Raw genomic sequence first — 56,337 nt, forward strand, 5'->3', positions numbered from 1 at the left:
AAACGCTCACACTTATCGGTTGTTGGAAGGATGTCGCCAGCGATCCGGGACTCGTCTTGAGCCTGGAGAGGTCAAGCGGCCGGCTTGGGTCTGTAGCTCAGTTGGTTAGAGCACCGTCTTGATAAGGCGGGGGTCGTTGGTTCGAGACCAACCAGACCCACCATTGCCGGCCTCTGAGTGCATCAATCCCGGGGGATTAGCTCAGCTGGGAGAGCACCTGCTTTGCAAGCAGGGGGTCGTCGGTTCGATCCCGTCATCCTCCACCATCACCATTCTTATCGAGCACTGGTCTTCAGGCCAGGTGAAACGCAAGCGCATCAAGCCTGTTGCGCTTGCGTTTCACTTCGATGCAAGTCGGGTGTGATCATGGCGACCTTCTGGGTCGCTCGGCTGTTCTTTAAAAATTCATAGAGTCGAATCAGCGTTGCTGATGGAAAGCGTACTGTCGTAAAGGTCGGTGCGCACCGTGCCATCAGCAACATTTTGATTGCGTCAACGAATATTCAATTTGATTAAAGCAAATTGGATGCGGCATAACGCGCCGGGTGAAAGACCCGGCAAGCATTTGCTTGATGATGTGGCGGCGAGGTTTGTGCGGCGGCAACGTGGCGCAGACGTCAAAGTTATAGGGTCAAGTGAATAAGAGCATGTGGTGGATGCCTTGGCGATGATAGGCGACGAAGGACGTGATAGCCTGCGATAAGCTTCGGGGAGCTGGCAAATTAGCTTTGATCCGGAGATTTCCGAATGGGGAAACCCACCGAAAGGTATCGTGCACTGAATACATAGGTGCACGAGGCGAACCGGGTGAACTGAAACATCTCAGTAGCTCGAGGAAAAGACATCAACCGAGATTCCGAAAGTAGTGGCGAGCGAAATCGGAGGAGCCTGCAAGTGATAGCACAAGACTTAGCGGAACGCTCTGGAAAGGGCGGCCATAGTGGGTGATAGCCCCGTACGCGAAAAGACCTGTGTGGTACTGAGCTTGCGAAAAGTAGGGCGGGACACGTGAAATCCTGTCTGAAGATGGGGGGACCATCCTCCAAGGCTAAATACTCATCATCGACCGATAGTGAACAAGTACCGTGAGGGAAAGGCGAAAAGAACCCCGGGAGGGGAGTGAAATAGATCCTGAAACCGCATGCTTACAAAAAGTCGGAGCCCGCAAGGGTGACGGCGTACCTTTTGTATAATGGGTCAGCGACTTACATTCAGTGGCGAGCTTAACCGAATAGGGTAGGCGCAGGGAAACCGAGTCCGAATAGGGCGATTCAGTCGCTGGGTGTAGACCCGAAACCAGGTGATCTATCCATGGCCAGGATGAAGGTGCCGTAACAGGTACTGGAGGTCCGAACCGACTAGTGTTGCAAAACTAGCGGATGAGCTGTGGATAGGGGTGAAAGGCTAAACAAACCTGGAAATAGCTGGTTCTCTCCGAAAACTATTTAGGTAGTGCCTCAAGTATTACCGTCGGGGGTAGAGCACTGTTTTGGCTAGGGGGTCATGGCGACTTACCAAACCAAGGCAAACTCCGAATACCGATGAGTACAGCTTGGGAGACAGAGCACCGGGTGCTAACGTCCGGACTCAAGAGGGAAACAACCCAGACCGCCAGCTAAGGTCCCTAAAATTGGCTAAGTGGGAAACGAAGTGGGAAGGCTAAAACAGTCAGGATGTTGGCTTAGAAGCAGCCATCATTTAAAGAAAGCGTAATAGCTCACTGATCGAGTCGTCCTGCGCGGAAGATGTAACGGGGCTCAAGCCAGTTACCGAAGCTGCGGATTCGCCAGCAATGGCGAGTGGTAGGAGAGCGTTCTGTAAGCCTGTGAAGGTGGCTTGTAAAGGCTGCTGGAGGTATCAGAAGTGCGAATGCTGACATGAGTAGCGTTAAAGCGGGTGAAAAGCCCGCTCGCCGTAAGCGCAAGGTTTCCTACGCAACGTTCATCGGCGTAGGGTGAGTCGGCCCCTAAGGCGAGGCAGAGATGCGTAGCTGATGGCAAGCAGGTCAATATTCCTGCACCGATTACAAGTGCGATGTGGGGACGGATCTTAATAGGTTATCCGGGTGTTGGATGTCCCGGTTTAGGCAGAAGTAGGCGTGCGTCAGGCAAATCCGGCGCGCATATACCGAGGCTGCCGATCGAGCGAGCTTGCTCGCGAAGTAACTGAACGAGGTCCCAGGAAAAGCCACTAAGCTTCAGCTTGTGATCGACCGTACCGCAAACCGACACTGGTGCGCGAGATGAGTATTCTAAGGCGCTTGAGAGAACTCGGGAGAAGGAACTCGGCAAATTGACACCGTAACTTCGGAAGAAGGTGTGCCCTAGTAGTGTGTAGTGAACAACGAAGCATGAACGGGTTGCAAAAAATAGGTGGCTGCGACTGTTTATTAAAAACACAGCACTCTGCAAACACGAAAGTGGACGTATAGGGTGTGACGCCTGCCCGGTGCTGGAAGATTAATTGATGGGGTGCAAGCTCTTGATCGAAGTCCCAGTAAACGGCGGCCGTAACTATAACGGTCCTAAGGTAGCGAAATTCCTTGTCGGGTAAGTTCCGACCTGCACGAATGGCGTAACGATGGCCACACTGTCTCCTCCCGAGACTCAGCGAAGTTGAAATGTTTGTGATGATGCAATCTCCCCGCGGAAAGACGGAAAGACCCCATGAACCTTTACTGTAGCTTTGTATTGGACTTTGAACAGATCTGTGTAGGATAGGTGGGAGGCTTTGAAGCCCGGTCGCTAGATCGGGTGGAGCCAACGTTGAAATACCACCCTGGTGTGTTTGAGGTTCTAACCTAGGTCCATTATCTGGATCGGGGACAGTGCATGGTAGGCAGTTTGACTGGGGCGGTCTCCTCCCAAAGCGTAACGGAGGAGTTCGAAGGTACGCTAGGTACGGTCGGACATCGTGCTAATAGTGCAATGGCATAAGCGTGCTTAACTGCGAGACTGACAAGTCGAGCAGATGCGAAAGCAGGACATAGTGATCCGGTGGTTCTGTATGGAAGGGCCATCGCTCAACGGATAAAAGGTACTCTGGGTATAACAGGCTGATACCGCCCAAGAGTTCATATCGACGGCGGTGTTTGGCACCTCGATGTCGGCTCATCTCATCCTGGGGCTGTAGCCGGTCCCAAGGGTATGGCTGTTCGCCATTTAAAGAGGTACGTGAGCTGGGTTTAAAACGTCGTGAGACAGTTTGGTCCCTATCTTCCGTGGGCGCTGCAGATTTGAGGAAGCCTGCTCCTAGTACGAGAGGACCGGAGTGGACGCACCTCTGGTGTACCGGTTGTCACGCCAGTGGCATTGCCGGGTAGCTAAGTGCGGAAGAGATAACCGCTGAAAGCATCTAAGCGGGAAACTCGTTCCAAGATGAGATCTGCCGGGGCCTTGAGCCCCCTGAAGGGTCGTCGTAGACCACGACGTTGATAGGCTGGGTGTGGAAGCGCAGCAATGCGTTAAGCTAACCAGTACTAATTGCCCGTGCGGCTTGACCCTATAACTTTGATGTCTCACATCAATAGCAAATGCAACGATATGCCAATCGTTGTCGCAATCAAATGAAACGCTGATCGATCCGCCACACAATGCGCGGATCGCGACTCTATGAATTCGCTTGGCTGAACAATCAGCAGCCAAGCAACCCGTTATGCCTGACGACCATAGCAAGGTGGCCCCACTCCTTCCCATCCCGAACAGGACAGTGAAACGCCTTTGCGCCGATGATAGTGCGGATTCCCGTGTGAAAGTAGGTCATCGTCAGGCTCTTACTACCAAACCCCCAACCAATCGGTTGGGGGTTTGTCTTTTGGGGCATCCCAAAAGCGTTGTGGCCAGTGCCGCCGATCTGTTATTGCTTGTCGTTTGCGGCAATCAACGATTGCACACCCAAGCGCCGTCCATGGCGAGCGCTTGTACCCGACTCAGATCGGCCAGGAGCATGTCCAGCACCTCCGATGGTGTTCCCGGGTGATCCATGCGTGCAATGCGAAGGAAATAGTCCGACGCGGCAAACCAGCTTTGCAACTGAGCCAACTCAACGCGCTGCCATTCCAGCATTTTGAATTTCACCAGCACTTTGAGCGCATGTGATCGGTGCTTGGCGGGGTCGCGCCGGAACTGGTCAAGGCGGCTGCGAGCGCGGGCGAGGGCGATGCCAACTTCTTCGCCTCGGAAAACGGGGCCATGGCCAGGAATCACGGTCGAAGGGGCCAGCGCCTCGATCAGGTCCAGGGTGGCGCCGACCTCTTCAAACGCATCGACGCCGTCCAGCTCAGGAAAGACAACACCGAAGCCATTGCCCCACAGGGCATCGCCGGAAATCAGCACGCCGTGTTCCGGCTCGTGCAACAGGACCGCGTGCGGGTCGTGGCCCGGGGCCGACCGCACATCCCATCGCAGAGCGCCAGCGCGAAGACGCCCGCCCGGCCACAGCAGTTCGTCGTAGTCGAAGCGCGGGCAGAACTGGCCGGTGGGTGTGTAGGTCAAGGCGACCGGGTCCCAATGGCGTACCGCCGAAGCCTGTCCGGGCGGGATGGCAACCCGGGCCGCTGGCCAGGCTTCCAGCAGCGCAGCGTTGCCGCCGCAGTGGTCGCTGTGCAAGTGGGTGTTCACCACCTGCGCCAGTGTTTGGCCGTCGAGGGCCTGGCGGATGAGGGCCACGGTCTGCCGGGCGTGGCTGGCGTAGCCTGTGTCGACCACCAGGCCCCCGGCCTCGGTGCGCATGACCACGCTGTTGGCCGACAGCCATCCCCGCTCGAGCACCTGGATGCCCAGCGCCGCCAAGGGCTCATCGGGCGCGGGATGGGCGAGGATGGGTGCGTGAGCCATGGGCGATTGTGGGTCGGACCGGCCCCCTATGCCGGTGCGCGGGACCACTCGGCGTCGAGTCGGCGACAGGCCTCGGCCAGCGGCGCGTCGAAGAGGCAGTCGATCCAGCGGGCTTCCCGGTCGGCGATGGTGCGCAGGAAGGCGGAGGCGTCGCCGAGTGCAGCGAAGGCATCGAAGCCGGACTCGAGAAAGTGCTGCAGGGCGTCCAGGCCGGCCGCCTCCGCGGGTTTGCGCATCATGCGAAGGCCCAGGCGCAGTGAGCGCATGCGGGTCAGCCGCTGCAGCTCCTGGCCCATGTGCTGCACCACGGCCAACTGGCGCTCGCGCTCGCCGCGGGCGCCGCAGGCACGCCAGGCCAGGGTGTAGCGCTCGGCGGCGGGCGTGCCCTCGGCCTGCCCCAGCCAGTGGCCCGCGAGTGCATCGTCCAGCCGCTCGGTGAGCGCGTGCATTTCGGTCAGGTCGACCGCCAGTTGCGCGACGGCGGCGGGGAACAGGCGTTCGAGCGCGCCGGCGATGCGCCCGAATTGCTCGTCGCGGCGAGAGAAGTCGTGTTCACCGTACAGCTCTTCCAGAAAGAAGCGCACCGCCGGCTGGCTGCGAGGATCGGCGGCAAGGTCGGCGTAGCTGGCGCGGAAGCGCCGGGCCTGAAGCCCCTTTACGGTGTGCACCGCGGCGGCCTGGGCGGGCGCACCCAGGGCGCCCTGGCGCAGCGCCGCCACACTGTGCAGGTGGGCGCGGATCTGGTCGGCGAAAGCCGTGTTCGAGCTCATGTGAAGGTGAAACCCGGGGTGATCGGCGGCGATGGAGGCCGTTGGCGTGAGATAGTCGGTGCATGCGCGAGCCGACACCACATCCTACCGCCCGCTCGGCCCTGGCCGGCCTGCAGCGTGTGCTGGTGTTCGGCGCCGTTCTGTTGCTGTTGCTGGCGGTGGGCCTGTGGCGGCGCGGGCACCCGATCGGGGCGCTGCTGCTGGCGGCGAGCGTGCTGTGCGGGCACGCCCTGGCCTTGGGTGTCGAATGTGCGCTGGCGGCCTGGGTGAACCGCGAGGACACCCGCCGCCAGGGCCACGGTGCGGACACGCCCTGGACCGCATGGGTGCGCGCCTGGTGGCGCGAGGTGTTGGTGGCCCCACGGGTGTTCGCCTGGCGCCAACCCTTTCGCTGGCGTCTCCTCCCGGACCCCCAAGCGCCGATGCCCGGCCCCGGTGGCGCCGTGGTGCTGATCCATGGCTTCGTGTGCAACCGGGGCTTCTGGCTGCCCTGGCTGCAGGCCTTGCGCGAACGGGGCCTGGCCTACGCGACCGTCAACCTCGAGCCAGTGTTCGGCTCGATCGACGACTACGTGCCATTGGTGGAGGAGGCCGTGCGGCGCGCCGAGCGATTGGGCCCGGGCCTGCCGACCCTGGTGTGCCACAGCATGGGCGGCCTCGCCGCCCGTGCCTGGATGGTGGCCGATCCGCGCAACGCCGCGCGCGTGGCAAGGGTGGTCACCATCGGCAGCCCGCACCGCGGCACCTGGATCAGCCGCTTCAGCCGCGTCGTCAATGGCCGCCAGATGCGCGTGGACGGCGACTGGCTGGGCCGACTCGCCGCGCGCGAGCGCGCGCTGCGCGGCGAAGCGCCCTACGCCGGCTTCGTGTGCTGGTACGCGGACACCGACAACATCGTGTTCCCGGCACCCACCGCCACGCTGCCCGGCGCCGACAACCGCCTGGTGCCGGGCGCGGCGCACGTCGATCTGGCGTTTCAGCCGAGGGTGATGGGCGAGTCGCTGGCGATGCTGGCGTCGGCCGGCAGTTCGCCGAGCGCGCGCACGGTGTCGTAGATCGGCGTGAAATCGGGCGCCGTCATGTCGAAGAGCTGCTCGAAGCTGTCGATGACGAAGTAGGTGGCCTGGTAATCGTCGATCTTGTAGCGGGTGCGCATGCAGCGCACCAGGTCGAGCGCGATGCGCCGCGCGCGCGGGCTGGTCACGCTGTGGCGCAGTTCGCCGGACGAACTGAGGATGCCGGCGCCATAGGCGCGCAGGCCCTGCGGCTCGCGGATCAGCCCGAACTCGATGGTGTACCAGTACAGGCGCGAGAGCAGCTCGCCCGCGCCGAGGTCGTGTGCCTTCAGCCCGCCCTGGCCATAGCGTTGCACGTAGTCCGCGAACACCGGGTTGAACAGCAGAGGCACGTGGCCGAACAGGTCGTGGAAGACGTCGGGTTCGACGATGTAGTCGAACTCCTGCGGCGTGCGGATCCAGTCGGTCACCGGGAAGCGGCGGTGGGCCAGCAGGTCGAAGAAGGGGCGCTCGGGGATCAACCCGGGCACGGCAACGATTTCCCAACCGGTGGCCGGGCGCAGGCGCTCGTTGATCTCGTCGAAGCGCGGGATGCGGTCGCGCACGCCGAGGGCGGGCAGGGCGTCGACAAAGGCCTGCGCGGCCAGGCCGGGCAACAGGGCGCTCTGTCGTTCGTAGAGCCGGCGGTAGGTGTCGTGGTCGGCCTCGGTGTAGGCCGACCAGTTCTGCGGGCAGGTGTAGTCGTCGCGGGCGCGCGAGTAGTCCCCGCGCGGGGGGCGCTCGCTGGCGCCATAGACGACGGGTTCGACGGCCATGGTCTCGTTCTCCGCCGGATCCTCAGGACTTCTGCAGCACACCGCGGCGCATCTGGTCGAGCTCCATGGTCTCGAACAGGGCCTTGAAGTTGCCTTCGCCGAAGCCCTGGTTGCCCTTGCGCTGAATGAACTCGAAGAAGATGGGGCCGAGCTGGTTCTCGCTGAAGATCTGCAGCAGCAGTTCGCCGGGCGCGCCGTCCACCAGGATGTTGCGCTGCTTCAGGGCCTCGATGTCCTCGGCCAGGTTCGGGATGCGCCTGGGCAGCAGCTCGTAGTAGGTCTCGCTGGTGGTCAGCAGTTTCACGCCCGCCATCTGCAGCGCGTCGACCGTGTCGTACAAGTTGGTCGATCCCATGGCGATGTGCTGGATGCCTTCGCCGTGGTAGCGGTCCAGGTACTCCTGGATCTGGCCCGACTTCTCGTTGCCCTCTTCGTTGATCGGGATGCGGATCTTGCCGCAGGGGCTGGTCATGGCCTTGCTCTTGACGCCGGTGGCCTGGCCCTCGATGTCGAAGTAGCGCACCTCGCGGAAGTTGAACAGGCGCTCGTAGAAGTCGGCCCACTCGGCCATGCGGCCCCGGTGCACGTTGTGCGTGAGGTGATCGATGTAGGTGAGGCCGTGGCCCACCGGGGCAAGCTCGGCGCCGGGCAAGGGCTCGAAGTCGACGTCGTAGAAACCGATGTTGCCGATCTCGCCGTCCTTGGCGCCGTTCTTGCCGCGCCAGCGGTCGATGAAATAGATGATGGAGTCGCCGATGCCCTTGATGGCGGGGATGTTGAGCTCGCCCGGGCCGGCCTGCCCCGCGTAGCCCCAGGCGCCCAGGGAGATCGCGCGCTCGTGGGCGGCCTTGGCGTCCTTCACGCGAAAGGCGATGGCGCAGACGCTGGGCCCGTGCTGGCGCGCGAAGCGCTGCGCGAAGCTGTCGGGCTCGGCGTTGATGATGAAGTTGATCTCGCCCTGGCGGTACAGGGTCACGGCCTTGTGGCGGTGCCTGGCGATCGCCTTGAAGCCCATGCGCTCGAACAGCGCGCCCATGGCCACGGGATCGGGCGCGGCGTACTCGATGAACTCGAACCCGTCGGTGCCCATGGGGTTGTCCCAGCCCTGAAAGGCGGTGGCGGAAGCGGGCAGGGCGGCGTTCATGGCGGTCTCCTTCGTGGGTTCTGGGGGATGGGCCACTGTATCGGCGCAGGGTGTCACGATTCCGGCGTTTGTGGGCGCGCCATTTGTCCATCACGCAGGATTTCTGCACAATGCCGGCGATGGAAGCCTTGGACAAGCTCGATCGCGCCATCCTGCGCAGCCTGCAGGCCGATGGGCGCGCCACCTACGACCAGGTCGCCGAGACCGTGGGCCTGTCGGCCAGCGCGGTGCTGCGCCGGGTGCGCCGCCTGGAAGAGGCGGGCGTGATCGCGCGCTACGTGGCCCTGCTGCGGCCCGAGGCCGTGGGCCTGGGCCTCACGGCCCACGTGAGCGTGCGCCTGGAAAAGCACGCCGAGGGCAACAAGCGCAACCCCATGGACGAGTTCCGCGCCAGCGTGATGGCCTGGCCCGAGGTGGTGGAGTGCGTGGCGCTCACCGGCGACATGGACTACCAGCTGCGCCTCGTGGTGGCCGACATGGCCGCCTACTCGCGCTTCATGATGGACACCCTGCTCAAGCACCCCAGCGTGCAGGACTGCAAGACCAGCTTCGTGATGGACCGCGTCAAGAGCACCACCGCGTTGCCGCTCTGAGCGGGCGCTGGGGCGCAGGCGCTTGCGCGTGGCGGTGCTTGCGGCCAGACTTGGGTGCTTTCCCCAGTCCGCACACCCATGGCGACCCGCGACCCCGCCCCGCCCCGCGACGACCGAGCCGACAGCGGCACGGTGCCCATTCGCGCGCTCGACAGCGGCCACCGCGCCGAGATCGTGCGGCACCTGCTCTCGCTGGACGCCTCCGACCGCTACCTGCGCTTCGGCTACGCCGCCACCGACGAGCAGATCGGCCGCTACGCCGAGCGCCTGGACTTCGACCGCGACGCGGTCTTCGGCATCTTCAACCGCCGCCTGCACCTCATCGCCATGGCCCACCTGGCCTTTTCGGTCGACCCGCAGCTGCGCAGCTGCGCCGAGTTCGGCGTCTCGGTGGCCAAGGCCTCGCGTGGCAAGGGATACGGCAGCCGGCTGTTCGAGCGCGCCGTCACGCACGCGCGCAACGAGGGCGTCTCCCAGCTCTTCATCCACGCCCTGTCCGAGAACACGGCCATGCTCAAGATCGCCCGCAACGCCGGTGCGGTGCTGGAGCGCGCCGGCTCCGAGACCGAGGCCCACCTGCGCCTGCCGCCGGCCGATTTCGACTCGCGCGTGAGCGAACTGCTCAGCGACCAGGTGGCCGTGACCGACTACCACCTCAAGGCCCAGGCCAAGCAGTTCTGGGGCGTGATCCGCCTGCTGCAGGAGATCCGCCAAGGCGTGCGCGACGCCCGCGACCGCGCGCGCGGCTGAGCGGCCGGACCGGGTGCGCCACCGGCGCGGCAGGGGTTTGTCCCTTCAAACCCATGGGGTATCCTCGCCCGTTGTTACAACCACCGTCTCCCCCAGTGGCCGACCACCCCCCCAGTAGCGGGCCGCAGCGCGGCCTGCGGCCCCCCGACAAACGCGGATTCCTGCAGAAGCTTGTCGAGTTCATCAACCCCGGTCCGGACTCCAAAGACGAGCTGATCGAGACCCTCGCCGAGGCCGAGGACAACGACATCATCAACGCCGAATCCCGCGTGATGCTCGAAGGCGTGATCCGCATCGCCGACATGACCGCCGGCGACGTCATGGTGGCCGCGCCGCGCATGGACATGATCGCCATCGACGCGCCCTACGACGAGCTGCTGCACCTGGTGATCGACACCGCGCACTCGCGCTTTCCGGTCTACGAGGGCGAGCGCGAGAACATCATCGGCATCCTGCTCGCCAAGGACCTGCTCAAGCTGCAGCGCGCGCCCTCGCTCAACATCCGCGCCCTGCTGCGCCCGGCCACCTTCGTGCCCGAGAGCAAGGGCCTGAACGACCTGCTGCGCGAGTTCCGCGGCAACCGCAACCACCTGGCCATTGTCATCGACGAGTTCGGCCGCGTCGCCGGCCTCATCACCATCGAGGACGTGCTGGAGGAAATCGTCGGCGAGATCGAGGACGAGTTCGACGTCGACGAGGACGCCGGCGACGTCTTCGCGCTGGCCGACAGCACCTGGCGCGTCAGTGGCGACACCCCGATCGAACGCATCAACGAGGCCTTCGAGCTCCACCTCTCCGACGAGGACTTCGACACCATCGGCGGCCTCATCGCGCACACCATGGGTCACGTGCCCAAGCGCGGCGAGGCGCACGAGATCGAGGGCCTGCGCTTCACCGTGCTACACGCCAAGGGCGGTGCCGTGAAGTGGTTCAAGGTGGCGCCGGTGCCCGCCGAACCCTGACCCCCTTCCCCCCACCCACGGCCCATGCGCAGCCTTTTCGGATCGCTCCACACCCCCTCGAGCTTCCACCCCATGACGCGCCGCCCGCCCGGGCGCGGTTCGCGGCTGGCGGGTTTGCTGTTCTTCTGGGTCTGTCTGCTGGGGGGCCTGGGTCAGGCCGCCGCCATCGCCTGGCCCTCGGCGGCCTGGGTGCCGCCGGGCCTGGTGCCAGGGCAGCCGAGCGGCGGGCTGCAGATCGTTTCGCTGGCCCTGCTGGTCTTTGCCCTGCAGTTCGCCACGCGCGTGGGCCAGGCCATGTGGCGCGGCTGGCTGTTCGCCACCGCCTGGCTGGCCGGCAGCTTCTGGTGGCTGTTCATCTCCATGAACACCTACGGTGGCCTGCCGGCCTGGCTGGCCGCCCTGGCCGTGCTGGCGCTGGCCGGCGCGCTGGCGCTGTACTACGCCCTGGCCGTGGGCTTCCTCTGCGCCTGGGCGCCGCTGGCGCGCAGCGCGCAGGCGCTGATGTTCGCCGCCGCCTGGACGCTGGCCGAGCTCGCGCGCGGCCAGCTCTTCACCGGCTTTCCCTGGGGCGCGGGCGGCTACGCCCAGGTCGACCTGATGGCGCCCTGGGCGCCGCTGGTCGGCGTCTATGGCATGGGCTTCATCGCGGCCATCCTGGCCTATGTGCTGGCCTCGGTCCTCACCTGGGCGGTGCACGCCGCCCTGGCCTGGATGCGCCAGCCCGTGCGGCCCGTGCCCGTGCGCGCCGCCGGCGGCGTCTACGTGTCCACGCCGCCCACCGCTCGCGTGCAGGCGCGCCACTGGTCGCCGTTCACCGTGGCGCGCGGCGCCCTGGCCTGGCTGGTGGTGCTGCTGCTGGTCATCAGTTGCCTGGGCGGCGGCGAGCGCTGGCGCGGCCTGGGCCAGGCCGAGACGGCCGGCACCGGTCCGCTGCGCGTCTGGCTGCTGCAGGGCAACATTCCGCAGGACCAGAAGTTCGTGCCCGGCACCGGCGTGGCCCAGGCGCTGGAGTGGTACCCGCGCCAGATGCGCGAGGGCATCGCGGCCGCCAGCGCGCGCGCCGACGGGCCCCAGCTCATCGTGGCGCCGGAAACCGCCGTGCCCCTGCTGCCCGAGCAGCTGGGCGCGGCCTTCTGGCAGCCGCTGCTGCAGCCCATCGCCGAGCAGGCCGGCCCGGGCGCTGCCGCCGTGCTCACCGGCCTGCCCCTGGGCAGCCTGGAGAGCGGCTACACCAACTCCACCTGGGGCTTCACGCCGGCCGCCGCGCGCCGCGCCCTGGCCAACGCCCAGTCGCCCGAGGTGCACCGCTACGACAAGCACCACCTGGTGCCCTTCGGCGAGTTCATCCCGCCCTTCTTCCGCTGGTTCACGCAGATGATGAACATCCCCCTGGGCGACTTCGCGCGCGGCGCGCTGCCCCAGGCGCCCTGGACCTGGGCGGGCCAGCGCATCGCGCCCAACATCTGCTACGAAGACCTGTTCGGCGAGGAGATCGCCGCCGGCTTCACCACCGCCGAGGGCGCGCCCACCGTGCTGGTGAACCTTAGCAACATCGCCTGGTTCGGCGACTCCATCGCCATCGACCAGCACCTGCAGATCTCGCGCCTGCGTGCGCTGGAGTTCGGCCGGCCGATGCTGCGCGCCACCAACACCGGCGCCACCGCCGCCATCGACCACCGCGGCGTGGTCACCCAGCGGCTGCCGCGCCTGGAGCGCGGCCGGCTGGAGGCCACCGTGGAAGGCCGCAGCGGCCTCACGCCCTACGCGCAATGGACGGCGCGCTGGGGCCTGATGCCGCTGTGGGTGGTCTGCGGTGCGCTGCTGCTGGTCATCGCCTCGCTGCGCCAGCTGGGCCGCCGGGGCGGCCGCACGCGGCGGCGCTGAGCCCGGCCGGGCCGACCCCCGGCCCGTAAAATCGCGCATTCCGCCGGTGGCCCGCCTGGGCGGCGCACCGCGCACCCCCCAACAAGACCTCTCACTTTCCGCCGGCCCGCCCACGCGCGGGCCTCACGCGCATGTTGACCTTCCAGCAAATCATCCTCACGCTGCAGACGTACTGGGCCAACCAGGGCTGTGCGCTGCTGCAGCCCTACGACATGGAGGTGGGCGCCGGCACCAGCCACACCGCCACCTTCCTGCGCGCCATCGGCCCCGAGCCCTGGAAGGCCGCCTACGTGCAGCCCAGCCGCCGCCCCAAGGACGGCCGCTACGGCGAGAACCCCAACCGCCTGCAGCACTACTACCAATACCAGGTGGTGCTCAAGCCGGCGCCGGCCAACATCCTGGAGCTCTACCTGGGCTCGCTCGAGGCCCTGGGCTTCGACCTGAAGAAGAACGACATCCGCTTCGTCGAGGACGACTGGGAAAACCCCACGCTGGGTGCCTGGGGCCTGGGTTGGGAGGTCTGGCTCAACGGCATGGAGGTGACCCAGTTCACCTACTTCCAGCAGGTCGGCGGCATCGACTGCCGGCCCGCCACCGGCGAGATCACCTACGGCCTGGAGCGCCTGGCCATGTACCTGCAGGGCGTGGAGAACGTCTACGACCTCACCTGGACCGAGGGCCTGAGCTACGGCGACGTCTACAAGCAGAACGAGGTGGAGCAGTCCACCTACAACTTCGAGCACAGCGACGCCGACTTCCTGTTCACCGCCTTCGCCGCGCACGAGAAGCAGGCCAAGCACCTCATGGCCGAGCGACTCGCGCTGCCCGCCTACGAGCAGGTGCTCAAGTGCGCGCACAGCTTCAACCTGCTGGACGCGCGCGGCGCGATCAGCGTGACCGAACGCGCCGCCTACATCGGCCGCATCCGCAACCTCGCGCGCAGCGTGGCCCAGAGCTACTACGAAAGCCGCGAGCGCCTGGGCTTCCCCATGGCGCCGCGCGAGTGGGTGGCGCAGATCGAGAAAAAGGCCGCCTGAGCCGGGAAGAGAAGAACAACGATGTCCGCACAGAACCTGCTCGTCGAACTCTTCGTCGAGGAACTGCCGCCCAAGGCGCTGAAAAAGCTCGGCGAAGCCTTCGCCACCGGCCTGGCCGCCAGCCTCCAGGCGCAGGGCCTGGCGCCGGCCGACGCCGCCGTGACCGCCTTCGCCTCGCCGCGCCGCCTGGCCGCCCACGTGGCGGGTGTGCTCGCGCGCGCCGCCGACAAGCCCCAGTCGCACAAGCTCATGCCCGTGTCCGTGGGGCTGGACGCCAGCGGCCAGCCCACGCCCGCGCTGCTCAAGCGCCTGGGTGCGCTGGGCGCCGACGCCTCGGCCGTGGCGGGCCTGCGCCGCGCCGTGGACGGCAAGGCCGAGGCCCTGTTCTTCGACAGCATCGCGCCCGGCGTCGAACTCGCGGCCGGCCTGCAGAAGGCCCTGGACGAGGCCATCGCGCAGTTGCCCATTCCCAAAGTCATGACCTACCAGCTCGAGTCGGGCTGTGCCCTGCCGGGCTGGGACAGCGTGCAGTTCGTGCGCCCCGCGCACGGGCTCGTGGCACTGCACGGGGCCGAGGTGGTGCCTGTGAAGGCGCTGGGCCTGAAGGCCGGCAATGCCACCCACGGCCACCGCTTCGAAGCCCGCGTCGACCCGGTCGCCATCGCCCACGCCGATGCCTACGCCGACACGCTTGCGCAGGACGGCGCCGTCATCGCCTCCTTCGCCGAGCGCCGCGCCGAGATCGCGCGCCAGCTCGCGGCCGCCGCGGCCCAGGTGGGCGGCGCTTGCCGGCCCGTCGAGGACGAGGCCCTGCTCGACGAGGTGACCGCGCTGGTCGAGCGCCCGAACGTGCTCATCTGCGAATTCGAGAAGCAGTTCCTCGACGTGCCGCAGGAGTGCCTCATCCTGACGATGAAGGCCAACCAGAAGTACTTCCCGCTGCTCGACGCGCAAGGCCGGCTCACGAACCGGTTCCTGGTGGTCAGCAACATCCGCCCCGACGACGCCAGCGCCGTGATCGGCGGCAACGAGCGCGTGGTGCGCCCGCGCCTGGCCGACGCCAAGTTCTTCTTCGACCAGGACCGCAAGAAGACGCTGGAATCGCGCGTCGAGGGGCTGGGCAAGGTGGTCTACCACAACCAGCTCGGCACGCAGGGCGAGCGCGTGGAGCGCGTGCGCGCCATCGCGCGGGCCATCGGCCAGCGGCTCGGCGGCGACGTGCTCGCCCAGCAGGCCGACACCGCCGCGCGCCTGGCCAAGACCGACCTGCTCACCGACATGGTGGGTGAGTTCCCCGAGCTGCAGGGCATCATGGGCGGCTACTACGCGCGCCACGACGGCCTGAGCGAGGACATCGCCTTCGCCATCGAAGACCACTACAAGCCGCGCTTCGCGGGCGACGCGCTGCCGCGCAACGCCGTGGGCACGGTGGTGGCACTGGCCGACAAGCTGGAAACCCTGGTGGGCATGTTCGGCATCGGCAACCTGCCCACGGGCGACAAGGACCCGTTCGCGCTGCGCCGGCACGCGCTGGGGGTGGTGCGCATGCTGATCGAGGCAGATGTGCCTGTGAACCTTGATTGGCTGCTCGGGGCTGCTGCGGTGCCGTTTGGTACGTTGATCAAAGATCCCTCGGCTGAACTTGAGCAGTTCATTTATGAGCGGCTTCGTGGCTACTTCCGTGATGAGGATCGCTCGGTTAAGCACCCTCGGGGTGTTTCAGAACCTCATGCCTACACGAATGCCGAGATCGACGCCGTGCTGGCGCTGCGTCCGCAACTGCTGAGGTCACTGGACGCGCAATTGCACGCTGTGTTGGAGTTCGCGTCCTTGCCCGAGGCCCCCGCCCTGGCGGCCGCCAACAAGCGCATCGGCAACATCCTCAAGAAGTCCGAAGGCGTGGGCGGGCCCGTCAATGCCGGCCTGCTGAAAGAGCCCGCCGAGAAGGCCCTGTTCGACGCCATGCAGGCCACCGTGCCCGGCGCCGACGCGCGGTTCGAGGCCGGCGATTTCACCGCCAGCCTGCAGGCCCTGGCCGCGCTGCGCGCGCCGGTCGACGCCTTCTTCGACGGCGTCATGGTCAACGCCGACGACCCCGCGCTCAAGGCCAACCGCCTGGCCCTGCTGCAGCAGCTGCACCGCGCGATGAACCGCGTGGCCGACCTTTCGCGACTCGCGGCATGATCGTGGCATGAAGCTGCTCATCCTCGACCGCGACGGCACGCTCAACCGCGGCCGCGACGACAAGGTGGCGTCGCCGGACGAATGGGAGCCTTTGCCGGGCGCGCTCGAGGCGGTGGCGCGGCTCAACCACGGCGGCTGGCGCGTGGTGTTGGCCACCAACCAGTCGGGCATCGGCCGCGGCCTGTTCGACATGGCCTCGCTCAACGCCATCCACCTCAAGATGCACCGCCTGCTGGCGGCCGCCGGCGCGCGGGTGGAGGCCATCTTCATCTGCCCGCACGCGCCAGAAGACGCCTGCGGCTGCCGCAAGCCCGCGCCCGGCCTGTTCCAGCAGATCGGCGCGCGTTTCGGCGTGCCCCTGGCCGAGGTGGTGGCCGCCGGCAACTCGCTGCGCCACGTGCAGGCTGGCGCCGCCGCCGGTTGCGCCACGCACCTGCTGCTCACGGGCCAGTCGGCCGCGTTGGGCGGCCAGCCCGGCGCCGCCATCGCGGGCCTGCCGCCCGCCACCCAGGTCCACGCCGACCTCAGCGCCTTTGCCGACTGGCTGCTGGCCCAGGTCCCGCCCCCTTCCAAGCCGACCGCCTGACCCCCGAGCATGATCGCTATTCACTTCCTGCGCTCCGTGTTGCACTTGCTGGTGATGGTGATCACCGTGATCCCCTGGGGGCTGGCGGTGGTGATCGTCTCGCCCTTCGTGAGCAGCACCACGCTGTACTGGATGTGCGCGAACTGGCTGCGCGTGGCGGTGCACAGCGGCACGCTGATCCTGGGCATCCGCAACCGCGTCACGGGTCTGGAGAACCTGCCCGTGGGCAGCACCGCGCCGGCCGTGCTGCTGCTCAAGCACCAGTCCACCTGGGAAACCTTCGCCATGCCCACGCTGATGCCGCACCCGCTGGCCTACGTGTTCAAGAAGGAGCTGCTCTACGTGCCCTTCTTCGGCTGGGCCATGGGCCGGCTGGACATGATCCACATCGACCGCAGCAAGCGCACCCAGGCCTTCAACAAGGTGGTCGAGCAGGGCCAGCGTCTGCTCGACCAGGGCACCTGGGTGATCATGTTCCCCGAGGGCACGCGCATCCCGCGCGGCGAGAAGGGCAGCTACAAGACTGGCGGCACGCGCCTGGCCGTGGCCACCGGCGCGCCGGTCATCCCCATCGCCGTGACCTCGGCCAAGTGCTGGCCGCGCAAGGCCTTCATCAAGCGGCCCGGCGTGGTGGACTTTTCCATCGGCAAGCCCATCCCCAGCCAGGGCCGCGAGGCCGACGAGCTCATGCGCGAGGTCGAGGCCTGGATCGAAGGCGAAATGCGCCGGCTCGACCCCGAGGCCTATCGCTGAGGCCGGCGTGAAGGGCTTCGTGCAGCTGGCGTTCGATCTGTTCGGCCCCGCCGCCGAGCCCGAGCCGCCGCGCGCCGCGCCGGCCCCATCGGCCCCGGTCGCGCCGGTCGGCACCGATCATGCGCTGCCGCTGGCCGAGGTGTTCCAGCCCGGCACCTGGCACCACCCGCGCGCCAACCGCCTGGTGCGCCTGCGCGGGGCCGAGGTGGGCTACGAATTCCTGCGCGGCAAGCGCCGCACCATCGGCCTGAGCGTGGGCACCGAGGGCCTGAGCGTGCGCGCCCCGCGCTGGAGCACGCTGGGTGATGTGGAGGCCGTGCTGCAGGAGAAGGCCGGCTGGGTGCTCGACAAGCTGGCCGAGGCGCGCGAGCGCGCCGAGCGCCAGGCCAGCTCGCGCATCCGCTGGGCCGACGGCGCCGAGCTGCCGCTGCTGGGCGAGCCCGTGCGCCTGGCGCTCGACCCGGCGCACGGCTTCTCGGGCCGCGGCGGCGCCTTCGACGCGGCCGCGCGCGTGTTGCGTGTCGGCCTGCCGCGCCACGCCAGCGAGGCGCAGATCCGCGACGCCGCACAGGCCTGGCTGATGCGCCACGCGCGCACCGTGTTCACGCAGCGCCTGGACCACTTCGCGCCGCGCCTGGGCGTGCAATGGACCCGGCTGAGCCTGTCCAACGCCGACACGCGCTGGGGCAGCGCCAGCGCCGACGGGCGCATCCGGCTCAACTGGCGGCTGATCCACCTGTCCATGGACGCGATCGACTACGTGGTGGTGCACGAGCTCAGCCACCTGCACCACATGGACCACAGCCCGCGCTTCTGGGACGTGGTCGCCAGCGTGATGCCCGATCACGCCGAGCGCCGCCGCGCGCTCAAGGACGCGGCGCTGCCCTTCACCGAGGGCTGAAGCGCCAGACGCCGTCGGCGCCGCGGGTGCGCGCCAGCGTGCCCGCGTGCCACAGCCGGTTCAGGTGCGCCACCGCCTCGCCCATGGCGAAGGTGGTCTGGTGCAGGTCCAGCTGGCGCTGGAACAGCACGGGCAGCGCGTCGAAGGCGCTCAGGGGCCTTTCGCGGCAGGCCGCCACCACCTCGGCCAGGCGCTCGTCGTGGTGCGCGTGCAGTTGCGCGATGCGCTCGTGCAGGCCGGTGAAGGGCCTCCCGTGCGAGGGCAGCACCAGCGTGTGCTCGGGCAGCGGCAGGAACTTGTCGATGGAGTCGAGGAAGCGCTGGAGCGAGTCGGCCTCGGGCTCCTGCTCGTACACGCTCACGTTGGTGGAGATGCGCGGCAGGATCATGTCGCCGCTGATCAGCACGCCCAGGGACTCGCTCCACAGGGCCATGTGCTCGGGCGCGTGGCCGTAGCCGCTGATGCAGCGCCAGTCGTGCTCGCCGATCCGCACCACCAGGCCGTCGAGCAGGCGGCGCGACTGCGCGGGCACGGACGGCACCAGGTTCGGGTAGTAGCCGGCGCGCGCCCGCACCTTGGCCACGCTCTGCGGGTCCGTGAGGCCGTGGCTGGCGAAGTAGGCCGCCGCCGCGTCGCCGCCGAAGCCGGTGGTGGTCTGGGTGCCCAGGCGCGCCATCGCGTGGTCGGTGGCGCTGATCCACAAACGGCAGTCCCACTTCTCGCACAGCCAGTGCGCCAGGCCGATGTGGTCCGGGTGCATGTGCGTCACGATCACGCGCAACACGGGCAGGCCGTCCAGTTCGTTGGCGAACACCTGCTCCCACTGCGCCTTGGCCTCCTCGCGGGCGATGCAGCAGTCCACCACCGTCCAGCCCTCGCGGCCGTCCAGCGTGTCGCGCAGCAGCCAGAGGTTGATGTGGTCGAGCGCGAAGGGCAGCGTCATGCGGATCCACTTCACGCCAGGCGCCACCACCAGGGCGCGGCCAGGCTCGGGCAGGGTGGTGCCCAGGGGGTAGTGAAGCCGGGCTTCGAGCTGATCGCGGGTGGGACTCATGGCGGGGAAGTGATTTCAGTAAGATGCGCGCGCCTTGACGTTGACGTAAACGTCAAGAAAAGGGCATTCTACGGAGCCACCGTTCCCTTTCCCTGTCCGCCACCCGACACCCCGGTACCCCGGCACATGGCCACCAATCCCACCTACACCATCAGCGACCTGGCGCGCGAGTTCGACCTGACCACCCGCGCCATCCGCTTCTACGAAGACGTGGGCCTGCTGCAGCCGCTGCGCGAAGGCCCGGGCGGGCGCAACCGCGTCTACAGCGCGCGCGACCGCACCCGCCTGAAACTCACGCTGCGCGCCAAGCGCCTGGGCCTGTCGCTCACCGAGGCCAAGGACATCATCGACATGTACGACAGCCCGCGCGACACCGGGCCGCAGCTGCGCAAGTTCCTCGCCGTGCTGGCGGAGCACCGCCGCCAGCTCGAGGAGCAGATGGCCGACCTGGTGGCCAACCTCGACGAGGTCAAGGCGCACGAGAAGGAGGCGCGTGCCCTGCTCAACAAGATCGAGCGCAAGGGCGCCTGAGCCGCCGCCGGCCCGGTCGATCGCTGGTTTGACGTTTACGTAAACGTCAACCTAGAATTGGGGCTCTCCCATCCCCCGGGCCGCACGGCCCCGCACCGATGAGCACCCCCTTCCAGGCCCAGGACCCGAACTACGCAACGCGCGTGCGCGAGAGCTTCGCGCGCCAGGCCGCCATGGACACGCTGGGCGCCTCGCTGGCCGAGGTGGCGCCGGGGCGCGTGGTCATCACCTTGCCATGGGCCGCGCGCCTCACGCAGCAGCACGGCTTCCTGCACGCGGGCATGGTGTCCACGGCGCTCGACTCGGCCTGCGGCTACGCGGGGTTTTCGCTCATGCCGGCCGACGCCGCCGTGCTCACCATCGAGTTCAAGATCAACCTGCTCGCGCCCGCGCAGGGCGAGTCCTTCCGCATGGTCGGCACGGTCATCAAGCCCGGGCGCACCGTCACCGTGGCCGAAGGTCAGGCCTATGCCCTGCACGAGGGCCGGGAGAAGCTCGTGGCCACCATGGGCTGCACCCTCATGACCGTTCTGGGCCGCGACAAGGTGCGCGGCTGACACCCACCACACCAACACCCACAGGAGACTTTCCATGACCCAACTGCCCGGCCTCGACTTCCAGCTTGGCGAGGACATCGACGCCCTGCGCGACGCCGTGCGCGACTTCGCGCAGGCCGAGATCGCGCCGCGCGCGGCCGAGATCGACCGCAGCGACCAGTTCCCCATGGACCTGTGGCGCAAGATGGGCGAGCTGGGCGTGCTGGGCATCACCGTGCCCGACACCTACGGCGGCGCCAACATGGGCTACCTGGCGCACATGGTCGCCATGGAGGAGATCAGCCGCGCCAGCGCCTCGGTGGGCCTGTCCTATGGCGCGCACTCCAACCTGTGCGTCAACCAGATCAAGCGCAACGGCAACGACGCGCAGCGCCAGAAGTACCTGCCCAAGCTCATCAGCGGCGAGCACGTGGGCGCGCTGGCCATGAGCGAGCCCGGCGCGGGCTCCGATGTCATCAGCATGAAGCTCAAGGCCGAGGACAAGGGCGGCTACTACCTGCTCAACGGCAGCAAGATGTGGATCACCAACGGCCCGGACGCCGACACCCTGGTGGTCTACGCCAAGAGCGAGCCCGAGCTGGGCGCGCGCGGCGTCACGGCCTTCCTCATCGAGAAGGGCATGAAGGGCTTCTCCATCGCGCAGAAGCTCGACAAGCTGGGCATGCGCGGCAGCCACACCGGCGAGCTGGTGTTCCAGAACGTGGAGGTGCCGGCGGAGAACATCCTGGGCGGCCTCAACAACGGCGCCAAGGTGCTCATGAGCGGGCTGGACTACGAGCGCGCCGTGCTCAGCGGCGGGCCGCTGGGCATCATGCAGGCGGTGATGGACAACGTGGTGCCCTACATCCACGACCGCAAGCAGTTTGGCCAGAGCATCGGCGAGTTCCAGCTCATCCAGGGCAAGGTGGCCGACATGTACACCGTGCTGCAGGCCGCGCGCAGCTTCGCCTACACGGTGGCCAAGAACCTGGACGTGCTGGGCAGCGAGCACGTGCGCCGCGTGCGCAAGGACTGCGCCTCCGTCATCCTGTGGACGGCCGAGAAGGCGACCTGGATGGCCGGCGAGGGCGTGCAGATCTTCGGCGGCAACGGCTACATCAACGAGTACCCGCTGGGCCGCCTGTGGCGCGACGCCAAGCTCTACGAGATCGGCGCCGGCACGAGCGAGATCCGCCGCATGCTCATCGGCCGCGAACTCTTCGCCGAAACCATGTAAGCCGCCCGGTGGGCGGCAGGCAGCACAATCCTTCCATGAGCGACGACCTTCAACACCTGCTGGATCACAACCGGCGCTGGGCGGCCCAGATCGAGGCCGAACGCCCCGGCTTCTTCACCAAGCTCTCGCAGCAGCAGAGCCCGCGCTACATGTGGATCGGCTGCTCCGACAGCCGCGTGCCCGCCAACCAGATCACCGGTCTGGACCCGGGCGAGGTCTTCGTGCACCGCAACGTGGCCAACGTGGTGGTGCCGACCGACCTGAACTGCCTGTCCACCGTCCAGTTCGCGGTGGACGTGCTCAAGGTCGAGCACCTCATGGTGGTGGGCCACTACGGCTGCGGCGGCGTGCAGGCCGCGCTGCGCGACACCCGCGTGGGTCTGGCGGACAACTGGTTGCGCCATATCAAGGACGTGCGCGACAAGCATGCCACGCTCTTGTCTGCGCTGCCCGAGGCGCACCGCCACGACGCGCTGTGTGAACTCAACGCCATCGAGCAGGTGCTCAACGTCGCGCAGACCACGGTGCTGCAGGACGCCTGGGAGCGCGGCCAGGCCGTGGCCCTGCACGGCTGGGTCTACGGCCTCAAGGACGGCCTGGTGCAGGACCTGCACATGACCGTGCGCGGCAATGCCGACCTGGAGGCCGTGCACCGCCAGGCCGTGGCCGGCGTCAAGGACCGCCGGCGCGGCTGAGTTCCGCCGGCCTTGCCGCCGCCCGCGCGCCGCCACCGTTTTCGACCGATCTTTCGAACCAAGGAGTACACCATGTCCGATCCCATCGTCATCCTCGGCGCTGCGCGCACGCCCATGGGCGCCTTCCAGGGCGACTTCTCGCCGCTGGCCGCGCACGACCTCGGTGGCGTCGCCATCAAGGCCGCCATCGAACGCAGTGGCGTCGACCCCAAGGGCGTCGACGAGGTGCTGTTCGGCAACTGCCTGATGGCCGGCCAGGGCCAGGCGCCCGCGCGCCAGGCCGCGCTCAAGGGCGGGCTGCCGCTGTCCACCGGCGCGGTCACGCTGTCCAAGATGTGCGGCTCGGGCATGAAGGCCACCATGCTGGCGCACGACATGCTGATGGCCGGCAGCGCGCAGCTCATGGTGTCCGGCGGCATGGAGAGCATGACCAACGCGCCCTACCTCATGCTCAAGGGCCGCGGCGGCTACCGCATGGGCCACGACCGCATCTTCGACCACATGATGCTCGACGGCCTGGAAGACGCCTACGAACCCGGCCGCAGCATGGGCACCTTCGGCGAGGACTGCGCCGCCAAGTACGCCTTCACGCGCGAGCAGCAGGACGCCTTCGCCACCGCCTCGGTGTCGCGCGCCAAGGCCGCCACCGAGAGCGGCGCCTTTGCCAAGGAGATCGCCGCCGTCACCGTGAAGGACCGCAGCGGCGAGCGCGTGGTCTCCATCGACGAAGGCCCGGGCAAGATCAAGCTCGACAAGATCCCCGCGCTCAAGCCGGCGTTCAAGAAGGACGGCACCATCACCGCCGCCTCCAGCTCCTCCATCAACGACGGCGCCGCCGCGCTGGTTCTGGCCAAGGCCTCCACCGCGCAGCGCCTGGGCGCCAAGCCCATCGCCCGCATCGTCGGTCACGCCACGCACGCGCAGGAGCCCAACTGGTTCACCACCGCGCCCGTCTACGCCACGCAGAAGCTGCTGGCCGCCACCGGCTGGAAGGTGGGTGATGTGGACCTGTGGGAAGTGAACGAAGCCTTCGCCGTGGTGCCCATGGCCCTGATGGCCGAGCTCAAGGTCTCGCACGACAAGCTCAACGTCAACGGCGGCGCCTGCGCCTTGGGCCACCCCATCGGCGCCAGCGGCGCGCGCATCCTGGTCACCCTGATCCACGCGCTGCAGGCGCGCGGCGGTAAGCGCGGCGTGGCCACGCTGTGCATCGGCGGCGGCGAAGCCACGGCGATGGCGATCGAGCTGATCTGATCGTCCGCGCATGGCCACGGTCCTGGTCATCGGCGCCTCGCGCGGCATCGGCCTCGAATTCGTGGGCCAGTACCGCGAGGCCGGTGACCGCGTGATCGCCACCGCGCGCGACGACGCCGGGCTGGCGCGCCTGCGCGAACTCGGCGCCGAGGCCCTGCGCGTGGACGTGGCCGATCCCGCCAGCGTGAGCGGCCTGGCCTGGGCGCTCGAGGGCGAGAAGATCGATGTGGCCCTGTACGTGGCCGGCGTGTTCCCGCAGGGCAGCGCGCTGACGCCGCCCACCCGCGAGGCCTTCGACCACGCCATGCACGTCAACCTGCTGGGCGCCATGCAGGTGATCCCGCAGGTGGCCCCGCTGGTGGAGGCCGCGCGCGGGCGCTTCGCTGTCCTGTCCAGCGCCATGGCGCAGATCGCGGGCGTATCCGATAGCCGCGGCTGGGTCTACCGCGCGAGCAAGGCCGCGCTGAACATGGCGGTGGCCGCGGCCCAGCACGACTACCCGGAGGCCATCCTCGTCGCCATCTCGCCCGGCTGGGTGCAGACCGACATGGGCGGGGCCTCGGCCCCGCTCTCGCCCGAGCGCAGCGTGGCGGACATGCGCCGCACCCTCGCGCGCCTCACGCCGCGCGAGGGCGGCCGCTTCATCGACCACGACGGCCGGCCATTCGACGGCTGGTGAGCCAGGGACCTTCCATGATCCAGACCCTCGAGCAGTTGCGCGGCCTCTACGCCGCCCCGGGCGAGCGCGCGCGCCGCAAGCAGCTGTCGGGCATCGACGCGCACGCCCGCCGCTTCATCGCGCTGTCGCCCTTCTGCGTGCTCGCCAGCGGCGGCGCCAACGGGCGCCTGCTCGACGCCTCGCCGCGCGGCGGCGAGGCCGGCTTCGTGAAGGTGCTCGACGAGCACACCCTGCTGCTGCCCGACTCGGGCGGCAACAACCGGCTCGATACGCTGGAGAACCTGATCGCCGACCCGCGCCTGTCGCTGATCTTCCTGGTGCCCGGCGTGGAGGAGACCCTGCGCATCAACGGCCGCGCGCGCCTGCGCGACGAGCCCGAATTCGTGGACCGTTTCGCCCAGGAGCGCCAGCGGCCCAAGCTGGTGATCGAAGTCGCGGCGCGCGAGGTCTACCTGCACTGCGCCAAGGCCTTCATGCGCTCGCGGCTGTGGGAGCCGGCGGGCTGGCCGGCGCGCGACGCGCTGCCGACCATGAACCAGATGATCAGCGACCAGATGGGACTCGCCGCGCCCAGCGAAACCCAGGAGGCCATGCGCGCGCGCTACCTCGCGCAGCTGGCCCAGGAACGAAGCCCCGAAAAGGAATGACATGCTGCTGACCCCCGATCAGGAAGCCGTCCGCGAGGCGGTGCGCGCCTTCGCCCAGGCCGAGCTCTGGCCCCACGCCGCGACGTGGGACAAGGAGCATCACTTTCCCCAGGAGGCGCACCGTGGCCTCGCCGAACTCGGCGCCTACGGCATCTGCGTGCCCGAATCGCTGGGCGGCGCCGGCCTGGACTATGTGAGCCTGGCCGTGGTGCTGGAGGAAATCGCCGCCGGCGACGGCGGCACCAGCACGGCCATCAGTGTCACCAACTGCCCCGTCAACGCCATCCTCATGCGCTACGGCAGCGCCCGGCAGCAGGAGCGCTGGCTGCGCCCGCTGGCCGCCGGCCAGATGCTGGGCGCGTTCTGCCTCACCGAACCGCACGTGGGATCGGACGCCTCGGCCTTGCGCACCACCGCGGTGAAGCAGGGCGGCGACTACGTGCTCAATGGCGTCAAGCAGTTCATCACCAGCGGCAAGAACGGCCAGCTCGCCATCGTCATCGCCGTGACCGACAAGGCCGCGGGCAAGCGCGGCATGAGCGCCTTCGTGGTGCCCACCGACACGCCGGGCTATGGGGTGGCGCGGCTGGAAGACAAGGTGGGCCAGCACAGCAGCGACACGGCGCAGATCAACTTCGAGAACTGCCGCATCCCGGCCGACAACCTCATCGGCGCGGAGGGCGAGGGCTACAAGATCGCGCTGTCGGCGCTGGAGGGCGGGCGCATCGGCATCGCGGCGCAGAGCGTCGGCATGGCGCGCAGCGCCTTCGACTGCGCGCTGGCCTACGCCAAGCAGCGCGAGAGCTTCGGCCAGCCCATCTTCAACCACCAGGCGGTGGGTTTCCGCCTCGCCGAGATGGCGACGCAGATCGACGTGGCGCGCGCCATGGTGCACCACGCGGCCGCGCTGCGCGATGCCGGGCGCCCCTGCCTGAAGGAGGCGGCCATGGCCAAGCTGTTCGCCAGCGAGATGGCCGAGCGCGTGTGCAGCGACGCCATTCAGGTGCACGGCGGTTACGGCTACGTGAGCGACTTCCCGGTCGAGCGCATCTGGCGCGACGTGCGCGTGTGCCAGATCTACGAGGGCACCTCGGACGTGCAGAAGATCCTCATCCAGCGCGCCCTGTCCTGAATCGAGGCGCCGCAGGCGGCGCGGCGGGATACCATTCCGCGCCATGAACATCATCATCCTCGGGGCCGGCCGCGTGGGCGAGAGCGTGGCCGAGAGCCTGGTCTCCGAGCAGAACGACATCACTGTCATCGACATGGACCCGGCGCGCCTGCGCCTGCTCGAGGACAAGCTCGATCTGCGTGGCGTGGTGGGCAATGGCATCCAGCCCTCGGTGCTGCGCGACGCCGGCGCCAAGGACGCGGACATGGTCATCGCCTGCGCGGCGGCCGACGAGACCAATCTCGTGACCTGCAAGGTGGCGCACGACGTGTTCAACGTGCCCACCACCATCGCGCGCCTGCGCTCGTCCGAGTTCATCGAGGGCGACGAGCTGCTTTCGCAGACCGGCTTCTCCGTCAGCCACGTGCTCTGTCCGGAAGAGTCCGTCACGCGCTACATCCGCCAGCTCATCAGCTACCCCGAGGCCCTGCAGGTGCTGGAGTTCGCCGACGGCCGCGCCAGCCTCATCGCGGTGCGCGCCAACCACGGCGGCGCGCTCGTGGGCCACACCATCGGTGAGTTCCGCGAGCGCTACACCCGCTGCGAAATGCGCGTGGTCGCGCTCTACCGGCTCGACACCGAGATGGAGGCCACGCCGTCCACCCGCATCCTCGCGGGCGACGAGGTCTTCGTGCTCGCCGACACCGACAAGATCCGCGACGTGCTCTCGGCCATCCACAACACCGACAAGCCCGTGCAGCGCGTGATGATCGCCGGCGGCGGCCGTGTCGGCCTGCGCCTGGCGCGCAGCCTGGTGGGTCAGTGCGAGGTGAAGCTGCTGGAGCGCGACAAGAAGCGCTGCGAGTACCTGGCGAGCCAGCTGCCCTCCAGCATGCTGATCCTGCAGGGCGATGGCGCCGACGAGGACCTGCTCGAGGAGGAAAACGTGGGCGAGATGGACATGTTCCTCGCGCTCACCAGCGACGACGAAGACAACATCATGTCGGCCATGCTGGCCAAGCGCCTGGGCGCGGGGCGCGTCATGGCCCTCATCAACCGCCGTGCCTACGCCGACATGATGCAGGGCGGCACCATCGACATCGCGATCTCGCCTTCGCAGGCCGTCATCGGCGAGCTGCTCACCCACATCCGCCGCGGCGACGTGGCGGCCGTGCACAGCCTGCGCCGCGGCGCGGCCGAGGCCTTCGAAGGCATCGCGCGCGGCGACGCCAAGACCAGCAAGCTCGTGGGCCGCCGCATCGAAGAACTCAAGCTGCCCAGGGGCACGCGCATCGGTGGCATCGTGCGTGGCGAAGGGCGCAACTCCGAGGTCCTGATGCCGCACCACGACCTGCTCATCGAGGCCGGCGACCACATCATCCTGTTCATTCCGAACAAGCGCCTGGTGCGCGAGGTCGAGAAGCTGTTCCAGGTCAGCGCCACCTTCTTCGGCTGACGGCCGAGCGACCATGCAATCCCTCTGGCTGCCCGTCCTCAACGTCTTCTCGCGCGTGCTGCTGGCGTTCTCGCCGACCTTCCTGGTGCCCATGGCCTGGGCCTGGTTCCTCGACAAGGACCACCACGTGCTGGTCTGGGCCTTCGGCTTCGCGGCCACCGTGTGCAGCGGCTGGGCCCTGTGGATGCTCACGCGGCGGCACCGCCGCGAGCTCATGCCGCGCGACGGCTTCCTGCTGGTGAACCTGGTGTGGGTGGTGCTGCCGGCCTACGCCGCCGCGCCGCTGTACTACAGCGTCCCAGACCTGAGCCTGAGCAAGGCCTACTTCGAGGCCATGAGCGGGCTCACCGCCACCGGCGCCACCGCGATCTCGGGGCTGGACCTGCTGCCGGTGTCCATCAACGTCTGGCGCTGCTTCCTGCAGCTCGTCGGTGGCCTGGGCATCATGCTGCTGGTGGTGGCCGTGCTGCCGCTGCTGGGGCTGGGTGGCATGCAGATCTACCGCGCCGAGACGCCCGGCCCCATGAAGGACACCAAGTTCACCCCGCGCATCGCCGAGACCGCGCGCGGCCTGTGGGGCGTGTACGCGCTGTTCTCGGTGGCCTGCATGCTGGCCTACCGCTGGGCCGGCATGGGCTGGGCCGACGCCTTCATGCACATGTGCACCACCATGGGCCTGGGCGGCCTGTCGCCCTACGACGCCAGCTTTGGCCACTACAACTCGGCGCGCATCGAATGGGTGGCCACCGCCTTCATGACGATGGCGGGCATCAGCTTCCTGCGCTACTTCGTGGTCATCAAGCACCGCTCGCTGCGGCCCATCACCAACGACCGCGAGATCCGCACCTACCTGGTGGTGCTGGCCGCCGCCATCGCCGTGGTGACGCTGCTGCTGCTGGTGAACGGGGTGTACACGGACTTCGGCACCGCCCTTCGCAGCGCGGCCTTCCACGTGGTCTCGGTGGCCACCACCACGGGCTATGCGTCGGTCGACTACGCGCAGTGGCCGGTGTTCGTGCCGGTGCTGCTCATGTTCCTGGGCTGCTTCGCCTCCTGCGCGGGGTCCACGGGCGGCGGCATCAAGATGGTCCGCATGGTGCTGCTGATCAAGCAGGCGCGGCGCGAACTGGTCCGCATCATCCACCCGCGCGTGGTCAACCCGGTCACGCTGGCCGGCGGTGTGGTGCCGCCGCAGGTGATGAACGCGGTGTTCGGCTTCATGCTGATCTATGGCGCGGCCACCGTGGGCCTGACCATGATGCTGCTGCTCACCGGCCTGGACATCGTCACCGCCTTCTCCGCCGTGGTCGCCACGGTCAACAACATCGGCCCGGGCCTGGGACTGGTGGGGCCGGCGAGCAACTACGGCGTGCTCAACGACGGCCAGATCTGGGTGCTGAGCTTCGCGATGATGCTGGGCCGGCTGGAGCTGCTGACGGTGCTGGTGCTCTTCACCGGCCACTTCTGGCGGAAGTAGGAAGCCCCCCTGCGCCGCTGCGCGGCTTCCCCCCGGAGGGGGACGGCGCCTGCGGCCTGGCGAAGCCCGTTCCGCGGCGCCCCTGGACGAAGACCCGTCGTGCGTGAGACTTAGTCGCGCGCCGGGATGTGGAGGCCGCGCTGCACGGCGGGGCGCGCGACGAAAGCCTCGAGCACGCGCTGCACCTCGGGGAAGTCCTGGAAGCCGACGATCTCGCCCGCGCCATAGAAGCCCACGAGGTTGCGCACCCAGGGAAAGGTGGCGATGTCGGCGATGGTGTACTGCTCGCCCATGATCCAGCGCTTGCCCTTGAGGTGCTGGTCGAGCACCGCCAGCAGGCGCTTGCTCTCGTTCACGTAGCGGTCGCGCGGGCGCTTGTCCTCGAAGTCCTTGCCGGCGAATTTGTGGAAGAAGCCGAGCTGGCCGAACATGGGGCCGATGCCGCCCATCTGGAACATCAGCCACTGCAGGGTCTCGTAGCGCGCGCCGGTGTCGCGGGGCAGGAGCTGGCCGCTCTTGCTGGCCAGGTAGACCAGGATGGCGCCCGATTCCCACAGCGCCAGCGGTGTGCCCTCGGGGCCCTGCGGGTCGATGATGGCCGGGATCTTGTTGTTTGGGTTGAGCGAGAGGAACTCGGGCGAGAGCTGGTCATTGGTGTCGAAGCGCACCAGGTGGGGCTCGTACGGCAGGCCGGTCTCTTCCAGGGCGATGGACACCTTCACGCCGTTGGGCGTGGGCAGGGAGTAGAGCTGGAGGCGGTCCGGGTGCCGGGCCGGCCACTTCTTCGTGATCGGGAAGCTGTCGAGAGCGGTCATGGGTTCTCCTTGGGGTGCGCGCATTGTGCGGTCCGCCCCGCGTGGCCCCAGGGATTGCAGGGGCATCGATAATCCGTTCTCTCCCGCGATTTCCGATGCCCACCCCCACCAGCGCGCCCTGTCCCTGCGGCCGCGGCCCCGCCTTCAACGCCTGCTGCGGTCGCTACCTCGGCACCGCCACCGCCGCCCCCGACGCCGAATCGCTCATGCGCTCGCGCTACAGCGCCTTCGTGCGCGGCGACGTGGCGCACCTGCTGGCCACCTGGCACGCCAGCACGCGGCCGGCCACGCTGGACCTGGAGCCTGGCGTGAAATGGCTGGGGCTGCAGGTGCGCGCGCACCGCGCCATCGACGCCGAGCACGCCGAGGTGGAGTTCGTCGCGCGCTCGCGCGTGGCGGGCCGGGGCCAGCGCCTGCACGAGCGCAGCCGCTTCGTGCGCGAGGGCGGGCAGTGGTTCTACGTGGACGGCGATTTTCCGAACAAGGACAAGTGGTGAGCTTCGAGGCGATTTTGTTTGACTGCGACGGCGTGCTGGTCGACAGCGAACCCATCACCAACGGTGTGCTGCGCGAGTCGCTCATCGAGGCCGGCTGGGCGATTTCGCCCGCGGATTGCGAGCGCCTGTTCATCGGCCGCGCGGTGCGCGACCAGCGCGCGCTGATCGAGCAGCACACCGGCCGCCCCTGGTCCGAGGAATGGCTGCAGGCCTTCTATGCGCGGCGCAATCAGCGCCTGCGCGCCGAGCTCAAGGCCATCGATGGCGTGCACGAGGCCGTGGCGCGGCTGCACGGGTCGGTGGGCGGGCGCATCGCCTGTGCCTCGGGCGCCGACCGCGCCAAGGTGGTGATGCAGCTCGAGCAGGTGGACCTGGCGCGCTGGTTCGGCGACGCCGTCTTCAGCGGCCACGACCTGCCGCGCTCCAAGCCCGCGCCCGACGTCTACCTGGCCGCCGCCGCGCACCTGGGGGTGGACCCGAAGCGCTGCCTGGTCATCGAGGACACCGCGCCCGGCGCCCAGGCCGGCCTGGCCGCGGGTGCCACGGTCTGGGGTTTCTGCACCCAGGGCCATGGCCGTGCCTTCGAGGGCCTGCCGGTGGCGCGGGTGTTTCACCACATGCGCGAGCTGCGGCTCTGAGCGGGGCGCGGCTCAGCCGCCGCGCCAGAGCCGGCCCTCGTCGATATCCGCCAGCGTGCGGCAGCCCGTCAGCGCCATCGCCATCTCCAGCTCCGCGCGCAGCAGGTGCAGCACGTGCGCCACGCCGGTCGCGCCGGCGGTGGCCAGGCCATGCAGCACGGGTCGGCCCACCAGCACGGCCGAGGCGCCCAGGGCCAGCGCCTTGAACACGTCGGTGCCGCGGCGCACGCCACCATCCAGCAGCAGGGGCAGGCGGCCGTTCACGGCGCGCGCGATGGCGGGCAGGGCATCGATGGTGGCGGGCACGGTGTCGAGCACGCGCCCGCCGTGGTTGGAGACGATCGCGCCGGCCAGGCCCTCATCGGCCGCGCGCACGGCGTCCGCGGGCGAGAGCACGCCCTTCAACAGAATGGGCAGCGCGGTCTGCTCGCGCAGCCAGGCGATGTCGCGCCAGGTCAGCGCCGTGTCCACCAGCGGGCTGCCGAACAGGGGCGGGCGGCCCAGGGGCGCGGTGTGGGGCGGCAGGGCCCGCGCGCCCTGCAGGTTCACGGCGCTCAGGCCCGGCGGCAGCGTGAAGCCGGCGCGCTGCTCCCGGTTGCGCGGGCCGCTCACGGGGGCGTCCACCGTCACCACCAGGGCGCGGTAGCCCGCGGCTTGCACGCGGTGCACCAGCTCGCGGGTGAAGCCGCGGTCGTGCTGCACATAGAGCTGGAACCACAGCGGCGCGGTGGCCTGGCGCGCCAGCGCTTCCAATGGCAGGCCGGCCTGCGTGCTCACCACCATGCCCGCGCCCAGGGCGGAGGCGGCGAGCGCCGTGGCCATTTCGCCGTCGGGGTGGGCGAGCTGCTGGTAGGCCACCGGGGCGACGAAGATGGGGTGCTCGAAGGCCTGGCCCAGCAGCGTGAGCCGGGTGTGGCCGCCGGCCAGTTCGGCCAGCGCGCGCGGCGCCAGGCGCAGGCGCTGGAAGGCGGCCTGGTTCTCGCGCAGCGTGATTTCATCCGCCGCGCCGCCCTGCAGCCAGGCCCAGGCCGCGGGGGTCATGCGTTCGCGCGCCAGCGGTTCGTAGTCGCTGACGGCGGCCACCTCGGGCGGGATCTGCGCCAGCGGTGGCTTCATGTCGCGTGGGCTCACCATGGCGACCTCAGGTGTTCGCCCATTGCCGCAGCAGGTTGTGGTACACGCCGGTGAGGCGGTCCAGCGCGGGGTGACCGGGCGCGTCGCGCACGAGTTGCTGGATGGCGGTGTCGAGTTCGAGCATCAGTGTGCGCTGGCTGTCGTCGCGCACCAGGCTCTGGACCCAGAAGAAGGCCGCCAGCCGCACGCCGCGCGTGACCGGGGTGACGTGGTGCAGGCTGGTGCCGGGGTAGAGCACCAGGTCGCCGGCCGCCAGCTTGGCGCTGTGCTGGCCGAAGCTGTCCTGCACGGTCAGCTCGCCGCCGTCGTACTCGTGTGGCTCGCTGAAGAACAGGGTGGCCGACAGGTCGCTGCGCACCCGGTGCGGCGTGCCCGGCACGCTGAAGATGGCCGCGTCCACGTGCGCGCCGTACCGGCCGCCGCCCTGGTAGCGGTTGAAGCGCGGCGGCAGCACCTTCAGGGGCAGGGCGGCCGACAGGAAGAGCGGGTGCTGGCCCAGGGCCTGCAGGATCAGGTCGCCCACCTGGCGCGCCGCCGGCTGGTCGTCGCCCAACTGCTGGTTGTGCTTGACCTGGGCGGCCAGGTGGCCGGCGGTGGCGCGGCCGTCGGTCCAGTCCGCGGCCTCCAGCGACTGGCGGCACTGGCGCAGCTGCTCGGGCGTCAGCACCTGGGGAATACGCAGCATCATGGGCAGGCAATTTAAATGAGAACGATTCCCGATTGTGACCGGCTTTTGTCCGGAGACACCGCGGAGCCGGCTTGGCCGGGCCGAAGCCGCCTTGCGGGGCGGGCCACGCTCGGCGGGGCCACTGGCCCCCTCAGCGTCGCCGGAAGTCGCCGGGTGACTGTCCCGTCCAGGCCCGGAAGGCGCGGATGAAGCTCTTCTCGTTGCGAAAGCCCGCCGCCTCGGCCACCTGTTTGATGGGCCGGTCGGTGCGCAGCAGCAGCTGGCTGGCGCGTTCGCGCCGCACCTCGTCCTTCAGGGCCTGCAAATGGGCGCCTTCTTCCCTCAGCTGGCGGTGCAGGGTGCGTGCCGAGGTGTGCAGCAGGGCGGCCAGGTCGTCGGCGTTGTGGGTGTCCAGCGGCTGGCGGGCCAGCAGCTGGCGCACGCGCTGCACCAGCAGGCGGTCGCGCCGGTAGGAGCGCACCGTCAGCGGCAGCGCGCGCTGCAGCAGCTGGCTCATGGCGGCTTCGTCGCGGCGCAGGGGCAGGGCGAGGTAGCGCGCGTCGAAGTGGATGGCGGCCTGGTCCGCGCCGAAGCGGGCCGGGGCGTCGAACAGCACCGCGTAGGCCTCGACGTGCGGCGGCGGCGCGTAGGGGAAATGCGCCTCCAGCAGGGGGATGCGCGAGTCCACGAACCAGGCCGCCAGGCCGTGGATGTTGCGCAGCACCGAGACCACGCACAGCTCGGTGAGCGGGCCGGGGTCGCGGCGCAGGCGCAGGTTGATGGCGGCGCGCTCGCCGCTGGTCTCGACCGAGAGCGCGACCGCGTCGGCCAGCAGGCCGTGGTGGCGGCACCAGCGCTTGAGCGCCACCGCCAGCGTGGGCGAGGACAGCGAGGCGCGCGCCAGCAGCCCGTAGCTGCCCCAGGGCAGCGCGCGCTCGAAGCAGCCCAGGGCCTCGTCGTCGAGCTCGCGCATGGCCGCGTAGGACACGGCCTCCATCTGCGCGGCGGTGATGCGCGCGTGCGGATCATTCAGGCGTTCTGGCGGAATTTGTGCCTGCGCCAGGGCCGCCGCGGGGTCCATGCCGCGCGCCCGGTAGGCCAGCGCCATGGCCTGGACCAGTGCCATGGGCGTGAGGGCGGGGCCGGGCAGCAGGTCGGGGGTGTCCGCGGGCATGGCGCGAGTGTGCCACCGCGCCAGGCTTGCTGGCGCGATTTGCAACCGCCATGGCGGCCGGCGGCGGCGGCCCGGGGTGTACCCTCGCCCTTCGTTCGCCCACCACACGAGACAGGCCATGCCCATCCTGGAGACCAAGCTCAACCCCCGATCGGCCGAATTCCAGGCCAACGCCGAGGCCATGCGCGCCCAGGTGGAGGACCTCAGGGTCCAGCTCGCCCAGGCCGCCCAAGGCGGCGGCGAGGCCGCGCGCGCCAAGCACGTCAAGCGCGGCAAGCTGCTGCCGCGCGAGCGCGTCCAGATGCTGCTGGACCCCGGCACGCCCTTCCTGGAGCTGGCGCCCCTGGCCGCGCACGGCATGTACCACGGCGACGCGCCCTGCGCCGGCCTGATCGCCGGCATTGGCCGGGTGAGCGGCGTCGACTGCCTGATCGTCTGCAACGACGCCACCGTCAAGGGCGGCACCTACTACCCCATGACGGTGAAGAAGCACCTGCGGGCGCAGGAGGTGGCGATGCAGAACCAGCTGCCCTGCATCTACCTGGTGGACTCGGGCGGCGCCAACCTGCCCAACCAGGACGACGTCTTCCCCGACCGCGAGCACTTCGGCCGCATCTTCTACAACCAGGCCAACATGAGCGCGCAGGGCATCGCGCAGATCGCGGTGGTGATGGGCTCGTGCACCGCCGGCGGCGCCTACGTGCCCGCCATGAGCGACGAGACCATCATCGTGAAGAACCAGGGCACCATCTTTCTGGGCGGCCCGCCGCTGGTGAAGGCCGCCATCGGCGAGGTGGTGAGCGCCGAGGACCTGGGCGGCGGCGACGTGCACACGCGCCTCTCGGGCGTGGCCGACCACCTGGCGCAGAACGACGCCCACGCCATCGCGCTGGCGCGCCAGGCCGTGGCCACGCTGAACCGCCGCAAGGAGGCGAGGCAGGCGCTGATCGAGCCGCGCGCGCCCAAGTACCCGTCCGAGGAGCTGTACGGCGTCATCCCCACCGACACCCGCAAGCCCTACGACGTGCGCGAGGTCATCGCGCGCCTGGTCGACGGCTCCGAGTTCCACGAGTTCAAGGCGCGCTTTGGCAGCACCCTGGTCTGCGGCTTCGCGCACATCGAAGGCATGCCCATCGGCATCGTGGCCAACAACGGCGTGCTGTTCTCCGAAAGCGCGCAGAAGGGCGCGCACTTCATCGAGCTGTGCGGCCAGCGCAAGGTGCCGCTGCTGTTCCTGCAGAACATCACCGGCTTCATGGTGGGGCGCAAGTACGAAAACGAGGGCATCGCGCGCCACGGCGCCAAGATGGTGACGGCCGTGGCCACGGTGCAGGTGCCCAAGTTCACCATCATCATCGGCGGCAGCTACGGCGCGGGCAACTACGGCATGTGCGGCCGCGCCTACAGCCCGCGCTTCCTCTGGATGTGGCCCAACGCGCGCATCAGCGTCATGGGCGGCGAGCAGGCCGCGAGCGTGCTGGCCACCGTCAAGCGCGACGGCATCGAGGCCAAGGGCGGTTCCTGGAGCGCCGAGGAAGAAGCGAAATTCAAGCAGCCCCTGCTCGACCAGTTCGCGCACCAGTCCCACCCCTATTTCTCCAGCGCCCGCCTGTGGGACGACGGCGTGATCGACCCCGCCGACACGCGCCGCGTGCTGGCGCTGGCGATGTCGGCCACGCTGAACGCGCCCATCGGCGATCCCAAGTTCGGCGTGTTCCGCATGTGAGCGCGGCCATGGACGCCCGCGCCCATTTCCTCACGCTCGCGCGCTACCACGCCTGGGCCACGCGGCGCCTGCTGGAGGCGGTGTCCGCGCTCGACGAAGAAGCCTACCGGCGCGACGTCGGCCTGTTCTTCAAGAGCGTGCACGGCACGCTGAACCACCTGCTGGTGGGCGAAGGCCTGCTGTGGTTCCCCCGCTTCGCGCGTGGCGAATCGCCGGCGCTGGCCTTGGACATGGAGGCCGAGCCCGACCGCGCGCGGCTCGCGCAGGCGGTGCTCGACGGCGCGCTGGCGTGGGACGGCGCCATCGCCCACTGGGCCGCCGAGCGCTTCGACGGCCGCCTGCGCTACACGCGCTCGAATGGCGAGGCCGTGGACCTGCCCTTCGCGCCCACGCTGGCCCATGTGTTCAACCACGCCACGCACCACCGCGGCCAGATCACGGCGGCACTGACCCTGCTGGGGCAGCCGGGGCCCGAACTGGACCTCGTGCGCTACCTGCAGCTGCAGGCAGTTCAGCCCGGCTGAAGCCGGCCATCCTTGACGGAGACACCAGCCTTGGAACCCACGATCTACGACACCCCCGAGCACCAGACCCTGCGCGAGCAGGTGGCGCGCTTCATCGCGCGCGAGGTGGAGCCGCACGGCATGGCCTGGGAGCAGCAGGGCTTCGTGCCGCGCGAGGTGCTGCGGCGCATGGGCCAGGCCGGCCTGCTGGGCATCGCCTTTGAGGGCGAACACGGCGGCGGCGACGCTGATGCGCTGACCAACCTGGTGTTCGCCGAGGCGCTGTCGCAGAGCACCTTCGCCGGCTTCGTGATCACCGTGCTGGTGCACACCGACATGGCCGGCCCGCACCTGCACCACGCCGGCAACGCCGCGCAGAAGGCCCGGCACCTGCCCAAGGTCTGCGCGGGCGAATCGATCTGCGCGGTGGCGATCACCGAACCCGGCGCGGGCTCCGACGTCGCCGGCATCCGCACGCGCGCCGTGCGCGAGGGCGATGAATGGGTGCTCAACGGCACCAAGATGTTCATCACCAACGGCGTGCACGCCGACCTCTACTTCGTCGCGGCCAAGACCGGGCCGGGCAAGCGCGAGGTCTCGATGTTCATCGTCGAGAAGGGCACGCCCGGCTTCAGCGTGGGCCGCGCGCTGCACAAGACGGGCTGGCTCAGCTCGGACACCGCCGAGCTGGTGTTCGACAACGTGCGCCTCCCCGCCGCCAACCTGCTGGGCGAGGAGGGCAAGGGCTTCTACGCGGTGATGAAGAACTTCCAGACCGAGCGCATCGCCCTGGGTGCCATGGCCGTGGGCCATTGCCAGCGCGCGCTGCAGCTCACGCTGGACCACGTGCGCCAGCGCCAGGCCTTCGGCGGGCCGCTGTGGGACCAGCAGGTGATCCGCCAGCGCCTGTCGATGCTCGACGCCAAGGTGCGCGCGGCGCGCCAGTTCATGTACCACTGTGCCTGGGCGGTCACGCAGGGCAAGGACATCGTGCAGCAGGTGTCGATGCTGAAAGCGCTCACCGGAGAACTGGTGAACGAGGTGGTGCAGACCTGCCAGCAGTTCCACGGCGGCATGGGCTTCATCCGCGAGACCGCCATCGAGCGCCTGTGGCGCGACGCGCGCGTGCTGGCCATCGGCGGCGGCGCCACCGAAGTGATGCTGGAAGAGGTTGCGAAGAGGTACTGACATGAGCGATGTGATCGAGGTTTCCCGCCCCAGCGCGCACGTGGCGCGCGTCTGGCTCAACCGCCCCGATGTGCGCAACGCCTTCAACGACGAGGTGATCGCCGCGCTCACGCACGCCTTCGGCGCGCTGGCGCAGGACGCGGACCTGCGCGTGGTGGTGCTGGGTGCGCACGGCAAGGCCTTCTGCGCCGGCGCCGACCTGAACTGGATGAAGGCCATGGCCGGCTATTCGTGGGAAGAGAACCGCGCCGACGCCCAGCGCCTGGCCGACATGCTCTGGACCCTGGACCAGTGCCCGGTGCCCGTGGTGGGGCGCGTGCAGGGCGACTGCTACGCCGGCGGCATGGGCCTGGCGGCCATCTGCGACGTGCTGGTGGCCGTGGAGGGCGCGACCTTCTGCCTGTCCGAGGCGCGCCTGGGCCTGCTGCCGGCCACCATCAGCCCCTACGTGGTCCGCGCCATGGGCGCGCAGGCCGCGCGCCGCTACATGGTCACGGCCGAGCGCTTCAGCGCCGCGCAGGCCCACGCCCTGGGCATGGTGCACGAGCTGGCCACGCCCGAGACGCTGGACGCCACGGTCGAGGGCATCGTGGCCACCCTGGCCAACAACGGACCGGCCGCCGCGCGCGCCTGCAAGGCCCTGGTGCGCGACGTCGCCGGCCAGCCGCTCACGGCCGAGCTGCGCGCCGACACCGCGCGCCGCATCGCCGACATCCGCGCCAGCGAGGAAGGCCGCGAAGGCCTGGCCTCCTTCCTGAACAAGCGCGCGCCGAACTGGCTGCCGCCGCAGTGAGCGCCCGGCCATGCAGGACGCGCTGAACCACCTGGGCACCCCCGAGCTGCTGGCGCTGGCCGCCGCGCTCGGCTGGGCCAGTGGTCTGCGCCTGTACCTGGTGGTCTTTCTCACCGGCCTGGCGGGCTGGATCGGCTGGCTGGAGCTGCCGCCCGGCCTGCAGGTGCTGCAGCACCCCGCGCTGCTGGGCGCCAGCGGCTTCATGCTCTTCATCGAGTTCTTCGCCGACAAGATCCCCTGGGTCGACTCCCTCTGGGACCTGGTCAACAGCGTGATCCGCGTGCCGGCCGGCGCCGCGCTCGCCGCCGGCGCGCTGGGCGCCGACAGCGCCACCCTGGCGCTGATGGCCGCGCTGCTGGGCGGCACCCTGGCGGCCACCAGCCAGGCCGCCAAGACCAGCGCGCGCGCGGCCGCCAACGCCTCGCCCGAGCCCTTCACCAACCTGGGCCTGAGCCTGCTCGAAGACGGCCTGGTGGTGGCCGCGCTGTGGCTGGCCACGAACCACCCCCTGGTGTTTGCGGTCCTGCTGGTGGTTATCGTGCTGGCCATGTGGTGGATCACGTGGACGCTGTTCCGTTTCCTGCGCGCCGTCTGGCGCCGCGCGCTGGGGCGGGCTCAAGAACCGGTATGACGAACAACGGATCGCTCATGCCCGAGCTGGCCGCGCGCAGCCTGGCGCGCGTCTGGCACCCCTGCACCTCGATGGCGCGCGCCGCGCAGCGCCCGCCGCTGCCCCTGGCGCGCGGCGAAGGCCCCTGGCTGTTCGACAGCGAGGGCCGGCGCTACTTCGACGCCATCTCCTCCTGGTGGGTCAACCTGTTCGGCCACAGCGACGAGGGCCTGCGCGCGGCCATCACCGCGCAGCTGAACACGCTGCCGCACGCCATGCTGGCGGGCTGCACGCACGAGCCCGTGGTGCGCCTGGCCGAGCGCCTGTGCGCGCGCACCGGCGGCGCGCTGGCGCACGCCTCTTTCGGCAGCGACGGGGCGAGCGCGGTCGAGATCGCGCTCAAGCAGAGCTTTCACGCCTGGCGCAACCAGGGCCGCGCGGGCAAGCGCGGCTTTGTCGCCCTGCGCGGCGGCTACCACGGCGAGACCCTGGGCGCGCTCTCGGTGACCGACGTGGCCATCTTCCGCGACGCCTACGACCCGCTGCTGATGCGCAGCCGCCTGGTGGACGCGCCCGACAGCCGCCTCGGCAACCAAGACCAGGCGCTGGCCGCGCTGGCCGCGCTGCTGGCGAGCGAGGCCGACCAACTGGCCGCCGTGCTGATCGAACCGCTGGTGCAGGGCGCCGCCGGCATGGTGATGCATTCGCCGGACTACCTGCGCGAGCTGCGCCGCTTGTGCACGGCGCACGGCGTGCACCTGATCGCCGACGAGATCGCCGTCGGCTGCGGGCGCACCGGGCGCTTCTTCGCCTGGTCGCACACCGAGCCGGCCGGCCCGGCCGACTGGCCCGACTTCCTGCTGCTGTCCAAGGGCATCACCGGCGGCACCCTGCCGCTGTCGGTGGTGCTCGGCAGCGAGGCCGTGTTCCAGGCGTTCTGGTCCGACGACCCCACGCGGGCCTTCCTGCACTCGCATTCCTACACCGGCAACCCGCTGGCCTGCGCGGCCGCCAACGCGGTGCTCGACCGCTTCGACGCCGGCCAGGAGGCGCGCTGCGCCGAGCAGGCCGCCTGGCTGGCCCAGGCCTTCGCGCCGCTGGCGCAGGACCCTCGCGTGGCGCACCTGCGCCAGCGCGGCACCATCCTGGCCTTCGACCTGCCGGGCGCGGCGGCCGATGTCGCCGAGCGTTTCCACCTCGCGGGGCGCGCGCACGGGCTGTTGATCCGGCCCATCGGCCGCACGGTCTACCTCATGCCGCCGTACCTGGTCGATCCCCCCACCGCGGCCTGGCTGGCCGAGGCCGTCACGGACACGCTGAACGATGTGGTTTGAGCACCTGCGCCAGCGCCTGGACGGCCTCGACGCGCGCGACCTGCGGCGGCGCCTGCGCGTGGCCGACAGCGGCACCGCGCCGCGCCAGCGCGTGCGCGATCCGCAGGGCGGTGCGCGCGAGTTGCTCATGTTCTGCGGCAACGACTACCTGGGCCTGGCCGCGCACCCCGCCATCGCCGAGGCCCTGGCCGAGGGCGCGCGGCGCTGGGGCGGTGGCTCGGGCGCCTCGCCGCTGGTGAGCGGCCACAGCGCCGCGCACGCGGCCGTCGCGGCCTGGCTGGGCGAGGCCTTCGCCGGGCACATCCCGCGGGCCCGCGCGCTGGGTTTCTGCACCGGCTACATGGCCAACCTGGGCGTGCTCACCGCGCTGGGCGACGCCGAGGTCGAGCTCTTCTGCGACCAGCTCAACCACGCCTCGCTCATCGACGGCGCGCGCCTGGCCCGGGCGCGCGTGAGCGTCTACCCGCACGCCGACACCGCGGCCCTGGCCGCGCGGCTGGCCGCCAGCACGGCGGCGCGCAAGCTCATCGCCACCGACAGCGTGTTCAGCATGGACGGCGACATCGCCCCCCTGCGCGAGCTGCTGGCCCTGGCCGAGGCGCACGACGCCCTGCTGATGGTCGACGACGCGCACGGCTTCGGGGTGCTGGGCGAAGACGGCCTGGGCGCCCTGCAGCTGCTGGACCTGCGCAGCCCGCGCCTGGTGCTGATGGGCACCCTGGGCAAGGCCGCAGGCCTGGCGGGCGCCTTCGTGGTGGCGCAGGACCGCGTGATCGAGTTCCTGCTGCAGAGCGCGCGCAACTACATCTTCTCCACCGCCGCGCCGCCGCTGCTGGAGCATGCCGTGCTCGCCTCGCTGCGCCTCATCCAGGGTCCCGAGGGCCGGCGCCGCCGCGCCGCACTGCGCGAGCGCGTTGCCCAGTGGCGCGCGGGCGCCCAGGCCCTGCTGGCGCGCCACCCCGGCCTGGGCTGGCGGCTGATCGATTCGCACACGCCGGTGCAGGCCCTCGTGGTGGGCGGCAACGCGCCGGCCATGGCCTTGTCGGCGCGGCTCGAGGCCGAGGGCCTGCGCGTGCCGGGCATCCGGCCCCCCACGGTGCCGACGGGCAGCGCGCGGCTGCGCGTGACCCTGTGCGCCAGCCATGCGCCCGAGGACGTGGACCAGCTGCTGCACGCCCTGGAGCGCGCCGCCCTGTCCGCCGCGCTGGAGGTGGCCTGATGCAGGGCCTCTTTGTCACCGGCACCGACACCGAGATCGGCAAGACCTGCGTCAGCGCCGGCCTGGTGCACGCGCTGCAGGCGCGGGGCTGGCGCGTGGCGCCCTTCAAGCCCCTGGCGGCCGGCCAGCGGCAGGACGCCGACGGCCGCTGGTTCAACGAGGACGTGCGCCACCTGCACTCGGCCCAGGCCCTGGGGCTGGACGAGGCCGAGGTCGGGCCGTTCCAGTGGCGCGAGGCCTGTGCGCCGCACATCGCGGCCGCGCGCGAGGGCCGGCCGGTGGAGCGCGTGGCCGTGCTGGCGGCGGCGCGCGCGCTCGCGGCGCGCGCCGATCTGCTGGTGGTCGAAGGCGTCGGTGGTTTTCGCGTGCCCCTGCTGCCGGACTGGGACACCGCCGATCTCGCGGTCGAGCTGGACCTGCCCGTGCTGCTGGTGGTGGGCCTGCGCCTGGGCTGCCTCAACCACGCCGCCCTCACCGCCGAGGCCGTGCGCGCGCGTGGCCTGCGGCTGGTGGGCTGGGTGGCCAACGCGGTCGACCCGGACTTCACCCACGCCGATCACAACCTGCAGACGCTGCAGCAGCTGCTGCGGGCGCCCTGCTGGGGCCGCGTGCCGCACCTGGCCGATCCCACGCCGCGCGCCGTCGCGCCGCACCTCACCCTGGACCACGCGCCCGCGTGGCCATCCACCCGGAGACCCTCCCATGTTTGACAAGATCCTGATCGCCAACCGCGGCGAGATCGCCTGCCGCGTCGCCGCCACCGCGCGCCGCCTGGGCGTGAAGACCGTGGCCGTGTACTCCGACGCCGACGCGCGCGCCAAGCACGTGGCCGCCTGCGACGAGGCCGTGCACATCGGCGGTTCCGCGCCCAAGGACAGCTACCTGCAGTGGGAGCGCATCCTCGCGGCCGCGCGGGCCACGGGCGCGCAGGCCGTGCACCCGGGCTACGGTTTCCTCAGCGAGAACGAGGCCTTCGCCGATGCCTGCGCCAAGGCCGGCCTCGTCTTCATCGGCCCGCCCTCGTCGGCCATCGAGGCCATGGGCCTGAAGGCCGAATCCAAGCGCCTGATGGAAAAGGCCGGCGTGCCCCTGGTGCCCGGCTACCACGGTGCCGACCAGGATCCGGCCCTGCTGCAGCGCGAGGCCGACCGCATCGGCTACCCCGCGCTCATCAAGGCCAGCGCGGGCGGCGGCGGCAAGGGCATGCGCGTGGTGGAAAAAAGCGAGGACTTCGCCGCCGCCCTGGCGAGCTGCCAGCGCGAGGCGCGCAACAGCTTCGGCAGCGACGCCGTGCTGATCGAGAAGTACGTGCAGCGCCCGCGCCACATCGAGATCCAGGTCTTCGGCGACACGCAGGGCCACTGCGTCTACCTGTTCGAGCGCGACTGCTCGGTGCAGCGGCGCCACCAGAAGGTGCTGGAGGAAGCGCCCGCGCCCGGCATGACGCCCGCGCTGCGCCAGCGCATGGGCGAGGCCGCGGTGGCGGCCGCGAAGGCGGTGAATTACGTGGGCGCGGGCACGGTGGAGTTCATCGTCGAGCAGCCCGAGGGCTACGACCACCCCGAGGCCATGCGCTTCTACTTCATGGAGATGAACACGCGCCTGCAGGTGGAGCACCCGGTGACCGAGGCCATCACCGGCCTGGACCTGGTGGAGTGGCAGCTGCGCGTGGCCGCGGGCGAGCCCCTGCCGCTGCGCCAGGACCAGCTGCGCATGAACGGCCACGCCATCGAGGCGCGCATCTGCGCCGAGAACCCCGACAACCAGTTCCTGCCCGCCACCGGCACGCTGCAGGTCTACCGCAAGCCGGCGCACACCGCCTTCGAGCGTGGCCCCACCCGCGTGGACGACGGCGTGCGCGAGGGCGACGCCATCAGCCCCTTCTACGATTCCATGATCGCCAAGCTCATCGTGCACGGCGACAACCGCGAGCAGGCCCTGGCGCGGCTGGACGCGGCCCTGGCCGAGACCCGCATCGTCGGCCTGGCCACCAACGTGCAGTTCCTGCGCCACGTGGTGGCCAGCGAGTCCTTCGCGAAGGCGCGGCTGGACACGGCGCTCATCCCGCGCGAATCGGCCGTGCTGTTCCAGCAGGACCGCGTGGGCACGCCCACGGCCGTGGCCGCCGCCGTGGCCCAGACCCTGCTGGGCGAACGCGCCCTGGAAGGCGCCGACCCCTTCTCGCGCCGCGACGGCTTCCGCTCGCACGGCCTGACCACGCGCCGCTTCGACTTCGAGGTCGCCGGCGCCACGCTGCAGGCCACGCTCACCTACGGGCGCGGCGGCGCGCTCACGCTCGCGCTGGGCGACGTGCAGGGCCCGCTGGTGGTCGAGCCCCTGGCACCCGGTGCGCAGGGGGAGCGTTTCGACCTGCAGTTCGCCGGCCGCCGCGACACCGTGCAGACCTGGACCACGGGCGAGACCGTGCACGTGTTCTGCGCGCGCGGCGCCACCAGCCTGGTCGAGATCGATCGGCTGGCCCACGCGGGCGAAGGCGAGGGCGAGGGCGGCCGCCTCACCGCGCCCATGCCCGGCAAGGTCGTGTCCTTCGCCGTGAAGGCCGGCGACGCGGTGAAGAAGGGCCAGCCATTGGCGGTGATGGAGGCGATGAAGATGGAGCACACCATCGCCGCGCCGGCCGACGGCACCGTGGCCGAGCTGCTCTACGCGCCCGGTGACCAGGTGGCCGAGGGCGCGGAGCTGCTCAAGCTGGCCGCGCACTAGGGCCCCACGCCGCGCGCGGCGCGGCATCGCCGCTCCCGAGGGGCGCGAGTCGCCCTGGGACGACCCGGCGGCGTCTCCCCTAGCATTCACACCATGCACATCACCGTCTGCCTCAGCCAACAGAAGCCCGAACCCTGGCAGGAGGGCCTGCAGGCCGCGCTGCCCGATGCCACCGTCAGCGTCTGGCAGCCCGGCGCCGCCGCCGCCGACTACGCGGTGGTCTGGGCGCCGCCCCAGGCCTTCTTCGACGAGCAGCCGGGCCTGAAGGCCGCGTTCAACACCGGCGCCGGCGTGGACGCCCTGCTGGGCCTGCGCGTCGCCCCGTCCACGCGCCTCGTGCGGCTCGACGACGCCGGCATGTCGGTGCAGATGGCCGAGTTCGCCTGCCACGCGGTGATCCGCCACTTCCGTGAACTGGACGCCTACGAGGCCGACGTGCGAGAGGGCCGCTGGAGCTACCGCAAGCCGCGCGCCCGCGCCGACTTCCCGGTCGGCGTGATGGGCCTGGGCGTGCTCGGCGAGCGCGTGGCGCGCGCGCTCACGGTGTTCGACTTTCCCGTGCACGGCTGGAGCCGCTCGCCCAAAACGATCGACGGCGTGCGCTGCCACGCGGGCGAGGCGCAGCTCGACACCTTCCTGTCGAGTTGCCGCGTGCTCGTCAACCTGCTGCCGCTCACGCCCCAGACGCAGGACATCCTGAACCGCCGCACCCTGGGCCTGCTGCGGCCCGGCGGCTACCTCGTCAACCTCGCGCGCGGCGCCCACCTGGTGGACGAGGACCTGCTGGCCCTGCTCGACAGCGGTCACCTGGCCGGCGCCGCCCTCGACGTCTTTCGCACCGAACCCCTGCCCGCCGGGCATGGTTTCTGGAACCACCCGAAAATCACGCTCACGCCGCACACATCGGCCCGCACCCTGCGCGAAGAAAGCATCGCGCAGATCGCGCGCAAGATCGCCGCGCTGCAACGCGGCGAACCCGTGGCGGGCGAGGTGGACCGCCAGCGCGGTTATTGAAAGGACATCCCATGAACAAGCTCCCTGCGCGCGTCAAGCTCGTCGACGTCGGCCCGCGCGACGGCCTGCAGAACGAGAAGCAGCCCGTGCCCGCCGCGGTCAAGATCGATCTGGTGCACCGCCTGCAGGCCGCCGGCCTGACCGAGATCGAGGTCACCAGCTACGTGAGCCCCAAGTGGGTGCCGCAGATGGCCGACAACCACGAGGTCATGCAGGGCATCCAGCGCCGCGCCGGTGTGCGCTACTCGGTGCTGACGCCCAACCTGAAGGGCTTCGAGGCCGCGCTGGCCGACCGGCCCGACGAAATCGTGGTCTTCGGTGCCGCCAGCGAGGCCTTCAGCCAGAAGAACATCAACTGCAGCATCGCCGAAAGCATCGAGCGCTTCGCGCCCGTGGTGGCGGCGGCCAAGGCCAAGGGCATCGCCGTGCGCGGCGCCATGAGCTGCACCGTGGGCTGCCCCTACGAAGGCGAGGTGCCGCCCTCGCGCGTGGACTACCTCGCCGGCCTCATGAAGGGCATCGGCGTGGAGCACGTGGGCGTGGCCGACACCATCGGCGTGGGCACGCCGAAAAAGGTGCAGGCCGCCTTCGAGGCCACCTTCAAGCACTACGGCGTCGACCAGGTGTCGGGCCACTTCCACGACACCTACGGCCAGGCCGTGGGCAACACCCTGGCCGCGCTGGAGATGGGGGTGTGGCAGTTCGACGCCTCCGTGGCCGGCCTGGGTGGCTGCCCGTACGCCAAGGGCGCCACCGGCAACGTCGCCACCGAGGACGTGGTCTACCTGCTGCACGGCATGGGCATCGACACCGGCATCGACCTCGATGCCCTGATCGACGCCGGCGCCTACATCAGCCAGCAGCTGGGCCGGCCCACCAACTCGCGCGTGGCGCGCGCCGTGCTGGCCAAGCGCCAGGGCTGATCGCATGACACCGGTGTCCGAACTGCAAACCTCTCCCGCCATCCGCCGCGTGGCCGAGCGCCTGGCCGCGCTGGGCCACGCGCACGCGCCCGTGATGCTCGACGACGCCGCGCGCACCGCGCAGCAGGCGGCCGATGCGCTGGGCGTGGCCCTGGGGCAGATCGCCAAGAGCATCATCTTCCGCCGCAAGGGCGACGAACGCGCGGTGCTGGTCATCACCTCCGGCGACCGCCGCGTGGACGAGAAGCGCGTGCAGGCCCTGGTCTGTGGCGAGGGCCACAAGCTGGGCCGCGCCGACGCCGACTTCGTCAAGGCGCAGACCGGCTTTTCCATCGGCGGCGTGTCGCCGCTGGCGCACGCCCACGAGCCCGTCACGCTGATCGACCGCGAGCTGTTCCGCTTCGACGTGGTCTGGGCCGCGGCGGGCCACCCGCACGCGGTGTTCCCGCTCACGCCGCAGGAGCTGGAGCGCTACACCGGCGCGCCCGTGGCCGACGTGGTCCAGGGTGACGAGGGCCCCCACGCGCCGCCGCTGCGCGGGTCGCTGCCCACCGCGGGGGCGGGGCCGGCCGGGGGCGGCCCGGCGCCGGATCGCGCATGAACGCGCCCGAGCGCCCCAACTTCAAGCGCGCCCGCATGCGCCAGCCCGGCGTGGCCGTGCCCTCGCCCTGCCTGAGCGTGTGCCGGCTCGACGAGCACCGAGGCCAGTGCGTGGGCTGCCTGCGCACGCTGGCCGAGATCGGCGCCTGGAGCCGCATGAGCGACGCCGACAAGCTGGCCGTGTGGGCGCAGCTGGAAACCCGGGAAGTGATCGCTGAATGAAAGACATCCAGTTCTTCTACGACCCGATCTCGCCCTACGCGCACCTGGCCTTCGCGGCGCTGCCGCAGGCGCTCATGGGCCACAGCGTCGTGCTGCACCACCGGCCGGTGCTGTTCGCCGGCCTGCTCAAGGCGCACGGCCAGCTGGGGCCGGCCGAGATCCCGGCCAAGCGCGACTGGACCTACCGCCAGGTCCAGTGGCTCGCGCACACGCAGGGCATCCGGCTGGACCTGCCCGCCACCCACCCCTTCAACCCGCTGCCGCTGCTGCGCCTGGGCCTGGCCACCGCCGTGGACGAGGCGCCCGGCGAGACCAGCCGCTACGTCACCGAGCTGCTGTTCCAGCACGTGTGGCATGGCGGCGCCGATGCGGCCGATCCGGCGCGCCTGGCCGATCTGCAGGCCCGGCTGCAAGACCACATGGCCCAGCGCGGCCGGCCCTGGCTGGCGCCCGACAGCGACACCGTGAAGCAGCGGCTGCGCGCCAACGGCGAAGAGGCCCTGGCCCTGGGCCTGTTCGGCGTGCCCGCCCTGGTGGTGGACGGGCGCCTCTTCTGGGGCTTCGACGCCCTGCCCATGCTCAAGGCCTGGCTGGACGGCGACGCCTGGTTCCAGGGCGGCGCCTGGGAGGCCGCGGCGCGCACGGCGGTCGGCGTGCAGCGGCGCTGAACGCGGGGCGCGGGCTCAGCGCCGCGCCTTCATCAGGTGCTTGGCCAGCGCGTGGTACGCCGGCAGCGAGTTCGGGTCGTTGGCCGCGTTGCCGGCCGTGGGGTGCGAGGCGAAGCGCGCGATCACCATCTCCGCCTTCGGGTCGATGTACAGCGCCTGGCCGTGCACGCCGCGGGCCATGTAGGCGCCGTGTTCGTTGTGCGTCACCCACCACATGTTGCGGTAGCTCCAGCCCTTGAGCAGGGCGTAGCCGGCCTTCTCGAAATCGGCCTTGGAGCCGCCGCGCCGGATGTCGGCGATGGCCGCGCGCGGAAGGATCTGCTCGCGGCCCAGGCGGCCGTTGTGGCGCAGCAGCTCGCCCACGCGCGCGAGGTCGCGCAGGCCGGCGTTGAGGCCGCCGCCCGCGAAGGGCGTGCCGATCGAGTCGACCGTGAAGTAGGCGTCCTGCTCGGCGCCGATGCGCCGCCACAGGCGCTGTGACAGCAGCTCGGCCACCGACTGGCCGCTGACCCGCGCGATCACCCAGCCCAGCGCGTCGCTGTTGGCGGTCTTGTAGCCGAAGGCCTCGCCGTGGCGGCCCTGGGGCTGCACCGTCTGCAGGTACTCGAAGTAGCTGCGCGGGCCCTGGTAGCCGGCGGGCTTGGGCAGGGGGCTGCCCGCCTGCGCGTGCTGCCAGACGTCGGCCTGGGGGTCGGCGTAGTCCTCGCTGAAGCGGATGCCGGTGGTCATGTCCAGCAACTGGCGCACGGTGGCGCTGCCGAAGGCCGAGGCCGCGAGCTCGGGCACGTAGTGGTCCACGCGCCGGTCCGGGTCCAGCCGGCTTTCGGCCACCAGCACCGCACCCAGCAGGCCGGTGAAGGATTTGGTGACCGACATCAGGCCGTGCTGGCCTTCTTCGGTGAGCGCGCCGAAGTAGCGCTCGTAGACGATGCGGCCACGGTGCATCACCACGATGCCGTCGGTGTAGTTGAGCGCCAGCGACTGCGCCCAGGTGATGGGCTCGCCGCCGCCCAGCGGGGTGAAGCGCAGGCCGTCGATGTCGCCGCGCTCGGCGCGCGGCAGCGGCCGCGGTGCGCCCAGGCCGCGCGAGACCTGCACCGTGGGCATGAGCTCGCGGAAGTGCGCCACGGTCCAGCGCCAGGCCGGAAAGTCGGCGTAGCTGCCGTCGGCGAAGCGGATGGTGCGCTCGGCGGGCGGTGGCGCGCCCTTCATCCAGCCCAGGCGGGCGGGGTCGCTGGCCTCGGCGTCGGGGGGCGCGGCGGGTGCGGGCAGGGCCGTGAGCAGGGACAGGGACAGCAGCAGGGATCGCATGGGGTGTTCCTCCGGGCGGTCCAGTAGACGGCGCCCCTGCGCGAGCGTCAAGACGGCTCAGCCGCCGAAGGCCTCGGCCAGCGTCAGCACGCGGCCGGTCTGCGCCGCCTCGTAGCCCTTGAGCGCCGCCACCCGCGCGCGAAACGCCGGCGAGCGCAGCACCGCCAGCACCGGTCGCAGGCCGGGGCGCTGCGAGGCGTCGGCCGGCACCGCGAAGAAGTAGCGCTCGCGCAGCAGCGGGATGAAGTGCAGGCCGAAGCGGTGCGCCGCCGTCTGCACGCCGATGCCGGCGTCGGCCATGCCGCTGGCCACGTAGGCGGCCACGGCCGCGTGCGTGAACTCGGTGTTGTCGTAGCCCAGCAGCGCACGCGGCGCGATGCCCTGGCGCTGCAGCAGCAGCTCGATCAGCACGCGCGTGCCCGAGCCTTCGGGCCGGTTCACGAAGCGCAGGCCGGGCCGCGCCAGGTCTTGCAGGCCGCGCAGGCCCAGCGGGTTGCCGGGCGCCACGAACAGGCCCTGCGTGCGCACGGCCAGGTGCACCAGGCGGTGCTGCTCGGGCCGCAGCCAGGCCAGGTAGCGCTGCGCGGCCGCCGCTTCGAATTCACCCAGCGGCACATGAAAGCCGGCCAGGTCGCACTCGCCGTGCGCCAGCGCGGCCACGGCCTCCAGGCTGGAGCGGTAGCGCAGCTCCACCGGCACCTGGCGCGCCGCCAGCTGCTCGCGCAGCGCGGCCACCGCGAAGCCGTGACTGGCGTGCAGGCGCGCCACGGCGAGGGCGTGCGGCCGCACGCGGCCCAGCTCGCCTTCGAGCTCCGAGGCCAGGGACTCCAGCAGCGGCTGCAGGCGCGCGCCGATGCGCGCGTCGGCCCACACCAGCTTCTCGCCGAGCCCGGTCAAGGCCGAGCCGCGTCCGCGCCCGCGCAGCAGCAGCGGTTCGCCGAACAGGGCCTCGGCCTGGCGCAGCAGGCCCCAGGCGTGCCGGTAGGACAGCCCGGCCTCGCGCCCGGCCTGGGCGATGCTGCCGGTGGCCTGCACCGTGGCCAGCAGTTCGAGCAGGGGGGTGGCGTCGAGCGGGGCATCGTCCGCGCGGCCCACGCGCCAGCGGGGTTGCAGGCTCACGCGCAGCGGTGCGGACGGGGGGCGGGAGGCCATGGCGCGGTGGCTATGTGAATGGCCGGACATATTAAGCGAGCGGCCGCGCGCTGGCCGATCGAGCGGTGCGGTGGCTGGGTCCTGTCCGTTTCCTGACGTGATGAATTGGTAGAGAACCAGCATCGGCCAAGTGGATACCTAAGGTCCGCCTTTTGCATGAATGACGTTCAGGCGTTCGCGAGGATGGGATGGATGGGCCTCGTGAGCGTTTCGGCAACACACAGGACGCCCCGCATGACCGAACCCCCAGCCCCCGAATTGCTCGAGCGCTTGTTGAACGCGCTGTCCGAGGAACTGCCCGCCGACCGGCCCCTCGCCCTGCCACGGGGCGAGGGGCCGTTTCTCTTCGATTTCGAGATCGCCTCGATGCCCGTGACGCTGCTCTGCGATCCGCGGCAGGCGCCGGCCAGCCTCACGGTGGCCTGCCCGCTCGGGCCCGTGCCCGAAGGCACCGCCCTGGCCGAGGCCGCGCTGCGCCAGTTGCTGCGCGTGAGCCAGCTCACGGCCGGCTCGGGCACCGTGGCCGGCTATGAGCCGGGCGATCGCCGCCTGCACCTGCTGCACGTGGTGCCATTGGCCACCGCGAGCGCGCGCCTGCTGGTGGCCACCATGACCGGCCTGGCGCACATGGCGCGGCGCTGGCGGGAAGACCACCTGCTGGGCGCCGCGCCCCTGGCCGACGGCTTGAGCGCCGGCCTGCGCGCCTGAGCGGCGCGGGCCCTGCGCGCCCCAGCCGGCCTGTGTTCCCTATGTGCTTCGGCGCCGGCTCGGCCGGCAGGAGGGCGCTCGCCCATGCCAACCCCACCACCGATGTTTCGCTTCGCCACGCACGACCCGCGCCGCCACCTGGTGGATTGGCTGGCGGCCATGCGCTGCGCCTGGTACCCGGTCGCGCTCGACGTCGCGCTGAACCCGTCGCAGGACCCCGGGTCGCTGCTCGCCGCCCAGTGCAAGGTGGGGACCGAGACGGTGCTGCTGCAGCACGACCTGGAGAACCGGCCCGACCACGCGCGCGTGGTCTGCGTGCTGGGGCCGCTGCCCGGACCCGATCCGCTGCCGATGCTGCTGAGCCTGCTGCAGGGCAATCTGCTCATCGCCTTGCGGGGCCGCGGCGCGGTGCTCGGCCTGGAGGCCGGCGCCGACGCCGTGTGCCTGACGGACGAACTCTGTTTGGCCGAAGGCGCGGAAGCGGCGTTCCGCGTGCGCCTGCGTCACCTGGCCAGTCAGGCCGAGCGGTGGCGCCGAGGCCTGCTGTTTCCCGAGGCCTGGTCCTGATGCGCCGCGCGGGCCGACGCGAGCCCCGTGGCCTCCCTTTCCATTGACCCGCTGGTCTCTCCATGAACCCCTTCGCATCCCGGCCGTCCACGGCGCTCCCCCTGCATCGCTCGGCCTCGGCGCCGGTCGGCACGCTCCGAGACCGGCCGGGCGGCCAGGGCGCACAGCGGGGCGGTGACCCTGCGCAGGCGTCACCGCTGAAGCCCAGCGTCGTCCAGTCGGTGGACGAGCTGCTGGGCGGCGCGGTGTTCGACCCCCAGGCGGTCTTCGACAGCTACTGGACCGGTCAGTGGGACCCCCAGGACCCGCGCGGCAGCCTGTTCGGGCCATTGAGGGGGCCGGCGCTGTACGACGCCGTCGTGCAAGTGCTGCGGGTGGGGCAGGAGAGCCTGCGGGCCCGGCGCCACGAGCTGAAGGCGTTCAACAACCTGTTCGAGCCCTTGCTGCACGAGGCCACCGCCGACGCCGAGGCGACCGCCGAGCCCATCGCCGAGCCCATCGCCGAGCCCATCGCCGAGCCGGTCGTTGAGGCCCGCCGCCCGCCATGGCCGGCGCGCCAGGCGCCGCTGTCCGACCGGCAGGCGCGGCACGTGGTCCACCTGCTGCTCGACCACCGGGAGGGCGCGGACCTGAGCGATGTCCGGGATTCGGTGGGCCCGCTGGAGGGGATCGATCGGCTCAGGGCGCTCGATCAAGTCGAGCTCAGCCTGTGCGAGCTCCTGGACATGCACACGATCGGCGACGCCGACGGCCGCCGGATCGCCGCCCTCATCGAGGCCATGCGGCAGAGCGTCGAGGTGAAGGAAGAAGACCGGCTGCTCGCGGCCTTGCTCCGGGGCGCGCACCCCGGTGACCGGCAGGCCCCGGCGCCGCTGGACGTCTGGGGTTTGATCGATCGCTTGCGCAAGGGCAAACACGGTGAAGGCGACAACGCCGCCCTCATCGAGCTGTTTGGCGGTCGCACCGGCACCGAACTCTGGGGCGCGATCAACGAGGTGGAGTGTGCGCTGCGCGAGGGCGCGCACTCGGGCGAGCGCACGCCGCTGTCGGAAGACGAACGCGAAGAGGTGTTGTCCTGCCTCGCGGCCATGCGGCATGGCCTGCTGCGCGAGAGCCTGTCGACAGCCGCCAGCCTCGACGGGCTGATCACCGAGATCGAGCGGTGGCCCGCGCCGGGCGAGGCGCCGCCGACCCCGGTGCCCCCATCGGTGCCGCGCGAGCCGGACGCCCTGGGCGCGCTGGGCCAGCTCATCAACCGGGTGGGCGCCTTGCACGGGTGCCAGCCCCGGGGGCTGACCAAACACCCGCGCTGGTTCGGCGTGAGGCTCGAGGCTTGCCGGCGGGTGCTGCAACAAGGGGGGGTGCCAGCGCTCCAGCGCCTGCTCGCCCACCTGACCCCGCCCCAGCAATGGCAGGTGCTGTCGACCCTGGTGGAAGACACGGTGCTGCTGAAACAGTACCCGGCCCTGTTGGCGCTGGAGGATGACGTCTACCGGCACCGCATCGCCCTGCGGCGGGGCGACCAGCCACTGAAGCGCGTGCGCGACTGGTACCGGCTGGTGTCGACCCAGGCCCGGGCCCTGGCGGTGCCACCCGCCGTGCCCGTGGGCATCGGGGCCGAGGAGTGGGTGCGGGAACTGTGGATCCTGCTGTACCAGCGCCACCCCGAGCCCTCGCGCCAGCGGGCCGAACTGGGCCGGGCCCTGGAGCATTACCAGCACGCGCTGGGCGTCAAGACGGACCGCGAGCACGCCGAGGCCCTGTGGCTCGACTCGGTGAGGGCGGCGTTGGCGGCGTCGACATCGGGGCATGCGCTGCTGGCGGTGCTGCGCCACCGCCTGGGCCTGGACGCGAACGTCGCGCTGGCGCTGATGGCCGCGCTGGCGGAAGCGGTAGCGTTCGACGACACCCAGCGCGTCTTGATCCGGCGCGCCGCCGCGATCCTGATGGCCGAGCACGAGCACAGCCTGCTCTGCATTGCCTTGCCCTACCACAAGGCCAGAACGCCCCAGCGGTTGAACATCTTCTACCCCCGTGCGGCCCGGCCGGACGCGTCGGCGCAGACCCTGGACCACCACCAGCAGCTGCTGAGCCGCTGGCGCGAACACGCGCCCCTGGTTGATCAAGACCTGCACAAGGTTCAGGCGTGGCTGTCGGACCCGCCCACCACCCGGACAGGCCCCGATGGGCAGGCCGTCGAGTTCACCCCGGGCGAGCAGTGCGACCACCTGCTCTGCGCGATGGCGCTGCCCCCCAAGCGCGTGGAACTCGCGCTGTTGAAGATCGCGCAATCCAGCACGGACCCGGACGGGCGCGACAAGTACCTGCTGGTGCGGCGCCTGCTGTCCGAGCTGGTCTATTCCGAGCGCAACGACGCCGGCCGCAACCCGCCCATGAGCGCGCCCGCCATCCTGCTGCGCGCGCTGGGGGTGGCCTCCAACGGCGTGCGCGAAGGCGGCGCGCACGGATTGGCCATGTTCGCGGTGCGCCTGGGCGCGCACTACATGGGCGGCTGGAGCCTTCCGCTGCTGGGTGGGGTCTGCGGGGTCCTGTCGTTGTGGGCCCGGTACCACCTCGAACACGCCAAGTCGCCGGACTACCAGCTGAACCCCAGCCCGATCCTGGACAACCTGATCCGGTACGTCCCCGTGCTGAACACGGTGTGCCTGTCGGGGCTGCTGCTGTGCACAGGCATCCTGCCGGCGGCGAACGGCCTCCAGGTTCCCTTCGGCCTCGGCGAGGCGCTGTACCTCATGAACGCCATGCGCGCGCTGCGGCAGGTCATGCAGAGCGGCACGCAGCCCCTGGCGCGCCTGTTCCGCCTGACCGACGCGCGCGGCGCGGGCCTGCCCGCCCAGCTGACCTTCTTCGTGAACTGCGGCCGCGACGCCCTCTACATGGGCAGCTCGATCGGCTTCCTCTTCTTCCTCGGCAGGCACCTCGATGAACAGATGGCCGGGTGGGGCGCGCCGCGCTCCACCGGCGACCTGCTGTTGCGCGAGCTGATGAAGACGCTGCCGTCGACGCTGAACGAAATGGTGGACGGCTTCAATCCCGACATCGCCATCCTGTCGGCCCGGTTCGTGTCCTGGCTGAAAGGCGCCCTGGGGCTGGGCGACGACGACTTCCTGCTGCAGCCCGGCGTGCCCCTGCCACCGGCGGCCGTGCCCGCGCACATGGCCGACCACATCGCCGGACGCAGCGACATCGTCGGCCTCCAGGACCCGTTCAACACCGCGTCGGCGCTGGCGGCCCACCTGGGGCAGCACGAGCTGGCGCTGTTCTTCAAGTGGGTGGCGGTGGTGCTGAACGGGTTTCTCGGCGCCTTGCGCGGCCGGGAGCTGAGCTACCTGAGAACCACCGACCCCAGGGCCTCCGCGATGGCCCCGCGCGACGGCTTCAACCCCAGGAACCCCGACGGCCTGCTGGTGGCGCTGGCCTACCTGGCGTCCGCGCTCGCCTCCCAGGTGCGCCAGGGCGCGCGTCACCTGGGGCTGTTGCAGGCACCGCCCCCGCAGGTCACGGTACAGATGCCGCCGCAGGTGCGAGAGGCGCAGCGCCTTCGGACCCAGTCGCTGCTGGCCTCGTCCAGAGGCCGGGACGCCGCGCCCGACACCCCCCGGACGAACACCGACGACATCCCCGGGTCCTGAGCCGGGGCCGACCGGCGTCCATATAGGCAGCCGAAAACATATTAAGTGCCGTGCATGGTGCTAGCCTGCCGGCACGATGAACCCGCCCCACGACACCCGCGCGGTCATCCCCATCCGCCCGCTGGACCGGCAGGCGCGTGGGGCTGCGCGCCGCACCCCCAAAGGCCGCCAGGTGGCGCCCGCCGCGCGCGAACGCGTGGCCGCTCTGTGTGCCGGCCTGGAGCCGCGTCCCGATCTGCTGATCGAGCACCTGCACCGCCTCAACGACGCCGAGGGCGCCCTGCGCCGGGGCCAGCTCGCCGCGCTCGCCGATCGCCTGCGCCTGAGCCAGGTCGAGGTCTACGAGGTCGCGAGCTTCTACCACCACTTCCACGTCGTCGACGACGAGGCCGCCGCGCCCGCCACCACGGTGCGCGTGTGCACCAGCCTGGCCTGCGCCATGGCCGGTGGCGAGGACCTGCTGGCCCGCGCGCGCGAGGCCTTGGCGGGCCGCGCCGACGTGGCGGTGGAGGAAGCCCCCTGCATCGGCCAGTGCCACCAGGCCCCGGCCGCCTGCGCCGGCCAGCGGCAACTGCCCAAGGCCACGGCCGAGTCCATCGTGGACCACGTGGCGCGCGGCGAAACCGGGCCGCGCCAGCTGCCACACCCGCTGCCCAACGACCTGGGGCAGCTGGGGCGCCTGCTGGCGGGCGACCTCACGCCCGAGGGCGTGATCGCCGAACTCAAGGCCGCCAACCTGCGCGGCCTGGGCGGCGCGGGCTTCCCGGCCTGGCGCAAATGGGACACGGTGCGCGCGCAGCCCGGCCCGCGCCACGGCGTGGTCAACATCGACGAGGGCGAGGTCGGCACCTTCAAGGACTGGCTGGTGCTCAGCATGGGCGCGCCGCAGGTGCTGGAGGGCGTGCTGGTCGCGGCCGAGGTGGTGGGCCTGGACCACGTCTGGCTCTACCTGCGCGACGAGTACCACGACCTGCGGCCGATGCTGCAGCGCGAGATCGAGGCGCTGGCGCCGCGCCTGCAGGCCCTGCGCGAGCGCTTCCCGCACTACCGGCCGCCGCGCATCGAGCTGCGGCGCGGCGCGGGCGCCTATATCTGCGGCGAGGAGTCCGCGCTCATCGAGTCCATCGAAGGCCGGCGCGGCCTGCCGCGCCTGAAGCCGCCCATCGTGGCGCTGAACGGCGTGTTCGGCCGGCCCACGCTGGCGCACAACCTGGAGACCCTGTGGTGGGTGCCCGCGCTGCTGGCGCAGGGCGGGGCGGCCTGGGCCGCGCTGGGCCGGCGCGGGCGCCACGGCCTGCGGCGCTTCTCGGTGTCGGGCCGGGTGAACACGCCCGGCGTGCACCTGGCGCCGGCGGGCATCACGCTGCGCGAGCTGGTCGACGAGTTCGCGGGCGGCATGCAGGCCGGCCATGAGCTGCACGCCTACCTGCCAGGCGGCGCCTCGGGCGGCATCCTGCCCGCCGCGCTGGCCGACGTGCCGCTGGACTTCGACACCCTGGCCGAGCACGGCGCCTTCGTCGGCTCCATGGCCGTGGTGGTGATGGGTCAGCACGACGGCGTGCGCGACGCCGCGCTCAACCTCATGCGCTT

51 protein-coding genes, 2 tRNA genes and 2 rRNA genes (1 of these 55 only partly in view) are annotated in these 56,337 nt (G+C 70.3%); 44 read left to right on the forward strand and 11 right to left on the reverse strand.

Features of this window, described 5'->3' with window-relative positions; genetic code table 11:
* Window positions 1-86 precede the first annotated feature (86 nt).
* From DY262_RS08970 to rrf, 4 genes are all read left to right on the forward strand, one after another.
* Window positions 87-163 (forward strand) — tRNA-Ile (locus DY262_RS08970).
* A 27-nt stretch (window positions 164-190) separates the two neighbouring features.
* Window positions 191-266: transfer RNA gene (locus tag DY262_RS08975), tRNA-Ala, on the forward strand.
* A gap of 363 nt (window positions 267-629) precedes the next feature.
* A 23S ribosomal RNA gene (locus DY262_RS08980) occupies window positions 630-3,503 on the forward strand.
* 154 nt (window positions 3,504-3,657) lie between these two features.
* A 5S ribosomal RNA gene (rrf, locus tag DY262_RS08985) occupies window positions 3,658-3,770 on the forward strand.
* A 108-nt stretch (window positions 3,771-3,878) separates the two neighbouring features.
* On the opposite strand, the gene DY262_RS08990 is transcribed toward rrf, so the two are convergent.
* Entirely contained in the window at window positions 3,879-4,835 is a 957-nt protein-coding gene (locus DY262_RS08990; RefSeq protein ID WP_116958592.1) for an MBL fold metallo-hydrolase, read from the reverse strand.
* 26 nt (window positions 4,836-4,861) lie between these two features.
* Window positions 4,862-5,605, reverse strand: coding sequence for an FFLEELY motif protein (locus DY262_RS08995; RefSeq protein ID WP_245980905.1), 744 nt, complete (start codon window positions 5,603-5,605; stop codon window positions 4,862-4,864).
* Window positions 5,606-5,667: 62 nt separating this feature from the next.
* Here DY262_RS08995 and DY262_RS09000 point away from each other — a divergent pair, with 62 nt between their 5' ends.
* The gene (locus tag DY262_RS09000) at window positions 5,668-6,660 is read left to right on the forward strand and encodes an esterase/lipase family protein (RefSeq protein WP_116958593.1); all 993 of its coding nucleotides are present in this window, start codon (window positions 5,668-5,670) and stop codon (window positions 6,658-6,660) included.
* Here the strand turns inward: DY262_RS09000 and phhA are convergent.
* The gene (gene phhA, locus DY262_RS09005) at window positions 6,582-7,436 is read right to left on the reverse strand and encodes a phenylalanine 4-monooxygenase (protein ID WP_116958594.1); all 855 of its coding nucleotides are present in this window, start codon (window positions 7,434-7,436) and stop codon (window positions 6,582-6,584) included. The genes DY262_RS09000 and phhA overlap by 79 nt on opposite strands.
* A 22-nt stretch (window positions 7,437-7,458) precedes the next feature.
* Window positions 7,459-8,580, reverse strand: a complete 1,122-nt coding sequence (hppD, locus tag DY262_RS09010) for a 4-hydroxyphenylpyruvate dioxygenase (protein ID WP_116958595.1) — start codon at window positions 8,578-8,580, stop codon at window positions 7,459-7,461.
* 119 nt (window positions 8,581-8,699) lie between these two features.
* Between hppD and DY262_RS09015 the strand changes: the two genes are divergently transcribed.
* From DY262_RS09015 to DY262_RS09055, 9 genes are all read left to right on the forward strand, one after another.
* A complete protein-coding gene (locus tag DY262_RS09015) occupies window positions 8,700-9,173 on the forward strand; it encodes an Lrp/AsnC family transcriptional regulator (RefSeq protein WP_116958596.1) in 474 nt (157 codons plus the stop codon).
* A gap of 78 nt (window positions 9,174-9,251) precedes the next feature.
* Window positions 9,252-9,923 carry a GNAT family N-acetyltransferase gene (locus DY262_RS09020; protein WP_116958597.1) on the forward strand — a complete coding sequence of 224 codons (672 nt, stop codon included), beginning with the start codon at window positions 9,252-9,254 and terminating at the stop codon, window positions 9,921-9,923.
* 95 nt (window positions 9,924-10,018) lie between these two features.
* Window positions 10,019-10,885, forward strand: a complete 867-nt coding sequence (locus tag DY262_RS09025; RefSeq protein WP_175442878.1) for a CorC family transporter — start codon at window positions 10,019-10,021, stop codon at window positions 10,883-10,885.
* Window positions 10,886-10,957: 72 nt separating this feature from the next.
* A complete protein-coding gene (lnt, locus tag DY262_RS09030) occupies window positions 10,958-12,769 on the forward strand; it encodes an apolipoprotein N-acyltransferase (RefSeq protein ID WP_116958598.1) in 1,812 nt (603 codons plus the stop codon).
* 131 nt (window positions 12,770-12,900) lie between these two features.
* Window positions 12,901-13,806 carry a glycine--tRNA ligase subunit alpha gene (glyQ, locus tag DY262_RS09035; protein ID WP_116958599.1) on the forward strand — a complete coding sequence of 302 codons (906 nt, stop codon included), beginning with the start codon at window positions 12,901-12,903 and terminating at the stop codon, window positions 13,804-13,806.
* Window positions 13,807-13,827: 21 nt separating this feature from the next.
* Window positions 13,828-15,990, forward strand: coding sequence for a glycine--tRNA ligase subunit beta (gene glyS, locus DY262_RS09040; protein WP_116958600.1), 2,163 nt, complete (start codon window positions 13,828-13,830; stop codon window positions 15,988-15,990).
* 7 nt (window positions 15,991-15,997) lie between these two features.
* Complete coding sequence (gene gmhB, locus DY262_RS09045) at window positions 15,998-16,576, forward strand: D-glycero-beta-D-manno-heptose 1,7-bisphosphate 7-phosphatase (RefSeq protein WP_116958601.1); 579 nt, start codon at window positions 15,998-16,000, stop codon at window positions 16,574-16,576.
* A gap of 18 nt (window positions 16,577-16,594) precedes the next feature.
* Window positions 16,595-17,329, forward strand: a complete 735-nt coding sequence (locus DY262_RS09050; protein ID WP_116958817.1) for a lysophospholipid acyltransferase family protein — start codon at window positions 16,595-16,597, stop codon at window positions 17,327-17,329.
* A gap of 7 nt (window positions 17,330-17,336) precedes the next feature.
* Window positions 17,337-18,230 (forward strand): M48 family metallopeptidase, encoded by an 894-nt coding sequence (locus tag DY262_RS09055; protein WP_116958602.1) that lies wholly within the window; start codon window positions 17,337-17,339, stop codon window positions 18,228-18,230.
* Here DY262_RS09055 and DY262_RS09060 read toward each other — a convergent pair.
* The gene (locus DY262_RS09060) at window positions 18,217-19,284 is read right to left on the reverse strand and encodes an MBL fold metallo-hydrolase (protein ID WP_116958603.1); all 1,068 of its coding nucleotides are present in this window, start codon (window positions 19,282-19,284) and stop codon (window positions 18,217-18,219) included. The genes DY262_RS09055 and DY262_RS09060 overlap by 14 nt on opposite strands.
* A 126-nt stretch (window positions 19,285-19,410) precedes the next feature.
* Between DY262_RS09060 and DY262_RS09065 the strand changes: the two genes are divergently transcribed.
* From DY262_RS09065 to DY262_RS09110, 10 genes are all read left to right on the forward strand, one after another.
* Window positions 19,411-19,815 (forward strand): MerR family transcriptional regulator, encoded by a 405-nt coding sequence (locus DY262_RS09065; protein WP_116958604.1) that lies wholly within the window; start codon window positions 19,411-19,413, stop codon window positions 19,813-19,815.
* A 98-nt stretch (window positions 19,816-19,913) separates the two neighbouring features.
* Window positions 19,914-20,372 (forward strand): PaaI family thioesterase, encoded by a 459-nt coding sequence (locus tag DY262_RS09070; protein WP_116958605.1) that lies wholly within the window; start codon window positions 19,914-19,916, stop codon window positions 20,370-20,372.
* Window positions 20,373-20,406: 34 nt separating this feature from the next.
* On the forward strand, window positions 20,407-21,588 hold the full coding sequence (locus DY262_RS09075; RefSeq protein WP_116958606.1) for an isovaleryl-CoA dehydrogenase: 1,182 nt from the start codon (window positions 20,407-20,409) through the stop codon (window positions 21,586-21,588).
* Between the two features lie 35 nt (window positions 21,589-21,623).
* On the forward strand, window positions 21,624-22,283 hold the full coding sequence (gene can / locus DY262_RS09080) for a carbonate dehydratase (RefSeq protein ID WP_116958607.1): 660 nt from the start codon (window positions 21,624-21,626) through the stop codon (window positions 22,281-22,283).
* Between the two features lie 72 nt (window positions 22,284-22,355).
* Window positions 22,356-23,537 carry an acetyl-CoA C-acyltransferase gene (locus tag DY262_RS09085; protein ID WP_116958608.1) on the forward strand — a complete coding sequence of 394 codons (1,182 nt, stop codon included), beginning with the start codon at window positions 22,356-22,358 and terminating at the stop codon, window positions 23,535-23,537.
* 10 nt (window positions 23,538-23,547) lie between these two features.
* Window positions 23,548-24,216: an SDR family oxidoreductase gene (locus tag DY262_RS09090; RefSeq protein ID WP_116958609.1), complete on the forward strand. Its 669-nt coding sequence runs from the start codon at window positions 23,548-23,550 to the stop codon at window positions 24,214-24,216.
* 14 nt (window positions 24,217-24,230) lie between these two features.
* Window positions 24,231-24,863 (forward strand): pyridoxamine 5'-phosphate oxidase family protein, encoded by a 633-nt coding sequence (locus DY262_RS09095; protein ID WP_116958610.1) that lies wholly within the window; start codon window positions 24,231-24,233, stop codon window positions 24,861-24,863.
* Window position 24,864: 1 nt separating this feature from the next.
* A complete protein-coding gene (locus DY262_RS09100) occupies window positions 24,865-25,995 on the forward strand; it encodes an acyl-CoA dehydrogenase family protein (RefSeq protein ID WP_116958611.1) in 1,131 nt (376 codons plus the stop codon).
* A gap of 43 nt (window positions 25,996-26,038) precedes the next feature.
* The gene (gene trkA / locus DY262_RS09105; protein WP_116958612.1) at window positions 26,039-27,430 is read left to right on the forward strand and encodes a Trk system potassium transporter TrkA; all 1,392 of its coding nucleotides are present in this window, start codon (window positions 26,039-26,041) and stop codon (window positions 27,428-27,430) included.
* A 13-nt stretch (window positions 27,431-27,443) separates the two neighbouring features.
* Window positions 27,444-28,907 carry a TrkH family potassium uptake protein gene (locus DY262_RS09110; protein ID WP_116958613.1) on the forward strand — a complete coding sequence of 488 codons (1,464 nt, stop codon included), beginning with the start codon at window positions 27,444-27,446 and terminating at the stop codon, window positions 28,905-28,907.
* 110 nt (window positions 28,908-29,017) lie between these two features.
* Here the strand turns inward: DY262_RS09110 and DY262_RS09115 are convergent, their stop codons facing one another.
* Window positions 29,018-29,722, reverse strand: a complete 705-nt coding sequence (locus DY262_RS09115) for a glutathione S-transferase N-terminal domain-containing protein (RefSeq protein WP_116958614.1) — start codon at window positions 29,720-29,722, stop codon at window positions 29,018-29,020.
* A gap of 95 nt (window positions 29,723-29,817) precedes the next feature.
* On the opposite strand from DY262_RS09115, the gene DY262_RS09120 reads away from it, so the two are divergent.
* Both DY262_RS09120 and DY262_RS09125 read left to right on the forward strand, forming a co-directional pair.
* Window positions 29,818-30,219 (forward strand): YchJ family protein, encoded by a 402-nt coding sequence (locus tag DY262_RS09120; protein ID WP_116958615.1) that lies wholly within the window; start codon window positions 29,818-29,820, stop codon window positions 30,217-30,219.
* Window positions 30,216-30,857 (forward strand): HAD family hydrolase, encoded by a 642-nt coding sequence (locus DY262_RS09125; protein ID WP_181936460.1) that lies wholly within the window; start codon window positions 30,216-30,218, stop codon window positions 30,855-30,857. Before DY262_RS09120 ends, DY262_RS09125 begins: the two co-directional genes overlap by 4 nt.
* A gap of 12 nt (window positions 30,858-30,869) precedes the next feature.
* Here the strand turns inward: DY262_RS09125 and DY262_RS09130 are convergent, their stop codons facing one another.
* The 3 genes from DY262_RS09130 to DY262_RS09140 all read right to left on the reverse strand — a co-directional run bounded on the left by DY262_RS09130 (window position 30,870) and on the right by DY262_RS09140 (window position 33,832).
* Window positions 30,870-31,991 (reverse strand): alpha-hydroxy acid oxidase, encoded by a 1,122-nt coding sequence (locus DY262_RS09130; RefSeq protein WP_116958617.1) that lies wholly within the window; start codon window positions 31,989-31,991, stop codon window positions 30,870-30,872.
* 7 nt (window positions 31,992-31,998) lie between these two features.
* Window positions 31,999-32,679, reverse strand: a complete 681-nt coding sequence (locus DY262_RS09135; RefSeq protein WP_116958618.1) for a Fe2+-dependent dioxygenase — start codon at window positions 32,677-32,679, stop codon at window positions 31,999-32,001.
* Window positions 32,680-32,809: 130 nt separating this feature from the next.
* A complete protein-coding gene (locus DY262_RS09140; RefSeq protein ID WP_245980907.1) occupies window positions 32,810-33,832 on the reverse strand; it encodes an AraC family transcriptional regulator in 1,023 nt (340 codons plus the stop codon).
* A gap of 118 nt (window positions 33,833-33,950) precedes the next feature.
* On the opposite strand from DY262_RS09140, the gene DY262_RS09145 reads away from it, so the two are divergent.
* The 14 genes from DY262_RS09145 to DY262_RS09210 all read left to right on the forward strand — a co-directional run bounded on the left by DY262_RS09145 (window position 33,951) and on the right by DY262_RS09210 (window position 47,356).
* Entirely contained in the window at window positions 33,951-35,558 is a 1,608-nt protein-coding gene (locus DY262_RS09145; RefSeq protein ID WP_116958619.1) for a carboxyl transferase domain-containing protein, read from the forward strand.
* An 8-nt stretch (window positions 35,559-35,566) separates the two neighbouring features.
* Complete coding sequence (locus DY262_RS09150) at window positions 35,567-36,082, forward strand: DinB family protein (RefSeq protein ID WP_116958819.1); 516 nt, start codon at window positions 35,567-35,569, stop codon at window positions 36,080-36,082.
* Window positions 36,083-36,112: 30 nt separating this feature from the next.
* A complete protein-coding gene (locus DY262_RS09155; protein ID WP_116958620.1) occupies window positions 36,113-37,249 on the forward strand; it encodes an acyl-CoA dehydrogenase family protein in 1,137 nt (378 codons plus the stop codon).
* A gap of 1 nt (window position 37,250) precedes the next feature.
* Window positions 37,251-38,042, forward strand: a complete 792-nt coding sequence (locus DY262_RS09160) for an enoyl-CoA hydratase/isomerase family protein (protein WP_116958621.1) — start codon at window positions 37,251-37,253, stop codon at window positions 38,040-38,042.
* 10 nt (window positions 38,043-38,052) lie between these two features.
* Complete coding sequence (locus tag DY262_RS09165; protein WP_116958622.1) at window positions 38,053-38,673, forward strand: DUF4126 domain-containing protein; 621 nt, start codon at window positions 38,053-38,055, stop codon at window positions 38,671-38,673.
* A complete protein-coding gene (gene bioA / locus DY262_RS09170; protein WP_116958623.1) occupies window positions 38,670-39,986 on the forward strand; it encodes an adenosylmethionine--8-amino-7-oxononanoate transaminase in 1,317 nt (438 codons plus the stop codon). Before DY262_RS09165 ends, bioA begins: the two co-directional genes overlap by 4 nt.
* Window positions 39,976-41,205 carry an 8-amino-7-oxononanoate synthase gene (locus DY262_RS09175; protein WP_116958624.1) on the forward strand — a complete coding sequence of 410 codons (1,230 nt, stop codon included), beginning with the start codon at window positions 39,976-39,978 and terminating at the stop codon, window positions 41,203-41,205. The genes bioA and DY262_RS09175 overlap by 11 nt, the downstream gene beginning before the upstream one ends.
* Window positions 41,205-41,915, forward strand: coding sequence for a dethiobiotin synthase (bioD, locus tag DY262_RS09180; RefSeq protein ID WP_116958625.1), 711 nt, complete (start codon window positions 41,205-41,207; stop codon window positions 41,913-41,915). The genes DY262_RS09175 and bioD overlap by 1 nt, the downstream gene beginning before the upstream one ends.
* Window positions 41,908-43,929 carry an acetyl/propionyl/methylcrotonyl-CoA carboxylase subunit alpha gene (locus DY262_RS09185; RefSeq protein ID WP_116958626.1) on the forward strand — a complete coding sequence of 674 codons (2,022 nt, stop codon included), beginning with the start codon at window positions 41,908-41,910 and terminating at the stop codon, window positions 43,927-43,929. The genes bioD and DY262_RS09185 overlap by 8 nt, the downstream gene beginning before the upstream one ends.
* Window positions 43,930-44,022: 93 nt before the next feature.
* Window positions 44,023-44,943: a 2-hydroxyacid dehydrogenase gene (locus DY262_RS09190; RefSeq protein ID WP_116958627.1), complete on the forward strand. Its 921-nt coding sequence runs from the start codon at window positions 44,023-44,025 to the stop codon at window positions 44,941-44,943.
* 11 nt (window positions 44,944-44,954) lie between these two features.
* A complete protein-coding gene (locus tag DY262_RS09195) occupies window positions 44,955-45,866 on the forward strand; it encodes a hydroxymethylglutaryl-CoA lyase (protein ID WP_116958628.1) in 912 nt (303 codons plus the stop codon).
* Window positions 45,867-45,870: 4 nt separating this feature from the next.
* A complete protein-coding gene (locus DY262_RS09200) occupies window positions 45,871-46,467 on the forward strand; it encodes a YbaK/EbsC family protein (protein WP_425459288.1) in 597 nt (198 codons plus the stop codon).
* The gene (locus DY262_RS09205; protein WP_116958629.1) at window positions 46,464-46,688 is read left to right on the forward strand and encodes a DUF1289 domain-containing protein; all 225 of its coding nucleotides are present in this window, start codon (window positions 46,464-46,466) and stop codon (window positions 46,686-46,688) included. Before DY262_RS09200 ends, DY262_RS09205 begins: the two co-directional genes overlap by 4 nt.
* Entirely contained in the window at window positions 46,685-47,356 is a 672-nt protein-coding gene (locus DY262_RS09210; RefSeq protein ID WP_116958630.1) for a 2-hydroxychromene-2-carboxylate isomerase, read from the forward strand. The genes DY262_RS09205 and DY262_RS09210 overlap by 4 nt, the downstream gene beginning before the upstream one ends.
* 15 nt (window positions 47,357-47,371) lie before the next feature.
* On the opposite strand, the gene DY262_RS09215 is transcribed toward DY262_RS09210, so the two are convergent.
* Window positions 47,372-48,667 (reverse strand): serine hydrolase domain-containing protein, encoded by a 1,296-nt coding sequence (locus DY262_RS09215; protein WP_116958631.1) that lies wholly within the window; start codon window positions 48,665-48,667, stop codon window positions 47,372-47,374.
* A gap of 57 nt (window positions 48,668-48,724) precedes the next feature.
* Window positions 48,725-49,819: a substrate-binding domain-containing protein gene (locus tag DY262_RS09220; protein WP_116958632.1), complete on the reverse strand. Its 1,095-nt coding sequence runs from the start codon at window positions 49,817-49,819 to the stop codon at window positions 48,725-48,727.
* Window positions 49,820-50,053: 234 nt separating this feature from the next.
* On the opposite strand from DY262_RS09220, the gene DY262_RS09225 reads away from it, so the two are divergent.
* The 4 genes from DY262_RS09225 to DY262_RS09240 all read left to right on the forward strand — a co-directional run.
* Entirely contained in the window at window positions 50,054-50,527 is a 474-nt protein-coding gene (locus DY262_RS09225; protein WP_116958633.1) for a type III secretion system chaperone family protein, read from the forward strand.
* An 84-nt stretch (window positions 50,528-50,611) separates the two neighbouring features.
* Window positions 50,612-51,094, forward strand: coding sequence for a hypothetical protein (locus DY262_RS09230; RefSeq protein WP_147326198.1), 483 nt, complete (start codon window positions 50,612-50,614; stop codon window positions 51,092-51,094).
* Between the two features lie 221 nt (window positions 51,095-51,315).
* Entirely contained in the window at window positions 51,316-54,747 is a 3,432-nt protein-coding gene (locus DY262_RS09235; RefSeq protein WP_116958635.1) for a hypothetical protein, read from the forward strand.
* Window positions 54,748-54,823: 76 nt separating this feature from the next.
* Window positions 54,824-56,337 carry the 5' portion of an NADH-ubiquinone oxidoreductase-F iron-sulfur binding region domain-containing protein gene (locus tag DY262_RS09240; RefSeq protein WP_116958636.1) on the forward strand. 211 nt of this gene lie beyond the right edge of the window, so the window shows 1,514 of its 1,725 coding nt (coding positions 1-1,514); its start codon is at window positions 54,824-54,826; its stop codon lies off the right edge, out of view.

The sequence above is a fragment of the Hydrogenophaga borbori genome, assembly GCF_003417535.1.
Lineage (GTDB): Bacteria > Pseudomonadota > Gammaproteobacteria > Burkholderiales > Burkholderiaceae_C > Hydrogenophaga > Hydrogenophaga borbori.

Coding starts and splice junctions, on each gene's coding strand:
- DY262_RS08990 (WP_116958592.1), bottom strand. CDS start 4,835: ATGGCTCACGCACCCATCCTCGCCCATCCCGCGCCCGATGAGCCCTTG.
- DY262_RS08995 (WP_245980905.1), bottom strand. CDS start 5,605: ATGAGCTCGAACACGGCTTTCGCCGACCAGATCCGCGCCCACCTGCAC.
- DY262_RS09000 (WP_116958593.1), top strand. CDS start 5,668: ATGCGCGAGCCGACACCACATCCTACCGCCCGCTCGGCCCTGGCCGGC.
- phhA (WP_116958594.1), bottom strand. CDS start 7,436: ATGGCCGTCGAACCCGTCGTCTATGGCGCCAGCGAGCGCCCCCCGCGC.
- hppD (WP_116958595.1), bottom strand. CDS start 8,580: ATGAACGCCGCCCTGCCCGCTTCCGCCACCGCCTTTCAGGGCTGGGAC.
- DY262_RS09015 (WP_116958596.1), top strand. CDS start 8,700: ATGGAAGCCTTGGACAAGCTCGATCGCGCCATCCTGCGCAGCCTGCAG.
- DY262_RS09020 (WP_116958597.1), top strand. CDS start 9,252: ATGGCGACCCGCGACCCCGCCCCGCCCCGCGACGACCGAGCCGACAGC.
- lnt (WP_116958598.1), top strand. CDS start 10,958: ATGACGCGCCGCCCGCCCGGGCGCGGTTCGCGGCTGGCGGGTTTGCTG.
- glyQ (WP_116958599.1), top strand. CDS start 12,901: ATGTTGACCTTCCAGCAAATCATCCTCACGCTGCAGACGTACTGGGCC.
- glyS (WP_116958600.1), top strand. CDS start 13,828: ATGTCCGCACAGAACCTGCTCGTCGAACTCTTCGTCGAGGAACTGCCG.
- gmhB (WP_116958601.1), top strand. CDS start 15,998: ATGAAGCTGCTCATCCTCGACCGCGACGGCACGCTCAACCGCGGCCGC.
- DY262_RS09060 (WP_116958603.1), bottom strand. CDS start 19,284: ATGAGTCCCACCCGCGATCAGCTCGAAGCCCGGCTTCACTACCCCCTG.
- DY262_RS09065 (WP_116958604.1), top strand. CDS start 19,411: ATGGCCACCAATCCCACCTACACCATCAGCGACCTGGCGCGCGAGTTC.
- DY262_RS09070 (WP_116958605.1), top strand. CDS start 19,914: ATGAGCACCCCCTTCCAGGCCCAGGACCCGAACTACGCAACGCGCGTG.
- DY262_RS09075 (WP_116958606.1), top strand. CDS start 20,407: ATGACCCAACTGCCCGGCCTCGACTTCCAGCTTGGCGAGGACATCGAC.
- can (WP_116958607.1), top strand. CDS start 21,624: ATGAGCGACGACCTTCAACACCTGCTGGATCACAACCGGCGCTGGGCG.
- DY262_RS09085 (WP_116958608.1), top strand. CDS start 22,356: ATGTCCGATCCCATCGTCATCCTCGGCGCTGCGCGCACGCCCATGGGC.
- DY262_RS09090 (WP_116958609.1), top strand. CDS start 23,548: ATGGCCACGGTCCTGGTCATCGGCGCCTCGCGCGGCATCGGCCTCGAA.
- DY262_RS09095 (WP_116958610.1), top strand. CDS start 24,231: ATGATCCAGACCCTCGAGCAGTTGCGCGGCCTCTACGCCGCCCCGGGC.
- DY262_RS09100 (WP_116958611.1), top strand. CDS start 24,865: ATGCTGCTGACCCCCGATCAGGAAGCCGTCCGCGAGGCGGTGCGCGCC.
- trkA (WP_116958612.1), top strand. CDS start 26,039: ATGAACATCATCATCCTCGGGGCCGGCCGCGTGGGCGAGAGCGTGGCC.
- DY262_RS09110 (WP_116958613.1), top strand. CDS start 27,444: ATGCAATCCCTCTGGCTGCCCGTCCTCAACGTCTTCTCGCGCGTGCTG.
- DY262_RS09115 (WP_116958614.1), bottom strand. CDS start 29,722: ATGACCGCTCTCGACAGCTTCCCGATCACGAAGAAGTGGCCGGCCCGG.
- DY262_RS09120 (WP_116958615.1), top strand. CDS start 29,818: ATGCCCACCCCCACCAGCGCGCCCTGTCCCTGCGGCCGCGGCCCCGCC.
- DY262_RS09130 (WP_116958617.1), bottom strand. CDS start 31,991: ATGGTGAGCCCACGCGACATGAAGCCACCGCTGGCGCAGATCCCGCCC.
- DY262_RS09135 (WP_116958618.1), bottom strand. CDS start 32,679: ATGATGCTGCGTATTCCCCAGGTGCTGACGCCCGAGCAGCTGCGCCAG.
- DY262_RS09140 (WP_245980907.1), bottom strand. CDS start 33,832: ATGCCCGCGGACACCCCCGACCTGCTGCCCGGCCCCGCCCTCACGCCC.
- DY262_RS09145 (WP_116958619.1), top strand. CDS start 33,951: ATGCCCATCCTGGAGACCAAGCTCAACCCCCGATCGGCCGAATTCCAG.
- DY262_RS09150 (WP_116958819.1), top strand. CDS start 35,567: ATGGACGCCCGCGCCCATTTCCTCACGCTCGCGCGCTACCACGCCTGG.
- DY262_RS09160 (WP_116958621.1), top strand. CDS start 37,251: ATGAGCGATGTGATCGAGGTTTCCCGCCCCAGCGCGCACGTGGCGCGC.
- DY262_RS09165 (WP_116958622.1), top strand. CDS start 38,053: ATGCAGGACGCGCTGAACCACCTGGGCACCCCCGAGCTGCTGGCGCTG.
- bioA (WP_116958623.1), top strand. CDS start 38,670: ATGACGAACAACGGATCGCTCATGCCCGAGCTGGCCGCGCGCAGCCTG.
- DY262_RS09175 (WP_116958624.1), top strand. CDS start 39,976: ATGTGGTTTGAGCACCTGCGCCAGCGCCTGGACGGCCTCGACGCGCGC.
- bioD (WP_116958625.1), top strand. CDS start 41,205: ATGCAGGGCCTCTTTGTCACCGGCACCGACACCGAGATCGGCAAGACC.
- DY262_RS09185 (WP_116958626.1), top strand. CDS start 41,908: ATGTTTGACAAGATCCTGATCGCCAACCGCGGCGAGATCGCCTGCCGC.
- DY262_RS09190 (WP_116958627.1), top strand. CDS start 44,023: ATGCACATCACCGTCTGCCTCAGCCAACAGAAGCCCGAACCCTGGCAG.
- DY262_RS09195 (WP_116958628.1), top strand. CDS start 44,955: ATGAACAAGCTCCCTGCGCGCGTCAAGCTCGTCGACGTCGGCCCGCGC.
- DY262_RS09200 (WP_425459288.1), top strand. CDS start 45,871: ATGACACCGGTGTCCGAACTGCAAACCTCTCCCGCCATCCGCCGCGTG.
- DY262_RS09205 (WP_116958629.1), top strand. CDS start 46,464: ATGAACGCGCCCGAGCGCCCCAACTTCAAGCGCGCCCGCATGCGCCAG.
- DY262_RS09210 (WP_116958630.1), top strand. CDS start 46,685: ATGAAAGACATCCAGTTCTTCTACGACCCGATCTCGCCCTACGCGCAC.
- DY262_RS09215 (WP_116958631.1), bottom strand. CDS start 48,667: ATGCGATCCCTGCTGCTGTCCCTGTCCCTGCTCACGGCCCTGCCCGCA.
- DY262_RS09220 (WP_116958632.1), bottom strand. CDS start 49,819: ATGGCCTCCCGCCCCCCGTCCGCACCGCTGCGCGTGAGCCTGCAACCC.
- DY262_RS09225 (WP_116958633.1), top strand. CDS start 50,054: ATGACCGAACCCCCAGCCCCCGAATTGCTCGAGCGCTTGTTGAACGCG.
- DY262_RS09230 (WP_147326198.1), top strand. CDS start 50,612: ATGCCAACCCCACCACCGATGTTTCGCTTCGCCACGCACGACCCGCGC.